Genomic DNA, 57,671 nt, shown 5'->3' on the forward strand with positions numbered 1-57,671 from the left:
GAGGCCAGTACCACCCCCGTCACCGCCAGGCCCTTGCCGCGGCCGGGGCGGCTGTTGAGCTGCACCAGCGCGACGATGCCCAGGACCAGTGCCACGGGGAACAGCAGGAGTACGGAGGCCACCAGGGAGCCCACGGCCGGGCCGTTGGTCCTGCCGGCCTCCGGCGGCATCCCCCAGGGCCCGCCGGGCGGCCCGGGAGGATACGGCGCACCGGGGGGTCCGTCCTGCCCGGGTCCGTAGCCGGGTCCGTGTCCGTAGCCGTGGCCGGCCGGGCCGGGCGCGCCGTACGGACCGGGCTGCCCCGGCCGCTGCGGCGGCCACGGCGGTTGCGACCCGGGCGGCTGCGACGGCGGGGTGGTCACGGTCCTTCTCCTTCTCTCGCGCCCCGGCGGCGCGGTCCGGCCGGGACCGGTCCCCGGTGGGACGAGAGGAAAATACCACACGCCGCAAACCGGTGATCTTGCTCAAACCGCAGGTCCGGGGCGGTCCCCGGCGGCTTCAGGAGCCGGGGAACGCGGGCCGCTCCGGGTCGAGTTCGGCCCGCCCCTCCACCGGGGAGGAGGCCAGCGCGTAGTGCCGGCGCGGGATGCGCCCGGCCCGCGCGGCCAGCCGCCCGGCCGCCACCGCGTGCCGCATCGCCCGCGCCATCAGCACCGGACGCTGCGCCCGGGTCACCGCCGAGGCCAGCATCACGCCCGCGCAGCCCAGTTCCATGGCCTGGGCGGCATCCGAGGCGGTGCCCGCGCCCGCGTCCAGGATCACCGGGACCCGCAGCCGTTCGGTGATGAGCCGGAAGTTGTGCGGATTGCGGATGCCCAGCCCGGAGCCGATGGGCGAGCCCAGCGGCATCACCGCGGCACAGCCCGCCTCCTGGAGCCGCAGCGCCAGCACCGGGTCGTCGCTGGTGTACGGCAGCACCGTGAAGCCGTCGTCGACCAGGGTCTCGGCCGCCTCCAGGGTGGCCACCGGGTCCGGCAGCAGGGTGTGCTCGTCGGCGATGACCTCCAGCTTGACCAGGTCGGTGCCGAGCGCCTCGCGGGCCAGCCGCGCGGTGAGCACCGCCTCCCCGGCGGTGAAGCACCCGGCCGTGTTGGGCAGCACCGCGATGCCCAGCTCCGCCAGCACGGACAGCACCGAGCCGCGCACCCCGGGCTCGACCCGGCGCATCGCCACCGTGGTCAGCTCCGTGCCGGAGGCGGCCAGCGCCTCGCGCAGTGTCCCCGGGCTGGGGGCGCCGCCGGTGCCCATGATCAGCCGCGACCGGAACCGGTACCGGCCCAGCACCAGCGCGTCGTCCGCCTCCGGGTCCGGGTCCGGGTCCCGGTCCGGGTCCGGTTCCGGACCGCGGTGCGACGGGTCCGCCTGCATGCTCATGGTGGTCAGCCTCCTTGCACCGCGGTGAGGACCTCCACCCGGTCCCCCTCGGCCAGGGCCGTGGCGGCCCAGTCCGCACGCGGGATCACCGTCTCGTTCACCGCCGCGGCCACCCCGCCGCGGGCCTGGGTCAGCTCGCCGACCAGCGCGGCCAGCGAGGTGCCGGGCGGCAGCCGGCGCGGCTCGCCGTTCACCGACACCGTCACCGCGGCCGGCCCCGGCCCGGTCACGCCGGCACCCCGGCGAACCGCATCGGGCTGAACGCCTGCCAGCGCCCGGGAAGTTCGCCCTCGGTCAGCACCTCGGCCAGGATTTCCCCGGTGACCGGCGCGAGCAGAATGCCGTTGCGGTAGTGGCCGGTGGCCAGCAGCAGGCCGTCCAGTCCGCTCGGGCCCAGCAGCGGCGCGTTGTCCGGGGTGCCGGGCCGCAGCCCGGCCCGGGTCTCCGCCAGCGGCAGCTCGGTCAGGCCCGGCACCAGCTCGTGCGCGTCCCGCAGAAGCTGGTAGACCCCGCCCGCGGTCACCGTGGTGTCCCAGCCCTGCTCCTCGGAGGTGGCGCCGATGACCAGCTCCCCGGAGCGCCGCGGCACCAGATAGACGGAACTGCCGCGCACCACCGCGCGCACCGTGCGGGACAGGAACGGCGGACGGCTCTGGGGCATCCGCACCCGCACCACCTGCCCCTTCACCGGACGGACGGCCGGCCGCAGCTCCTCGGGCAGCCCCGCGAGCATCCCGCTGCGGCTGCCGCCGGCCAGCACCACCCGGCCCGCGCCCAGCCGTCCGCCGTCCGCCAGCTCCACCCCGGTGGCCCGGCCGCCGGCCGCCGAGCACAGCAGCTTCCCGGCCCGGGTCCGGCGGAACTCCACCCCGGTCCGGCGGCAGGCGGTGACCAGGGCCGCGGTCAGCAGCCGGGGATCGGCCTGGTGGTCGCCGTCCACCCGCAGGCCGCCGCGCACCCCCGGCGCCAGCATCGGCTCCAGCCGGCGGCACTCCCGTCCGCTCAGCCACTGCGCTTCCAGGCCGCAGCGCTGCTGAAGGGCGTGCAGCTCACGCAGCTGCGCCCGGTCGTCGGCGTCCAGCGCCACCGCCAGGGTGCCGCAGGCGCGGTAGCCGATGTCCTGGCCGGAGACCTCGGCCAGCTCGGCGGCGAACTCCGGATAGGCGCGGGCGGAGGCCAGATTGAGCTCCAGCAGCGCCTCCTCGCCGTAGTGCAGCTCGGTGACGGCGGCCAGCATGCCCGCCGCGACCTGGGCGGCGCCGCCGCCCGGTGACGGATCGACCACCGTCACCCGCAGGCCGCGCTGGGCCGCCCGCCAGGCCGTGACCAGGCCGATCACCCCGCCGCCGATCACCAGCACATCCACGGCGGGCGTGGTGGACGGCGGACCGGGGTCCGAAGCCGCGGGCATCATGGACATTCCTTCTCCCTTCGCCGGCATGACCCGGATCAGGTTCCTACGGTCGGAGGCCGCGTCAGCCTCCCTCTCAGCCCGGTGCGTCCGGGCTCCCGTGAGTGCGGTCGCCGTCGCCGCGACGGACGCGGTGACCGACCGCCAGCGTAGTACGGTCCGCGCCGCGCCGTTAAGCCGGACCGCCGGGCCGGAGGCGCCGGAGACCCACCCCCTAGGCTTGCGCCTGTGACGACGGGACAGGAGCCGGGGAGCGGAGCGCGGGCGGGCGTGGTGATCGCCGGGGCCGGCCTGGCGGGTGCCCGCACCGCCGTGGAACTGCGCGAGCAGGGCTGGGACGGCCCGGTCACGCTGCTGGGCGGCGAGAACCGCCGGCCCTACGACCGGCCGCCGCTCTCCAAGGAGGTGATGCTCGGTCAGGCCGAGAGCAGCGAACTGGACATCGACTACGCGGCGCTGGACATCACCCTGCTCCAGGGACGCGCCGCCACCGGTCTGGACCCGGCCGCCCGGCTGCTGCACACCGACGGCGGTCCGCTGCGCTACCGCCACCTGGTGCTGGCCACCGGTGCGGAGGCCGTCGCCCTCCCCGGCGCCCGCGGCGGTACCGGAGCGGCATCGGGCACAGCCCCCGGCGTCCATGTGCTGCGCACCCTGGACGACGCCCTGGCGCTGCGCGAGGTGCTGGCCGCCCGCGGCCGTCTGGTCGTGGTCGGCGCCGGCTGGATCGGCGCCGAGCTGACCACCGCGGCCCGCGCGGCCGGCTGCCCGGTCACCGTGGTCGAGGCGTCCGGCCAGGTGCTGGCCGGCGCGCTGCCCGCCGAGGTCACCGCTCCGATGCGCCGCTGGTACGCCGAGTCCGGCGCCGCCTTGCGCACCCGGGCACCGGTCGCCGCCGTCCGCACCGGCGCGGTGGAGCTGGCCGGCGGACAGGTGCTCGGCGCCGATGCCGTGCTGATCGGCATCGGGGCCCGCCCCGCCACGGGCTGGCTGGCCGGCTCCGGGGTGCCGCTCGATCCGGCGGACGGCTCGGTACGGGCCGACGCCACGCTGCGGGTGCCCGGCGTGCCGGACGTCTGGGCGGCCGGGGACTGCGCCTCCTACCCCTCGGCCCGCTACGGCCGCCGCATGCTGGTGCACCACTGGGACAACGCGCTGCACGCGCCGCGCACCGTGGCGGCCGGCATCCTCGGCCGGGCGGAGCGCTACGACCCGGTGCCGTACTTCTGGTCCGACCAGTTCGGCCGCACGGTGCAGTACGCCGGGTACCACGGCGACGCCGGCACCCCGCTGTGGCGCGGCGACCCGGAGAGCGGTGCCGGCTGGACGGTGTGCTGGCTGCGGGAGGGGCGGCTGACCGCGCTGCTGACGGTGGACCGCCCGCGCGACGCGGCCCAGGGCCGCCGGCTGATCGACCGCGGCACGCCGCTCGACCCGGCGCGCGCCGCGGACCCGGCCGTGCCGCTGAAATCCGCCGCCCTGCGCTGAGCCGCCGGGCCGCCGGCCGCCCGGCCGTGACCCGTGGGACGGGCGGGGCGGAAGGGCGGCGCGGGAAAGCCGCACACCGACCGGGACCGGCATGTATGCCGCGGGCGGGCGGTTCCCGGGTGACGCCGGTCGGTACCGGATGGCAGGCTGAGAGAGTGACCGAGATTGATCCGAAGATCGACGCCCTTGTCCCGTCCTGGCTCACCCTTCCCGACATCGCCGAACGGCTGGGAGTCGAAGTGACCAGGGTCCGGCAGTGGGTCAAGGAAGGCCAGCTCATCGCCGTGCGGCGCGGGGAGAACCGGGTGCTCCAGGTTCCGGCCGACTTCATCGGCGAGGACCGCATCGTCAAGGGACTCCCCGGAACCATCACGCTCCTGAAGGACGACGGCTTCACCGTCGAGGAGATGCTGGAGTGGCTGTTCACTCCCGATGACACCCTGCCGGGCACGCCCGCCCAGGCGCTGCGCGAGAACCGCGGCACCGAGGTGAAGCGCCGCGCCCAGGCCCTCGCCGTCTGATGTCCCGCCCGGGGGCGCACGGCCGCGGCGCGGCGGCCGTGCGCCCCCGGCCGTCCTTCCCCCACTCCTCCGGCCGGCCCGGCCGGACCGTTCAGCACCCGAGAAGCGAGCCGCATGATCTCCGTCCACGAGCCCCGTCCGCTGTCCCGGCTGTCCCGGTCCCGGCTGTATCTGTGCACCGACGCCCGCACCCGGCAGGGTGATCTCCCGGAATTCCTGGACGCGGTGCTGGCGGGCGGCGTGGACATCGTCCAGCTCCGCCAGAAGGATCTGGAGGCCCGCGAGGAGCTGGCCCTGCTGGAGGTCTTCGCGGACGCCTGCCGCCGGCACGGCGCGCTGCTGGCCGTCAACGACCGGGCGGATGTGGCACACGCCGCCGGGGCCGCGGTGGACGTGCTCCACCTCGGCCAGGGCGATCTGCCGGTGCCGGCGGCCCGCGCCGTCCTGGGCCCCCGGCCGCTGATCGGCCGCTCCACCCACAGCCCGGCCGAGGCGGACGCCGCCATGACCGAGCCCGGGGTGGACTACTTCTGCACCGGGCCGTGCTGGCCCACCCCCACCAAGCCCGGCCGCCCGGCCCCCGGTCTGGACCTGGTCCGCCACACCGCCGCCCGCTCCCCGGACCGGCCCTGGTTCGCCATCGGCGGCATCGACGCCGGGAATCTGGACCAGGTGCTGGACGCGGGCGCCCGCCGGGTGGTGGTGGTCCGGGCGATCACCGAGGCGGAGGACCCGGGCAGGGCCGCCGCCTCGCTGGCCGCCAGGCTGCGGGCCGCGCCGTCCGCCGGCTGAGCGGCGCGGCCCGGCGCGACCGCCGTGATCCGGCCACTTCCCGGCCGTTTCCGGCCGTCCGTACTCCGGACGGCCCCCGGGACGCGGCCGGCCCCTGGGTAGCCTCGGGGCATGGCCCTTGGACTTCCCTCGGTACGGACCGATCACGCGCGTACCGTGCGTGAACTGCTGGCTGGCGGCGAGCGCTCCTACTCCTTCGAGTTCACGGCGCCCCGGACCGCGAAGGGCGAGCGGGCCCTGTGGGAGGCCATCCGGCAGGTGGAGGCGGTCGGCCCGACCTTTGTCTCGGTGACCTACGGCGCGGGCGGGTACTCCCGGGAGGGCACCGTGCGGGCCACCGAGCGGCTCGCGGACGACACCACCCTCACCCCGGTCGCCCACCTGACCGCCGTCAACCACTCCAAGGCCGAACTGCGCAACATCATCGGCCGTTACGCGGACGTGGGCATCCGCAACATGCTCGCGGTGCGCGGCGATCCGCCCGGCGACCCCATGGGGGAGTGGGTGCCGCATCCGCAGGGCGTCACCTACGCCGCCGAGCTGGTGGAACTCATCAAGGAGTCCGGAGACTTCTGCGTCGGGGTGGCCGCCTTCCCGGAGATGCACCCGCGCTCCACCGACTGGGAGACCGACATCCGGCACTTCGTGGCCAAGTGCCGGGCGGGCGCCGACTACGCCATCACCCAGATGTTCTTCGCCGCGGACGACTATCTGCGGCTGCGCGACCGGGTGGCCGCGGCGGGCTGCGACGTCCCCATCATCCCGGAGATCATGCCGGTCACGAGCGTGCGGCAGATCGAACGTTTCGCCCAGCTCAGCAACGCGACCTTCCCCCCGGAGCTGGAACGGCGCATTCTGGCGGTCAAGGACGACCCGGCAGCGGTACGCTCAATCGGAATTGACTATGCCACGGAGCTGTGCGCGCGGCTGATGCAGGAGGACATCCCCGGACTCCACTTCATCACCCTCAACCGCTCCATGGCCACGCTGGACATCTACCGGAATCTGGGTTTGGATCGGCAGACCTAGTTCCACGAGGAGAGGGCGGACATGGGCTGGGCGGTCCTCTACGTCGCGTTCGGACTCGTCGCCTTCTGGCTCCTCGGTGAGGTGCTGCTCCAGTACAAGGCAAGACTGCGGTGGCGGCTGCTGGCCTTCACCGGCTTTCTCGGTGTGGTGCTGGGCGTGCTGCTGCCGTCCCTGCCGCTGATCGCGCTCGGCGCGACGGGCTTCGCCATCGGGCAGACGCTGGTCACCCTCTCCTACCGCAAGGGCTTCTCCACCGGCTGGGCGCTGGGCGGCCGGCCCGGCACCAGCCGGCGGCGGCGCGGCGAGGTACGGCCCATGCCGCCGGTGGACGAGGAGGCCCCGCCCGGCGCGGCGGACGGGCCGGACGCCATGCCGGTGCCGCCGGACGGCCGGGACGCGGATGCGCCTGGGCCGGACGGCGGCGGCCCGGGCGGCTACCGCGACGAGGGCTATCAGCAGCCCTACCGCGAGCCCTACCAGGAGCCCTTCCAGGACGACTACGCCGCCACCCCCGCCGGCGGCTGGCCCACGGTCACCGGCACCGGCTCCGGCCGGGAGTACGACACCGGGGAGCACGGCTACGCCACCCCGGAGTGGGGCCCGGAGACGCCGGCGCCCGCGTACGCCACGGACGGCGGCGGCTACTCGTCCTACGAGGCCACCGCGTACCAGGACCCGTACCCGGCCGGCTATCCGGGCGGCGGACAGCAGGGCTACGGCTCCTACCCGGACCCCTACCCCGGCGGCCCCGGCGGTGACCGTGCCTACCCGGAGTACGGCGGCCAGGGGTATCCGGAGCAGGGCTACGGCGCCCAGGCACCGGACGGGTACCCTCCGCCCGCGCAGCCCGCCGCCTACGACCCGTATGCCGCCGGCGAGGGGTATGACACCGGCGGCGGCCAGTGGGCGGTGGCCGCCGGGCCCTCGTACTACCAGGAGACCCCGCCGGGCGGGGTGTGGGTGCCCCAGCAGCGCGACCCGGCCATGCCGGACGGCTACCCGCAGGCCGGCCCCGACCCCTACGCCACCGGCTACTACCAGCAGAACCGCTGACCGCGGCCCGGGAACCGCCCGGGCAGCAGGCCGGCGGACCGGGAGCCCGGATCAGGAGGAGCCGCGCCAGTGCGGTCCCTCGGTGATCAGCCCCGCCGCCATCGCCCCGGACATCCCCGCATGGGCCAGTCCGCCGCCCGGATGGGCGAGCCCGCCGACCCGGTAGGCGCCGGGCAGCCGTCCGGTGTTGGGCGCCGCCAGCCAGGCACCGCCGCCGCCCGCCAGCGCGGGCGGGGGCACCAGACCGCCGGGCATGCCGGTCTCCCGGGCCACATCCGCCGGGGTGCGCAGCTCCCGCCAGCGGATCCGGGCGCGCAGCCGCAGACCGGCCGCCTCGGCGGCGTCCAGCATCCGCTCCCCGAACGCGGCCCAGTCCTCCGGCCCCGGCCCCGGCCCCGGTCCCGGCCCGGGCGCCGGGACGGGCGCGGAGAGCACCACCGCCTCGTGCCCGTCGTCCGGCCGCAGCGCCGGGTCGTCCGGGCGCAGCACGGTGACCGTCCGCGGGGCCCGGGGACCGCCGTCCGGGTCCGGGTCCGGGTTCCCGGAATGCAGCACGGTGCGGTGCGCGGTGTCCGCCGGGCGCGGCCCGCGCAGGGCCAGCAGCAGCGTGCAGCGTCCGGTGCCGCGGGCCGGGGCCCCCAGACCGGGGGCACCCCAGACCACATGGTCGGCCGGCTCGCGCCGCCCGTCCGCCAGTTGCACACCGGAGGCCCGGCCGTCCCGCTCCAGCACCCCGGTGGCCTCGGCGCCGAACACGAACCGCACGCCGCGGTCCAGGCAGCGCCGGTGCACCGCGTCGGCCAGCGCCCGCATCCCGCCCTCCGGGTACCAGCTGCCGAAGGTCTCCTCCACATAGGCCAGCACCGCGGCGTGCGCGGGGGCGGTGCCCGGGTCCACCCCATAGGCCGAGACGACCGAGCCCAGCAGGGCCGCCAGCCGCGGATCGCGCAGCTCGTCCCGGGCGACGGCGGCCAGCGACGGCGGCCGGCGGCGCCGCCATGCGGCCGGCCGGAGGGAGCGCCGCGCCGGGGGCCAGTGCCCGGCGGCTGCCGCCGCCCGGCGGCCGGGGTCCGGGGTCAGCGGTTCCTCCAGCAGCGGACGGCGGGTGCGCTCCCAGCTCTCCCGGGCGCGGTCGAGCAGCGCCGCCCAGCGGTCGCCCGTCCCGGGCCCGAGCGCGGCGTCCAGCGCCTGCCGGACCCCGCCGCGGCTCAGGCCGGGCAGCCGGACCACGGTGCCGTCGGCGAAACGGTGTTCGGCGGCCGGATCGACCCGGTGCAGCGGCACGCACTCCTCCAGCGGCTGCCGCCCGGTCTTCAGGAAGAGGTCCCGCCAGACGGCGGGGAGATGCAGCAGCCCGGGGCCGGTGTCGAAGGCGAAGCCGTCGCGGCGGTACCGGCGCAGCGCGCCGCCATGGGTGCCGGTGCGTTCGTAGACCGTCACCCGGTGTCCCGCGGTGGCGAGCCGGGCGGCTGCCGCCAGGGCGCCCATACCCGCGCCGACCACCGCGATCCGTGCCATGGGCCAGCACCCTACCCGGTGCGCGGGGACACCCGTCCGGCGGATGAGTACCTGCCTGAGTAGGTCTGCGGATGGGCGCCGGGCCGCGCGGACGGCACTGTGGAGAGCAAGCGGACGGGGTGTCCGGAACCGCACCGCCGGCACGGGGCGGCGGTACGGGGGACGAGAACCGGTCCGGGGGAAGCGCCGGGGTGACCCGGCGGGGGATCTGTGCTGGCGGGCAGTGCGCGGCCGGGGGGCCGTACTGCCCGCCACACGCATGTCCGCATCCGCGGCGGCGGTGTCCCGGGGAGCACACGCGCCGCCTTCCGTCTCCTGCGTTTCCGCCGCCGGCGGTGTCCGTACCTGCGGCGCCGGCGGGCTCTGCCGATTGTCAGTGGCGTACGCCAGCATGGGAACAGACGTACTGAACGGCACGACGCGGATACAGGAAGAGAACGTGGATCGCTTGTCCACCGAATGACGACTGGAGGTTCGTCATGACCGGACCCCCGACCGATGTGCACCCCGTGCTCCGCCGGGCGCCCGCCTCGCCCGCCGCGCTGGATCTGCTCACCCAGGCCGAGCGCAGCCTGGACGAGGCACAGGAGTGCACCGACATCGGCGACGCCTATGTCGCCGCCCATCTCTGCGCCCTGCGCACCGCGGCCGCGGTGCTGGCGGCCCGCGGCCGGCCGGAGAGCAGCCCGCGCGCCCGCCGGCGCATCCGGCCGGTGTGGGAGGTACTGCCCGAGGTGGCTCCCGAGCTGGGTGAGTGGAGCACCCTGTTCGCCGCGAGCGCCGTCCGCCGCGCCCGGGTGGAGGCCGGGATACGCGGAGTGGCGACCCGCCGCGACAGCGACGATCTGGTGCGCGCCGCCGGTATGTTCCTGCGTCTGGTGCAGGAGATGCTACTCCCTCAGGCGGTGCTGCCGCGCCAGAACGAGCACTGATCCGGAACCGGTCCGGCACCGGAGTGCCAAGCCCGCGGCCGGAACCGGCCGTGCACACCCGGACCGCATTCCCGCAGGGGCGCGGAACGGGACGGACCCGAGGCGTGCCCCGGCGTGCCCGCTCCGCGGTGGGGGCGGCCCCCGGGAGGCAGTAGTCTGCTGACCGTACTCGCGGGGGACCGCCGCGGGAAGACCGCCGGTGGCGCCCGCTCGTGCACGTGTGCATGCGCCAGCCCAGCACCGAGGAGCACTCCGACATGCCGTCTGAGCCGACAGCGCCCGGCCCGCACACCGCGCTGCGCCTGGGGGTGGTCTGGGATCTGGTCCGCCAGGCGCTGGAGAACACCGTCAAGGCGACCGGCCGGCCCGCCCTGGAGGTGCTGGACACCGGCGGCGGCAGCGGCATTCTCGCGGTGCGCGCGGCCGGGCTGGGCCACCGCGTCACGGTGGTCGACCCGAGCCCGGACGCGCTGTTCGCCCTGGAGCGGCGGGCCGCCGAGGCCGGCGTGGCCGGGCTGGTGCGCGGTGTGCAGGGCGACACCGGGGACCTGCTGGAGGTGGCCGGGCGCGAGCGCCACGACATGGTGCTGTGCCATGGCGTCCTGGAGTATGTGGACGACCCGGCGGCGGCCGTCGCCGCGGTGGCCGGCGCGCTGCGCCCCGGCGGCGCGCTCAGCCTGCTGGCGGCGGGCCTGGGCGGGGCGGTGCTGGCCCGGGCGCTGGCCGGGCGGTTCACCGAGGCCCGGCAGGCGCTGGACGATCCGGAGGGCCGGTGGGGCGGGTCCGATCCGGTGCCGCACCGCTTCACCACCGAGCGGCTGACGGGTCTGGTCTCGGCCGCCGGGCTGGTCCCGGGGGCGCTGCACGGGGTGCGGATCTTCGCCGACCTGGTGCCCGGGGCGCTGGTGGACACCGAGCCGGAGGCGCTGCAGGCACTGATCCGGCTGGAGGCCGGGGCGGCGGCGCACCCGGCGTTCCTGGCCGTGGCCGGGCAGCTCCATGTGCTGGCGCACCGCCCGCAGGAGCCCCGGCCCGCTCCCTGAGCCGCCCCGCCGGCCGCCCGGCCCCCGGCCGCACCGTCCGCCGGCTTCCGGCGGACTCCGCCGGCTCCGGCGCCCTGCGGCGGCGCCGGATCCCGGGGCCTTCCGGCCGCCGGGGGGCCTTCCGGCTCACCCGGTGAAATGGCGCCGGGCCCCGTATCATCGTAGACAGCCCTTCGGCATGGCCCGGGGAGAGTGTGGGCAGGACAACTCCACCCGCACAGCCCGGAACAGGGAGGCGGTGGGCGCAAAAGGCGTAGAGGGGCGGGTTTCACGGGGAGGCATCCCCGCCTATCCTTAAAGGGTCGGAACGGTCGCCCGCCGCGACCGACGAGTAGGAGGACTCCGTGCCGCTCTCTGAGCACGAGCAGCGCATGCTCGAGCAGATGGAGCGAGCGTTGTACGCCGAAGATCCCAAGTTCGCTACAGCGCTCGAAGGAAGTGAGCTGCGCACGTACACCCGCAAGCGGGTCTACCAAGCGGCATTCGGATTTCTGGTGGGCATCGCGCTTCTCATGGGCGGAATGGTCGCCCAGCAGATCTGGCTGAGCGTGGTCGGCTTCCTGATCATGCTCGGCTGCGCCGTGCTGGCGGTCACGGGCTGGAAGAAGACACCCGCCCAGCCCGCCGACGGCCAGGCCGCGGCCGGCCGGCAGAGCGGCAGGCAGGGCGGCCGGCGGCCACACCAGGGCAGGCAGCGCCGCTCCATGATGAACCGCATCGAGGAGCGCTGGCAGCGCCGGCGGGACGAACGGGATCGCTGAGGCCCGACTCCTCCGAACGGCAGCCCGCGGCGCCGACCGCCGCGGCAGTGAGTGACGGAAGACAGCAGCAGCACGGCAAGCGGGCCGCGGCACTGCCGCCGGCCCGCCGCTCCGCGTTCTCCTGCGCCCTCGCAATCCCCGGGAGGCCCCCGAGAACTCCCGGGCAGGCTTCCGCTCCGCTCCCCGTGGTGCCGTGGCCGCCGAAGCCTTTCACCGGCCGGCAGACCGACCAGCGGACCGAGGGCCCTCTCCGGCGGCGGAGAGGGCCCTCGTCCAGTGCTCGCCCCGTGCTCGGCCGGTGCTCGGGCCCGGCCGCCGCGGTCAGGTGCTGCGCGGCCTGCGGCGCGGCAGCCGGCCGCGCAGCCGCAGCCGTTCCCGCAGCCGGGTGCCCTGACGCCGCCGCCAGTCCCGCACGGCCGCCGTCACCCGGCCCGCCGAGCGCGGCATCAGCAGGGCCCGCAGCCGGGTCCAGCGGTCCGCGGTGGCGGCCAGCCCGGCGGCAGCGGCCCGGACGTCCCCCGCGGCCCGGCCGTCGTCGTCCTCCGGCCGCTGCCCCGCCCCGCCGTCCGGCGCGTACAGTTCCCGCTCCACCGCGGTGGCCAGCCGGTGCACCGCCGCCTCCGGCTCCCCGGCCAGGCCGCCGACGCGCACCATGCGCCGGGCGGCCAGCCGCGGGGTCTCCCCCTCCTTGGGGAAGATCCCGAGGTCCCATGCGGTGTCGGCGAGCTCCTGCCAGGCGGTCAGCGGCCCCGCCCGGGGCCGCAGCCGCCGGCGCCGCAGCCGCCGCCGCCACAGCATGGGCGTGAGCGCCGCCGCCACCAGCAGCGCCGCGGCCCCGGGACCGAGGAACCACCAGACGCCCAGGCCGGCGTCCTCCTCCGCTTCGCTCCGGCTCCGCTGACCGTCCTCGCACAGCCCCGGCTCCAGTATCGGGTCGCAGCCCGTCGGGGTCTGCTCCTCCGGCTGGTCCTCGGTGGGCTGCTCCGGCTGCTGCGCCGGGTCCCGGGCCGGGTCCTGCCCGGGATCGGCCCCGCCGGGGTCGGCCGGCTGCGGCCAGGTGTAGGACGGGGCGCTGCCCTGCCCCGGGGTGGGCTCGAAACGGGTCCAGCCCACGCCCTCGAAGTACAGCTCGGGCCAGGCGTGCGCGTTGTGCGTGCCGACCACGTAATAGCTGCCGTTCTCGTCACTGCGCCGCAGACCCGGGGTGAAGCCCACCGAAACCTGGGCCGGGATGTCCAGGGCGCGGGCCATCGCCGCCATGGTGAAGGCGAAATGGATGCAGAACCCCTCCCGGTCCCGGAGGAAGTTGGCGATGGCCTGGCTGCCCGTGCCGGACTGGACGCTGGTGGAGTAGAGGAAGCCGCCGTCCCGGGTGAAGTAGTCCTGGAGCGCCACGGCCCGCTCGTAGTCGTTGGCCGCGCCCGCGGTGACCTCCAGCGCGGTCTGCCGCACCACGTCCGGCAGATTGCCGGGCAGTTCGGTGAAGTCCTCGCGGATCTTGTCGCTGGCCGGCTCGGGCGCGCCCGCCAGCTGCTCGGGGGTGGGCTCCACCAGCAGGCTGCGCACCCGGTAGGAGAGCCCGGCGGTGGTCTGGCCGCCGCGCGCCGCGACCAGGGTGCGGGAGTAGACGTCGTACTCCCAGGCACCCTCGGCGTCGATGTCCACCGCCGGCACCGGCACCGGCAGGGAACGCTGCCGGTACTCCTCCACGGCGCTGATGTCCGTGGTGACCAGGGTGGTGGGCACGTCCCCGGACAGCCCGACGACCGCCCAGGGGGTCTGCGGCGGCTCTCCCATGGTCTGAGCGGTCGAGGTCCAGCGGCGGCCGTCGAACCGGTCCAGGGCCACCAGCCGCAGATAGCTCTCGCTGGGCCGCGGGCTGTCCGTGCGGTAGCTCAGCAGGGTCTCGTTCTGCCGCCGGTTGAGCTGGTTCTGCAGCTCCACCACGGGGTTCACCGAGGTGGGCAGCGCACTGCCGCCGGAGCCCGGGCCGCTGCCGCCGCCGTAGAGGTCGAAGACGCCGGTGCCCAGCGAGGGCAGCGCCACCGGGGCGAGGGCGGCCACGCACAGCGTCACCGCGCCGATCCGCCGGCCGGTGGGCATCCGGGGCGCCCGGACGGCTCCGGCCGCCGCGGCCGGGTGGCTGCTCGGGCGGCCCAGCACCCGGCCCCAGTGCGAGACCCGGTCCCGGCTCTCGGAGAGCAGCATGGCCATGAAGCCGGCCGAGGCGAGCAGGAAGTAGGGCCAGGAGGCGCCGGTCTCGGAGATCCCCGCGGCCACCGAGTACAGCGCCAGCAGCGGCAGCCCGGCGGGCGCCGCGCTGCGCAGCGTCACCGCCAGCAGATCGACCAGCAGGCCGCAGAACAGCACCCCGGCCAGCAGTATCAGCGCTATGCCGTCGGTGAGCGGGGCCGGGGCGGTGTAGGTGCGGATGTCCTCGGCCCCGGCCGCGAACAGCTCCCCGAAGACGGACAGTGTCTCCGGGGTGGGCACCACTCCGGCCAGCGCGTCCTGCGGCGCGGTCACCAGCGTGACCAGGCCCAGCGCCACCACCAGCTGGCACAGCAGGGTGAGGCCGCCGCCGGCGCCGCGCCGGCGGGCCAGCAGGCCGGTACCGGTCACCGCGGCCAGCAGCAGCCCCGTCCGGACCATCCAGCCGCTGCCCTCGACCAGCGGCAGCAGCGCGCCGGCCGCCGCCAGGGTGGCCGCCCAGGCGGCGATCGCGATCTTGATGCGTGCGTCCATTCCGCTCCGCTCCCTCAGCCGCCGGCCGGACCGAATGACAGGCGGGCGGCGTCCTGCCAGAGCTGCCCCAGCGGGATGCCCGGATGGTGGTGCAGCGCCAGCCAGCCGGATTCGGTGAGCCGGCGGAGCTGGTGCGCCTCCACCTCGGGCTCCATCTGCCCGGCGGCCACCAGCGCCACCGCATGGGTGGCCCGCCGGCGCAGCGGGGCGAGCTGCGGGGCGGCCTCCCGGTTGACCGAGCCGAGGAAGGCGATCAGCAGCCCGGCCTCCTCCAGCGGGCCCGGACCGGTGGCGAGCTCCTCGAAGCCGCGGCCGGGGGAGTGGTCAAGCACGGCCAGCTCGTCCAGGATCAGCGCGCCGGCCTCGGCACCGCTCACCCCGGCAACCTGCGGGCCGGGCAGCACGGCGCCGGTGTCGGTCACCAGCCGGACCGCGTAGTCGCGGGCCAGCAGATGGGCCACCACCGAGGCGGCTCCGGAGACCGCGCGCTCGAAGGCCGAGCCCGGGCCGGCGCCCTGGTAGGCGACCCGCCGGGTGTCCAGCAGCACGGTGCAGCGGTCCCGCTGCGGCTGCTCCTCGCGGCGCACCATGAGCTGGCCGCGATGGGCGGTGGAACGCCAGTGCACCCGGCGCAGCCCGTCGCCGTGCCGGTAGTCGCGCGGGATGACGTCCTCGTCGCCGGCCAGGGACTGCGCCCGCCGCCCGGTCTCCCCGGTACCGCCGGCGTCGCCGCCGAACCGCACCGACGGCAGCTGCTCCGTACGGGGCAGCACGGTCAGCACGTCGAAGGCGCTGAACGAGCGGCTCAGCTCCACCATGCCGAACGGGTCGGTCAGCCGGAGCTGCAACGGCCCCAGGGGGTAGCGGCCCCGCAGCTCGGAGCGGACCCGGTAGGCCACGTCCCGCCGCCCGCCCGGCTCGATCCGGTCCAGCACGAAGCGCGGCCGGGGGCCGAGCACATAGGGCACCCGGTCCTGGAGCAGCAGCACCCCGGTGGGCACCCGGGCGATGTTCTCGATCCGCAGCTCGACCCGGGACTCGCTGCCGGCCGGCACCCGGGAGGGGTACATCCGGCGCGCCGAGGAGACCCGGCTGCGGGTGTAGTAGAGCGCCAGCACGCAGGCCACGGGCAGGGCGGCCAGCAGCACCCCCACCCGCAGCAGATCGGGCTGGCCCAGCAGATAGGCGCAGAGCGCGGCGGCACCGCCGGCGGCCAGGAAGGACCGGCCGCGGGTGGTGAGGCCGCCGAACGCGGCGCGCAGCGGCCCGCGGTCCTCCGAGCCGCGGCCCGGCCGCGGCCCCGTCCCGGCGGCTGGGCCGGGAGCCCCGGCGGCGGTGCCCGGAACCGTGCCCGGAACCGTGCCCGGGGCCGCGGCGGGCGGCACCAGCGGGGCCTGCGGTACCGGCGGCACGGCCGTGCCGCTCCGGGCGCCCCGGCCGGGGGAGGCGGGGGAGCCGTGGGACATCAGAAGCCCCGGTGCGGCCGGCCGAACTGAGGCTGGTAGGCGCCGGGCACCGGGGTCCGCTGCACGATCTCGGCCACGAACTCCTCGGCCGTCTGCCGGTTGAGCTGAGCCTGGGCCGTGGGCAGCAGCCGGTGGGCCAGCACCGGGCCGGCCAGATGCTGGAGGTCGTCCGGCAGCACATACTCCCGGCCGCTGAGCATGGCCGCGGCCCGCGCCGCCCGCAGCAGCTGGAGCGTGGCGCGCGGCGAGGCGCCCAGCCGCAGGCCCGGGTGCTGGCGGGTGGCGGCCACCAGCTCCACGGCATAGCGCCGCACCGGCTCCGAGACATGCACTTCGCGCACCGCCTGGATCAGCTTGATCACGTCGTGCGACTGGGCGGCCGGCTCCAGCACCTCCAGCGGGGAGAGCGAGCCGTGCGACTCCAGCATCCGCAGCTCGGCCTCGGGGCTGGGGTAGCCGACCGAGACCCGGGCCATGAAGCGGTCCCGCTGCGCCTCGGGCAGCGGATAGGTGCCTTCCATCTCCACCGGGTTCTGGGTGGCGATGACCATGAACGGATCCGGCAGCGCATAGGTCTGGCCATCGGCGGTGACCTGGCGCTCCTCCATCGCCTCCAGCAGCGCGGACTGGGTCTTGGGCGAGGCGCGGTTGATCTCGTCGCCGATCACGATCTGCGCGAAGACCGCGCCCGGCTTGAACTCGAAGTCCTTGCGCTGCTGGTCGAAGACGCTGACCCCGGTGATGTCCGAGGGCAGCAGGTCGGGGGTGAACTGGATCCGGCGCACCGAGCAGTCGACCGACCGCGCCAGCGCCTTGGCCAGCATGGTCTTGCCCACGCCGGGCACGTCCTCGAGCAGCAGGTGCCCCTCGGCCAGCAGCACGGTCAGGGCAAGCCGGACGACCTCCGGCTTGCCCTCGATCACGCTCTCCACCGAACGGAGCACCTGGTCGATGGTGCCGCTCAGCTCATTGAGCCTGACGTGTTCCTCATAGGTCGTCACCGGCCCTCCTCGGCCCCTTATGTCCCGGTCCGGGCCGATTGGTCGGTCAGGACCGCGGCCTGGACACCCCCGTGGCACGCCCCGGTGCAGCCGGCACCGGGGCGTGCCCTCCAGCCGCCCGGCGGCCGGAACGGATGCCTGTCAGCAGGCATTCTTCACACAATTCCGGTCTCACGTCACGCTCCCGCGTCACGCGGCCCCTCCGACGCGTCGATCTCCCGCAGGAGCCCGGAGGTCACGTCGAAGACGAACCCCCGTACATCTTCAGTGTGCAGGAGGAAGGGAGAAGTGCGCACCCGTGCCATGGACTGCCGCACGTCCTGCTCCACATCGGTGAAGGACTCCACCGACCAACCGGGCTTCTGGCCGACCTCGCGCTCCAGTTCGGTACGGAAGTCCTCGGTCAGCACCTGGAGGCCGCAGCCGGTGTGGTGGATCAGCACCACGGATTCCGTGCCCAGCGCCCGCTGACTGATGGTCAGCGACCGGATCACGTCGTCGGTGATCACCCCGCCGGCGTTGCGGATGGTGTGGCAGTCGCCCAGTTCCAGGCCGAGGGACGCGTGCAGGTCGATCCGGGCGTCCATGCAGGCGACGATGGCCACCTTGCGCACCGGCCGGGCGTCCATCCCCGGGTCCCGGAAGTTCTCGGCGTACTTCTGGTTGGCCCGGACCAGCTCATCAATGACGGTAGGAGACATGGCACGACCGTAGCGTGTGCCGGTGCCGCTTCCCATGACATACCCCTGCCATCCGGTCACCGGCGGCTGTGAGATCGGGCACCGGGCCGGATGCGCCGCCCGGGAGAAACACCGCCGCGTGGCCAACCGCGATGATTGACCGGGCAGGCGGGTGGACTAATGTGGCCGCAGCCGGACGCGTGAGACCGCGAGCCCTCGCGGTCCGTCCCCGGCCTCCCGCGGCCCCCGGCCGGCATCCCCGCCCGGCCGCCGCGCTCCCGCCAGGACTCCGCAGGCCCTTTCGGAAGGCGCATGACCACCAGCAACGACCGACCGGCGGACGCCCGGCACCAGCCCGTCATGCTCCAGCGCTGCCTGGACCTGCTCGGGCCCGCACTCGGCGCACCCGGCGCGGTCGTGGTGGACTGCACCCTGGGCCTGGGCGGTCACGCCGCCGCGCTGCTCGCCGCCTGCCCGAGGGCCCGGCTGATCGGCCTGGACCGCGATCCGGCCGCGCTGGAACTGGCCCGGCACCGGCTGGCCCCGTACGGCGAGCGCGCCGAGCTGGTGCACGCGGTGTACGACGAACTTCCCGGCGTGCTGGACCGGCTCGGCTCCCCCAGGGTGGCCGGAATCCTGTTCGACCTGGGGGTCTCCTCCCTCCAGCTCGACGAGGACGAACGCGGCTTCGCCTATTCCCGGCAGGCCCCGCTGGACATGCGCATGGACCAGACGCGCGGCCCCAGCGCCGCCGATGTGCTCAACACCTATCCGCCCGGTGAACTGGTCCGGGTGCTGCGCGAGTACGGCGAGGAGCGGCACGCCCGCCGGATCGTGGAGCAGGTGGTGCGGGAGCGGCGGCGCGAGCCGATCCGGACCAGCGACCGGCTGGTCTCCCTCATCCGCCAGGCCCTGCCGCAGGCCGCCATGCGCACCGGAGGGAACCCGGCGAAGCGCACCTTCCAGGCGCTGCGCATCGAGGTCAACGGCGAACTGGAGGTCCTGCGGCGGGCCATGCCCGCGGCGGTCGCCGCGCTGGCGGTCGGCGGCCGGATCGTGGTGCTGTCCTACCATTCGCTGGAGGACCGGCTGGTCAAGCGGGTGCTGGCGGCCGGTGCGGCCACCGCCGCGCCGCGTGGCCTGCCGGTGGTGCCCGAGGAGTACCAGCCCCGGCTGAAGCTGCTGACCCGGGGTGCGGAACTGCCGGACGAGGAAGAGGTGGCGGCCAACCGGCGGGCCGCCCCGGCCCGGCTGCGGGCCGCCGAACGCATCCGGGAGGCGGCGTCATGAGCGGGGGGAGCGGAGCACCGGGGCCGCGCCCCGCCCGGCCGGCCCGCCGCGCCGGGATGACCGCCGGCGGCGCCACGGGACGGTACCCGGCGGGGACGAGCACCGCCCAGCAGCGGCTGGCCCGGCTGGCCGCCCTGGTGCCCCGGGGCTCCTCCAGCGCCGCCCGCACCCCCTTCGTGCTGCTGATCGTGGTGCTGCTGGGCGCCGGCATGCTGGCCCTGCTGCTGCTCAACGCGGCCCTGAACGAGGGCTCGTTCGAACAGGCCGAACTGCGCCGCGAGACCGAGGAACTGGCCGACGAGGAACAGGCCCTGCAAGCCGAGGTGGACGCCTACTCGGCGCCCGACACGCTTGCCGGGATGGCCCGGGAACTGGGCATGGTGCCCGGTGGCCCGCCGGTTTTCCTGGACCCGGAGGGCGAGGTGCTGGGCAGCGCCGAACCGGTGCCCGTCCCGCCGGAACCGGAGGCGTCACCCGAGGAGTCCCCCGGACCCCCGGACTCCCCGGAGCCGGGGGAGTCCGGGGAGCCGGCGGGAAGCGAGGCTCCCGCATCGGGGGAGGACCCGGAAGACACCGGGGACGCCCAGGCGGCCGGCGGCCCCGGGGACACCGGGGACACCGGGGACACCGGGGACACCGGCGACACCGGGGACACCGGACCCGGAGGGAACGGATGAGCAGAGCACCCTCCCGCGCCCCCGCGCCCCGCCGGTCCCGCCCCGACGACCTGCGCCTGGGCAGCCCCCGCCCCCGGCTGCGCATGCTCAGCCTGGGCCTCACCCTGGTCATGCTGGTCTTCGCCGTCCGCCTGGTCCATGTGCAGGTGGTGGACGCCGCCGCCTACACCGAGCAGGCCTCCTCCAACCGCTATGTCACGGTGCCGCTGGCCGCCCAGCGCGGCGACATCACCGACCGCAACGGCACCGCCCTGGCCACCACCGTCGACGCCTACGACATCATCGCCGACCCCACCCTCTTCACCCGGGACATCACCGGCGTGGACGACGCCCCGGAACAGGCCGCCGCCCTGCTCGCCCCGGTCCTCGGCGAGGACGAGGAGGAACTGGCCGCCCTGCTGGCCACCCCGGATTCCCAGTACGTACTGCTGGCCCGGCAGCAGACCCCGCAGGCCTGGCGGCAGATCACCGACCTGCGCCGCGCCCTGGCCGAGCGCGCGGACGCCGGCACCGGCCACCAGGTGCTCACCGGCGTCTTCCGGGAGCCCAACCCCAAACGCGTCTACCCAGGCGGTGACCTGGCGGCCGGTGTCCTCGGCTTCGTCAACAACGAGGGCCGGGGCGGGGCCGGCATCGAGGCCCAGTTCGACCGGGAGCTCGCCGGGCAGGACGGCGCCATCCGCTACGCGCAGTCCGGCGGGCGGCGGGTGCCCACCGCCGGCAGCCACGAGCAGCCCCCGGTGCCCGGCACCGACCTGGAGCTGACCATCGACCGGGACATCCAGTGGGCCGCGCAGCGGGCCATCGAGGCCCAGGTGGCCGAGTCGGTGGCGGACGGCGGCTATGTGGTCGTCCAGGACGCGCGCTCCGGGGAGGTCCTGGCCATGGCCAGCGCCCCGGGGTTCGACCCCAACGACTACGCCGCCACCGACCCCGCGCTGCTCGGCAATCCCGCCCTCCAGGACGCCTATGAGCCCGGCTCGACCAGCAAGGTGATCTCCATGGCGGCCGTCCTCCAGGAGGGCGTGGCCGGCACCGGCACCCATGTCACCGTGCCCAACCGGCTGCCCCGCGCCGACCGGGCCTTCGCCGACGACCACGAGCACGACACGCTGCATCTCACTCTGGCGGGGGTACTGGCCCGGTCCAGCAACATCGGCACCATTCTGGCCGTGGAACTGCTGGGCGACACCCAGTCCGAGGCCAACGAGGTGCTGCACTCCTATCTGACCGCCTTCGGCTTCGGCCGGCCCACCGGCCTGGGCTTCCCCGGCGAGACCGCGGGCATCCTGGCCGACCCGGGGGACTGGAACGCCTCCCAGCAGTACACCGTGGCCTTCGGCCAGGGCCTGTCGGTCAATGCCGTGCAGGCCGCCTCCGTCTACTCCACGGTGGCCAACGGCGGGGTGCGTATCGCCCCCACCCTGATCCGGGGCACCACGGGAGCCGACGGCCGCTACGAGCCCTGGCCCCGGCCGGAACCCGAGCGGGTGATCGACGAGGCGACGGCGGACGATCTGACCGCCATGCTGGAAACCGTGGTCGCCGACGACGAACTGGGCACCGGCCGGATCGCCCGCATCGACGGATACCGGGTGGCGGGCAAGACCGGCACCTCCAACCGGGTGGACCCGGGAACCGGCCGTTACCGGGGTTACACCTCCTCCTTCGCCGGGTTCGCCCCCGCCGACGACCCGCGGATCACCGTCTACTGCGCCGTGCAGAACCCGACCGAGGGCCCGCACTCCGGCAGCCAGGTGTGCGGGCCGGTCTTCAAGGAGGTCATGGAGTTCTCGCTGAAGTCGCTGCGGGTGCCGCCCACCGGCGCCGAGGTGCGGTCGCTGCCCGCCACCTTCGACCCCGGGGACAGCGCCACGGCGGACGCCGCGGCCGGCGGCGACGCCTCCCGCCGGGAGACGGACCCCGAGGAGTAGCGCCCCGGCACATCCGACCGACCGTCCACATCGCCCAGACCGCCCGGACCGCCCAGACCGCCCACACCGCCCGCGCCGCTCGGGCCCGGGCACCGCGCCTTCCGAGCAGAACCTTTGAGCAAGACGCACAGGGAGCACCATCAGTGACCACCACCACCGGGGGAGAGCACCCACCCGCCCCGAAGCGGTCCGCCTCGCTTCGCCCGGGCACCGCCGCGGCGGGTACGCTCACCGCCGTGCACCACGCGGACGACCGGCCCGATCGGGCAGCCGAGGACCAGAACCACCACCCCCGCGCGGCCCGGGGCACGCCGCCCCCGGCCGCCCCGCAGGGCCTGCGGGCGCTGCCCAGACCCGCCGATCCGGCGCCGGTGCCCCTGGCCGAGCTCGCCGGGCTGGCCGGTGCCGCGCCCGGCGGCCCGGCCGCCGCGGTCTCCGTCACCGGCATTACCCACGACTCCCGCGCGGTACACCCCGGTGACCTCTACGCCGCGCTGCCCGGCGCCCGTTTCCACGGCGCCGACTTCGCCGCCCAGGCCGCCGCCCGCGGCGCCGCCGCCGTGCTCACCGACCCGGCCGGCACCGAGCGTGCCGCCGCCGCCGGCCTGCCGGTGCTCACCGTGGCCGAGCCGCGCCGCCGGATGGGCCACCTCGCCGCCCGCATCTACGGCGAGCCCGGCCGGGATCTGCTGCAGATCGGGATCACCGGCACCTCCGGCAAGACCACCACGGCCTATCTCGTCGAGGGCGGACTGCGCCGCTTCGTCAAGGAGGGCACCCGCACCGGGCTGATCGGCACCGTGGAGATGCGCATCGGGGACGAGCGCATCAAGTCCGAACGCACCACCCCGGAGGCCACCGACCTCCAGGCGCTGTTCGCCGTGATGCGCCGGCGCGGGGTGTCCGCCGTGGCCATGGAGGTCTCCAGCCACGCCCTGGTGCTGGGCCGGGTGGACGGCTGCGTCTTCGACATCGCGGTCTTCACCAACCTCAGCCCGGAGCATCTCGACTTCCACCCCGACATGGAGGACTACTTCCGGGCCAAGGCGCAGCTCTTCACCCCGGAGCGGGCCGGCCACGGCGTGATCAACATCGACGACCCCTGGGGCCGCCGGCTGGCCGCCGAGACCCGGATCCCGGTCACCACCTACTCCGCCGAGGGCCATCCGGACGCCGACTGGCGGGCCGACGACGTGGACTCCGGCCCGCTGGGCTCCACCTTCACCGTGACCGGCCCCGGCGGGGTGCTGGTGCGCGCCGCCGCCCCGCTGCCCGGCTCCTTCAACGTCTCCAACGCGCTGGCCGCGATCGCCGCGCTGGCCGTGGCCGGTGCCGCTCCGCAGACCGCCGCGGACGGCGTGGCCGCCGTGCCCGGCGTGCCCGGCCGCCTGGAGCGGGTGGACGCGGGCCAGCCGTACCTGGCCGTGGTGGACTACGCCCACAAGCCCGACGCCGTGGAGTCCGTGCTCCAGGCGCTGCGCCGGGTCACCAGCGGCCGGGTGCACGCCGTGCTCGGCTGCGGCGGCGACCGTGACCCGCACAAGCGCCCGGCCATGGGCGCCGCCCTGGCCCGGCTGGCCGACACCGCGGTGCTGACCTCCGACAACCCCCGCACCGAGGACCCGCTCGCCATCCTGGCCGCCATGCTGGCCGGCGCCGCGCAGGTGCCCGCCCACGAGCGCGGCACCGTGCTGCTGGAGGAGGACCGCGCCGCGGCCATCGCCGCCGCGGTGGCCCGCGCCGAGCCCGGCGACGCCGTTCTGGTGGCCGGCAAGGGACACGAGCTCGGCCAGGACATCGCCGGTGTGATCCGGCCCTTCGACGACCGTCTGGAGCTGCGCGCCGCGATCGAGCGGGCGGGTCATGCCGCCGGCGGCTCCGCGGACCGGGCAGCAGCCCCACCCGCCCCCTTCACCACCGGGATGGACCAGGACAGCGAATGATCCCTCTCTCCGTCGCCGAGCTCGCCGCGATCGTCCGGGGCACGCTCCACGGCATACCGGAAAACGAACCACCCCCACCGGACGGCGCTCCGCCCGCCCGCACCGGCCCGGCCGACAGCGGCGCGAGCGGTGCGGCCGGTATGCGGCCGGTCTCCGGGCCGGTGGTCACCGACTCCCGGCAGGCCGGGCCCGGCAGCCTCTTCGTCGCGTTCCGCGGCGAGCACGCGGACGGCCACGACTACGCCGGGCGGGCCGTCGCCGCCGGCGCGGTCGCGGTGCTCGCCACCCGCCCCGTCGGGGTGCCCGCGATCCTGGTGGAGGACGTCACCAGGGCGCTCGGCGACCTGGCCCGGTACACCGTGGAGAAGCTCGGCACCACCGTGGTGGCCCTCACCGGCTCCTCCGGCAAGACCAGCACCAAGGACCTGATCGCCCAGCTCCTCCAGCGGCTCGGCCCCACCGTCTGGCCGCCCGGCTCCTTCAACAACGAGATCGGGCTGCCGCTCACCGCGCTGCGCGCCGACGAGGCCACCCGCCATCTGGTCCTGGAGATGGGCGCCCGCGGCATCGGCCACATCCGCTACCTCACCTCCCTCACCCCGCCCCGGATCGGCGTGGTGCTCAACGTCGGCACCGCGCACATCGGTGAGTTCGGCGGCCGGGAGGCCATCGCCCGGGCCAAGGGCGAACTGGTCGAGGCGCTGCCCCCCGCCGAGCGGGGCGGCATCGCCGTGCTCAACGCCGACGACCCGCTGGTGCGCGCCATGGCGGCCCGCACCGCCGCCCGCGTGGTGCTGTTCGGCGAGTCCCCCGAGGCCGCGATCCGCGCCGAGGACGTCCGTCTCACCGACGACGGCCGCCCCGCTTTCACGCTCAACACCCCCTCCGGGCGCACCGGTGTGACCATGCGCCTGTACGGTGAGCACCACGTGTCGAACGCGCTCGCCGCGGCGGCGGTCGCCCACGAACTGGGCATGTCCGCCGAAGCGATTGCCGAGGCACTGTCATCCGCGAGCTCGCTCTCCCGGTGGCGCATGGAGGTCACCGAACGAGCGGACGGCGTCACGATCGTCAACGACGCCTACAACGCCAACCCCGACTCGGTCCGGGCTGCCCTGCGCGCCCTGGTCGCCATGGGCAAGGGCCGCCGTACCTGGGCGGTGCTCGGTGAGATGGCCGAACTGGGGGACGAGGCTTTCGCCGAGCACGACGCGGTCGGGCGCCTCGCCGTCCGGCTCAACGTCAGCAAGCTCGTGTCGGTGGGCGGCCGCCCCGCCGCCTGGATCGACATGGGCGCCAGGAACGAGGGTTCGTGGGGTGAGGAGTCGGTGCACGTGTCCGACGCTGCGGCGGCGATCGGCCTGCTGCGCGCTGAGCTGCGGCCGGGAGATGTGGTGTTGGTGAAGGCCAGCCGGGCGGCCGGCCTGGAGCAGGTCGCCCTGGCGCTGACCGGGGGTGTCCCCGACGGGACCGGCGAAGGCGGGGTCGCCGCCCGATGAGGCAGATCCTGTTCTCCGGAAGCATCGCGCTGTTCCTGACGCTGATCGGCACCCCGCTGCTGATCAAGCTGCTCGCCCGCAAGGGGTACGGCCAGTTCATCCGGGACGACGGCCCCCGGGACCACCACAGCAAGCGCGGTACCCCCACCATGGGCGGTATCGCCTTCATCCTGGCCACCCTGATCGCCTATCTGGTGACCAAGGTCATCAGCGGCAACAGCCCGACGCTCTCCGGCCTGCTGGTGCTGTCGCTCTTCGCCGGCATGGGCCTGGTCGGCTTCCTGGACGACTACATCAAGATCGTCAAGCAGCGCAGCCTGGGCCTGCGGGCCCGGGCCAAGATGCTCGGCCAGTTCGTGGTCGGCGTGACCTTCGCGATCCTGGCGCTCAACTTCGAGGACGCCCGGGGCCTGACCCCGGCCTCCACCCAGCTCTCCTTCACCCAGGACTTCGGCTGGTCCATCGGCCCGGTGCTGTTCGTGGTGTGGGCGCTGTTCATGATCCTGGCCATGTCCAACGGTGTGAACCTCACCGACGGCCTGGACGGTCTGGCCACCGGCGCCTCGGTGATGGTCTTCGGCGCCTACGTCTTCATCGGGGTCTGGCAGTACGGCCAGACCTGCGCCAACGAGGCCACCGCCGGGGCCATGTGCTACGAGGTGCGCGATCCGCTGGACCTGGCCATCGTGGCCGCCGCGCTGATGGGCGCCACCTTCGGCTTCCTGTGGTGGAACACCTCGCCCGCCAAGATCTTCATGGGGGACACCGGCTCGCTGGCCCTGGGCGGGGCGCTGGCCGGCCTGGCCATCCTGTCCCGCACCGAGCTGCTGCTCGCCATCCTCGGCGGCCTCTTCGTGCTGATCACCATGTCCGTGGTCATCCAGGTCGGCTCCTTCAAGCTGACCGGCCGCCGGGTGTTCAAGATGGCACCGCTCCAGCACCACTTCGAACTCAAGGGCTGGAGCGAAGTGCTGGTGGTGGTCCGGTTCTGGATCATCCAGGGCATCTGCGTGATCGTCGGCATCGGCATCTTCTACGGAAGCTGGGTGGCAGGCTTTTGAGCGACGTCCGGTACCCCTCCCCGCAGCCGTCCCCCCGGTCCCCGCAGCCCCAGCCCCCGCCGGGCGCGGCCGGCTTCGCCGGGCGCCGGATCACCGTCGCCGGGCTGGGCGTCAGCGGCCTGAGCGCGGCCCGCGCACTGGCCGGGCTGGGCGCCGCGGTCACCGTGGTGGACGGCGGCGACGGCCCGGCGCAGCGGGAACGCGCAGGCCAGCTCGCCGCCGAGGGCATCGGCACCCGCCTCGGCGACGGCGACACCCTGCCGGCCGGCACCGAACTGGTCGTCACCTCGCCCGGCTGGCGGCCGGACAGCCCGCTGTTCGCGGCTGCCGCGGCGGCCGGGGCGGAGGTCATCGGCGATGTGGAAGTGGCCTGGCGGCTGCGCCGCCCGGGCCCGGACGGCCGCCCGGCCGCGCCCTGGCTGGCGGTCACCGGCACCAACGGCAAGACCACCACCACCGCCATGCTGGCCTCGATCCTGCGGGCCGCCGGGCTGCGCACCGCCGCCGTGGGCAACATCGGCACCCCCATCGTCGATGTCGTCCTCGCCGAGGACCGGTACGACGTGCTGGCCGTGGAGCTCTCCAGCTTCCAGCTCCACTGGGCGCCCGGCCTGCGGGTGCACTCCGGCGCGGTGCTGAACCTCGCCCCGGACCACCTGGACTGGCACGGCTCCATGGCCGCCTACGCCGCCGACAAGGGCCGCGTCTACCACGGCAACCAGGTCGCCTGCGTGTACAACGCCGACGACCCGGTCACCGAGGAACTGGTCCGCGCCGCCGATGTCGAGGAGGGCTGCCGGGCCATCGGCTTCACCCTGTCCGCGCCCGGCCCCTCCGAGCTGGGCGTGGTGGAGGGCCTGCTGGTGGACCGGGCCTTCGTCCAGGACCGGCGGCGCACCGCCCGGGAACTGGCCGAGGTCTCCGACGTCCGCCCCGCCGCACCGCACAACATCGCCAATGCGCTGGCCGCCGCCGCGCTGGCCCGTGCGTACGGGGTCCCGCCCGCCGCGGTCCGGGACGGGCTGCGCGCCTTCCGCCCGGACGCGCACCGCATCGACCTGGTCGCCGAGGTGGCCGGGGTCTCCTATGTGGACGACTCCAAGGCCACCAACACCCATGCCGCGCGCGCGTCCCTGGCCGCCTACGCCCCGGTGGTGTGGATCGCCGGCGGCCTGGCCAAGGGGGCGGTCTTCGACGAGCTCGTCCGGGAGTCCGCCGGCCGGCTGCGCGGCGCCGTACTGATCGGCAAGGACCGGCACCTGATCGCCGAGGCGCTGGCGCGACACGCCCCCGATGTGCCGGTGGCGGACCTGGAGCGGACCGACACTGGGGCGATGGCCGAGGCCGTGCGCGCCGCCGCCCGGCTGGCCGGGCCGGGCGACACCGTGCTGCTGGCCCCGGCCTGTGCCTCGATGGACATGTTCACCGACTACAAGCAGCGCGGCGACGCCTTCGCCGCAGCCGTCCGCGAGCTGGCCACCGGCTAGGCTCTCCCCGGGCCCGGCACGGACACCACCGCGCGCCGGGCCCGAGGAGGGGAACCAGACGATGCACCCGCACAGGCCGCCGCTCGCCTTCCCGGCCGTCCCCGTCTTCGCCCCCGCGTCCGCCCCCGCCGGGGCCGGGGCGGTGCCGCGGTCGCCCCGGGCGCGCTCCCGGGCCGCCGCACCGGCCGGGGCCGCGCCGCGGCCGGCCCCCGCGCCCGGCGCCTCCCGCGCATCCCGTTCCCCGCGGCCGGACCGCCCCCCGCGGTCCCCGCGGTCCTGGCCGGCGCGGCTGCGGCGCGCCTGGGACCGCCCGCTGACGGCGTATTACGTGCTGCTCGGCACCGGTCTGCTGATCACCCTGCTCGGCCTGGTGATGGTGTTCTCCGCCTCCCAGATCCAGGCCCTGGCCGACGGCCTGCCCGCCACCTACTACTTCCGCAAGCAGCTCGCCGCCGCCGCACTCGGCACCGTTCTGCTGCTGATCGCCTCCCGGATGCCGGTGAAGCTGCTGCGCGCGCTCACCTACCCCTTTCTGCTGGGCACCATCGTGCTGCTGGTGCTGGTCCAGGTGCCCGGCATCGGCGTCACCAGAAACGGCTCCACCAACTGGATCCCGCTGGCCGGTCCCTTCATGCTCCAGCCCAGCGAGTTCGGCAAGCTCGCCCTGGTGCTGTGGGGCGCCGACCTGCTGGCCCGCAAGGGCGAGCGGCGGCTGCTGGTCCAGTGGCGGCACCTGCTGATCCCGCTGGTCCCCGGCGGCCTGCTGATCTCCGGCCTGGTGCTGTTCGGCGGCGACCTGGGCACCGTGCTGATCCTGACCGCCGTCCTGTTCGGCCTGCTCTGGCTGGCCGGGGCGCCGCTGCGGCTGTTCGCCGGGGCCCTGGCGGTGGCCGGGACGCTGGTGGGAATGCTGATCGCCGCCGCGCCGCACCGCATGGAACGCCTGGAGTGCGTGCTGGCCGAGCCCACCGCCGTGGACCAGTGCTGGCAGGCGCTGCACGGCCTCTACGCCTTCGCCTCCGGGGGCTGGTTCGGCTCCGGGCTCGGGGCGAGTGTGGAGAAATGGGGCGAACTGCCGGAACCCCACACGGACTTCATTTTCGCCATCGCCGGGGAGGAGCTGGGCCTGACCGGGACGCTGTCGGTGCTCGGTCTCTTCGCGGCTCTAGGCTATGCGGGTATCCGCGTGGCCGGACGCACGGAGGATGCCTTCGTCAGGTATGCCGCGGGAGGGGTGACCACCTGGCTCATGGCCCAGGCGGTCATCAACATCGGCGCCGTTCTCGGACTGCTGCCGATCGCCGGAGTGCCCCTTCCGCTGTTCTCCTACGGCGGCTCCGCCCTGCTGCCCACCATGTTCGCCGTGGGGCTGCTGATCGCGTTCGCGCGCAGCGACCCGGCGGCCCGTGCCGCCCTGGCCGCGCGGGGGCGGCCCGCCGGCGAGAAGAAGCCGGCCGGGCTCAGATGGATCACGATGCGACGGCGGGCCAAGCGACCGCCGTCCGGAGAGCGGTGAATTTCGGTGCATGTCGTACTCGCCGGCGGGGGGACCGCCGGTCACATCGAGCCCGCGCTCGCCCTTGCGGACGCCCTGCGCAGGCAGGACCCGACCACCGGGATCACGGCGCTCGGCACGGAACGCGGGCTGGAGACCCGGCTGGTGCCGGAGCGCGGCTACCAACTCGCCCTGATCCCCGCGGTGCCGCTGCCCCGTAAGCCCACCCCCGAGCTGATCACCGTGCCGGGGCGGCTGCGCGGCACGGTCAAGGCCGCCGAGCAGGTGCTGGAGCGCGCCAAGGCCGACGCGCTGGTGGGCTTCGGCGGCTATGTGGCGCTGCCCGGCTATCTGGCCGCCAAGCGGCTGGGCGTCCCCATCGTGGTGCACGAGGCCAACGCCCGCCCCGGGCTGGCCAACCGGATCGGCGCCCGCTACACCCGTTTCGTGGGCGTGGCCACACCGGACAGCAAGCTCCGGCACGCCCGCTACCTCGGCATCCCGCTGCGCCGCAGCATCGCGTCGCTGGACCGGGCGGCCACCCGGGCCGAGGCGCGCGCCGCGTTCGGCCTGGACCCCGCCCTGCCCACGCTGCTGGTCTCCGGCGGCTCGCAGGGCGCCCGCCGGCTGAACGAGGTGGTCCAGTCCCTCGCCCCCACCCTGCAGCGTTCCGGCATCCAGATCCTGCACGCGGTCGGCCCCAGGAACGAGCTGCCGCCCACCGACAACATGCCGGGCATGCCGCCCTACCTGCCGGTTCCCTACCTGGACCGGATGGATCTCGCCTACGCCGCGGCGGACATGATGCTCTGCCGGGCCGGCGCCATGACCGTGGCGGAGCTCTCCGCGGTCGGCCTGCCCGCCGCCTATGTCCCGCTGCCGATCGGCAACGGCGAGCAGCGGCTCAACGCCCAGCCGGTGGTCCGGGCCGGCGGCGGACTGCTGGTGGACGACGCGGAACTGACGGGGCAGTGGCTGATGGAGAACGTGGTCCCGGTGCTGACCGATCCCGGCCGGCTGCTGGCCATGTCCCGCGCCGCCGCCGAGTTCGGCCGCCGCGACGCGGACGATCTGCTGGTCGCCATGGTGCACGAGGCCATCGCCGCCGCCCGTACCTGACCCGCCCCGTGGCGCGGTGCCCCGGGAGCGGCTGCGCTCCCGGGGCCGGGCGGGGCAGTAGGGTGGCCGCGACGTGCGGGACCGGCGTCGGCGGCCCGGGGACGAGCGGGAACGGGAAGGTGCGCGTGGACCACGTGGACCAGGAGCCGGGAGCGGTGCGCGCCCCCGAGGCGTTCGCCGGAACCGGAGCGGTGGACGACGACGCGGCCGGCGCGGCCGGCGGGGCCGCGCCGCCGCGCCGCCGCCGGCGGCTGTCCCGGCGCGGGCTGCTGCTGGTGACGGCCGTGCTGCTGGCCGCGCTCGGCGGCTTCGGGGGCTGGGCGCTGTACGCCTCCTCCTGGCTGCGCGTCGACCGGGTGACGGTGAGCTGGACCGGGGACGGCCCGCGGGCGCTGGCCGCGGACCGGATCGCCGAGGCCGCCGCCGTTCCGGTCGGCGAACCCATGGCCCGGCTGGACAAGGACGCGGTGCGTGACCGCCTGCTGGCGGCCCTGCCCCGGCTGAAGGACGCCGAGGTGGTGCGCTCCTGGCCCGACCGGGTGGTGGTCAAGGTGACCGAGCGGCAGGCCGTGGTGCTGAGGCCGGGCGGGGACGGCTTCACCGAGATCGATGTCGAAGGGGTCGCCTTCGGGGTGCTGCCGGAAGCCGTCCCGGGCGTGCCGCTGCTCTCGGTGGAGCTCGAACACAACGCCGGTGTGCGGCGGTTCGGCGAGGACCGGATCGTGACCGAGGCGGTCGGCGTGGTGGCCGCGCTGCCGCCGGCCCTGCACCGCCGGACGGAAATGATCCGGGTCCGTTCCTATGACTCCCTCACCCTGGAGCTCACCGACGGCCGTACGGTGCGCTGGGGGAGTCCGGAACTGACCGGGGAGAAGGTCGCCGCGCTGACCGCGGTGATGAAGGCGGCCGACGGGGCACGGTACTTTGACGTCAGCGTTCCCAGCGCCCCCGCGGTGTTCGCGCCCTGACGGCGTCCTGGTTGAGACACCCTCGCGCGATCACATAGGGTGAAAAGAAAAACGGGAGGCTCGGCGTGTTCATTGAACGTGCTCGGCCTGTCGACTTAGTGTCCGTTCCAAGGAATCCCGGGAACGGAAGCACAGGTAACCCTAAACTTGGGCGTTAGGGTTCGGGGTCGGCGTATCCCACCGTCCCAACGGCATCAGCCGGTGGTCTGCTCCGGGGCAGGCGGCACCGGCACGGAACTCGAGGCGAGAGGCCTTCGACGTGGCAGCACCGCAGAACTACCTCGCAGTCATCAAGGTCGTCGGGATCGGCGGCGGTGGCGTCAACGCCATCAACCGGATGATCGAGGTCGGTCTCAAGGGCGTCGAGTTCATCGCGATCAACACGGATGCCCAGGCCCTGCTGATGAGTGACGCCGATGTCAAGCTCGACGTCGGCCGCGAGCTGACCCGCGGGCTCGGCGCGGGCGCCAATCCCGATGTCGGCCGCAAGGCCGCCGAGGACCACCGCGAGGAGATCGAGGAGGTGCTCAAGGGCGCCGACATGGTCTTCGTCACGGCCGGCGAGGGCGGTGGCACCGGCACCGGCGGCGCCCCGGTGGTCGCCAACATCGCCCGCTCGCTCGGCGCTCTGACCATCGGCGTGGTCACCCGGCCGTTCACCTTCGAGGGCCGCCGCCGCGCCAACCAGGCCGAGGACGGCATCGCGGCGCTGCGCGAAGAGGTCGACACCCTGATCGTCATCCCCAACGACCGGCTGCTGTCCATCTCCGACCGCCAGGTCAGCGTGCTCGACGCCTTCAAGTCCGCCGACCAGGTGCTGCTCTCCGGTGTGCAGGGCATCACCGATCTGATCACCACCCCCGGCCTGATCAACCTGGACTTCGCCGACGTCAAGTCGGTGATGTCGGAGGCCGGTTCGGCGCTGATGGGGATCGGCTCGGCGCGCGGCGACGACCGCGCGGTGGCCGCCGCCGAGATGGCCATCTCCTCCCCGCTGCTGGAGGCGTCCATCGACGGCGCCCGCGGCGTGCTGCTCTCCATCTCCGGCGGCTCCGACCTGGGCCTGTTCGAGATCAACGAGGCTGCCCAGCTCGTCAGCGAGGCCGCCCACCCGGAGGCCAACATCATCTTCGGCGCGGTCATCGACGACGCCCTCGGTGACGAGGTGCGGGTGACGGTGATCGCCGCCGGGTTCGACGGCGGCCAGCCGCCGTCCCGCAGCCGGGACAAGGTGCTCGGCGCCTACGGCGGCCGGGAGGATGCCGCCGCCGCGCCGGCCGCCGAGCGGCCCGTCCCCGAGCCGGAGCCGGAGCGCCCGGCCTTCGGCGGTCTCGGTTCCCTCGGCTCCCGCGAGGAGGAGAAGCCGCAGCCGTCCGAGCCGGCCCCGGCCTCCGGCGACAAGGACTCCCTGCTCGGCGGCAGCCAGCTTCCCCCCGCCCGGCCCTATGACGGCGGCCCGGTCGAGGAGCTGGACGTTCCCGACTTCCTCAAGTGATGAACCGGCGACTTCCGGCCAATCCCGGCGATCGCGCCGGGGCCCGGACCGCCCCGCACGTGAATCCCGCGTGAGTGGCCGTGATAGCACAGTGGATCACCACCGGCGGCGCACACTTCGCCTTCACCGACAGGTGGGGCGGGGTGAGCGCCGCTCCGTTCGATGAGCTGAATCTCGGCGGCGCGGCCGGGGACGACCCCGGCGCGGTGCGGACCAACCGCGCGCTGGCCGCCCGTTCCCTGGGACTGGACCCGGCGGCGGTGTTCTGGATGAACCAGGTGCACGGCAGCGAAGTCGCCGTGGTCGACGGCCCGCTGCCCGGGGAGGGGCCCGGTGAGGAGCCCGGGGCCCAGTCACCGCCCGTGGACGGGGCGGTCACCGCCCGGCGCGGGCTGGCGCTGGCGGTGCTGACCGCCGACTGCTGCCCGGTACTGCTGGCCGACCCGGTCGCCGGGGTGGTGGGCGCGGCGCACGCCGGGCGCCCCGGGCTGGCCGCCGGGGTGGTCCCGGCGACGGTCGAGGCCATGCGGGCACTGGGGGCGGACCCCCGGCGGATCATCGCCCGCACCGGTCCCACGGTGTGCGGCGGGTGTTACGAGGTGCCGGCCGCGATGCGGGACGAGGTGGAGCGGGCGGCGCCCGGCTCCGCCGCGGTGACCCGCCGGGGCACCCCGGCGGTGGACATCCCCGCCGGGGTGCGGCGGCAGCTGCGGGCGGCGGGCGTCCGGGAGGTGCCGGCCTCCCCGGTCTGCACCATGGAATCGGACGACTGCTTCTCCTACCGCCGGGAGGGCAGGACCGGCCGCCTGGCGAGCTACCTCTGGCTGGACGAGCGGTGAGCACGGGGACGCCCCGGGCCGGTGGCAGCGGCGGATGCGGGGGAAGCGGGGGGAACGGAATGGCCGTGAACGGGGACAAGGCGGACGAGCGGCGGCGGGAGCTGGCCGGCCGGCTCGCCCGGGTGGAGGAGCGCATCGCCCGCGCCTGTGACGCGGCGGGGCGCCCGCGCGGCGAAGTGACCCTGATCGTGGTCACCAAGACGTATCCGGCACAGGACGTCCGGCTGCTGGCCGGGCTGGGGGTGCGGCAGGTGGCGGAGAACCGTGACCAGGAGGCCGCCGGCAAGGCCGCGGCCTGTGCCGATGCGTCGCTGACCTGGCACTTCGTCGGTCAGTTGCAGACCAACAAGGCGCGCTCCGTGGTGCGCTACGCCGATGTGGTGCACTCCGTGGACCGGGCCCGGCTGGTGTCCGCGCTCTCTTCGGCGGTGCGTTCGCAGGGTCGTCCCCCGCTGGACTGTCTGGTACAGGTCGCCCTGGAGAAGGAGAACGGCTCCGGCTCCGGCGCGGACGCCGCCGGCCGGGGCGGGGCGGCGCCCGGCGAAGTACCCGGGCTGGCGTCGGCGATCGCCGACGCCCCGGGACTGCGGCTGGCCGGGGTGATGACGGTGGCCCCGCTCTCGGGGGCGTACGCCGGCCGGCCGCGGGCCGCCTTCGAGCGGCTGATGGATATCTCAAGGAGCCTGCGGGCGCAGGCTCCGGCTGCCACCATGGTCTCGGCGGGCATGAGTGGCGACCTTGAGGAGGCGATCGCCGCCGGAGCGACACATGTACGTGTCGGCAGCGCGGTGCTGGGAGTCCGCGCGGCGCTCCGGTAACGTCGCCTCAAGCGGATCACAGCCGAAAATATGGTCATTAGCGAGCAAAACGGGCAGAAAGGGTCCCCGGCGCCGGCAGGCCGGAGCCGGTCCCCACAGAGCGGAGGACGCAGTCGATGGCTGGCGCGATGCGCAAGATGGCGGTCTACCTCGGCCTGCTGGAGGACGACGGGTACGAGCGGCAGGGCTACGGCGACGACGACTTCGAGCCGGAGCCCGAGCCCGAGCGCGAACGCCGCCGTCCCCCGGCCGAGCTGGCACCCAGGGAGGACCCCCCCGAGCCGGTGCGGGTCATGCAGCCGCCGGCGCCCCGTGAGGCAGAGCCGCCGTCGGCCCCGCTGATGCCGGAAAGCAGGCGATCCGCCCGAATTGCGCCCGTGTCTTCCATCACATCCGATCGCCAGAATCTGGAGAAGAGCGCCCCGGTGATCATGCCCAAAGTCGTGTCCGAGCGGGAGCCCTACCGCATCACCACGCTGCACCCCCGGACCTACAACGAGGCCCGTACCATCGGAGAACACTTCCGTGAGGGCACCCCGGTGATCATGAACCTGACCGAGATGGACGACACCGACGCGAAGAGACTTGTCGACTTTGCGGCTGGTCTTGTGTTCGGGCTCCATGGCAGCATCGAGCGGGTGACGCAGAAGGTCTTTCTGCTGTCGCCTGCTAACGTCGATGTAACGGCGGAGGACAAGGCCCGCATCGCGGAGGGCGGGTTCTTCAACCAGAGCTGATCCGCCGGTGCGCAAGGGCGCGCGCCGCGCATGGAGAGGAAGGCGGTCCGGCCGGCAGGCCGGGCCAGAGGCAGGGGAGAGGGACAGGCAGGATGAACGTCGTTCTACAGGTGATCTATATCGCCCTGTACTGCCTGATCGGACTCCTGCTCTTCCGCCTGGTGATGGACTATGTCTTCATGTTCGCGCGGGCCTGGCAGCCCGGCCGGGCGATGATCGTCGCCCTGGAGGCCACCTACACTGTCACCGATCCGCCGTTGAAAGCCCTGCGGAAGGTCATCCCACCGCTGCGCTTCGGGGGTGTGGCGCTTGATTTGTCCTTCTTCGTGCTCATGATCATTGTCTGGATTCTGATCAGCTTCGTCGGCAGTGCGTTGTGAGTACGGTCATGCCGATGTGCCGACGACTTACGTTGAGGTGAAGAGATGCCGCTGACCCCCGAGGACGTGCGGAACAAGCAGTTCACGACCGTCCGACTCCGAGAAGGTTATGACGAGGACGAGGTCGATGCCTTCCTTGACGAGGTCGAGGCGGAGCTGACCAGGCTGCTGCGCGAGAACGAGGATCTGCGTGCCAAGCTGGCCGCGGCCACCCGGGCCGCGGCACAGAACCAGCAGAACATGCGCAAGCCCGACGGGCCGGGCGGCCCGCAGGATCGTCCCGGCGGACCGCCGGCCATATCCGGACCCGCCCCGGTGCCGCAGCAGGGCGGCCCCATGGGCGGCCCGCCGCAGCTTCCCGGTCCGGGCGGCCCGGGTGGTCCCGGGGGCCCCGGCGGACACCCGATGGGTCACGGCGGGCCGGGCGGCATGCAGCACCAGGGTCACCACGGCGGCCCGATGGGCCCCGGCGGCATGCAGCACCAGGGCCACATGGGCGGCCCCATGGGACCGGGCGGTCCCGGTGGGCCGGGCGGTCCCGGCATGCCGCAGCAGCAGCCGATGGGCAACGAGAGTGCCGCCCGGGTGCTGTCGCTGGCCCAGCAGACCGCGGACCAGGCGATCGCCGAGGCCCGCGCCGAGGCCAACAAGATCGTCGGCGAGGCCCGCAGCCGTGCCGAGGGCCTGGAGCGGGACGCCCGTGCCAAGGCCGACGCCCTGGAGCGGGACGCCCAGGAGAAGCACCGCGTGGCCATGGGCTCCCTGGAGTCCGCCCGCGCCACCCTGGAGCGCAAGGTCGAGGACCTGCGCGGGTTCGAGCGGGAATACCGCACCCGTCTGAAGTCCTACCTGGAGAGCCAGCTCCGCCAGCTGGAGAGCCAGGCCGACGACTCGCTGGCCCCGCCGCGCTCCGCCGCGCCCTCGCTGCCGCCGTCGCCGAGCCCGGCGCCGTCGATGGCCGGTGCGCCGGGCGGTGGCCCGATGGGCGGCACCATGGGCGGCACCATGGGTGCCGGGATGGGCAACGGCCCCTCGATGGGCGGCGGCCCGGGCGGTCCCGGCGGCGGCTCGCAGCAGTCGTACGGCGGCCAGCAGCAGATGTCCCCGGCGATGACCCAGCCCATGGCACCGGTCCGGCCGCAGGGTCCGCAGCCCATGCAGCAGGCGCCCTCGCCCATGCGAGGCTTCCTCATCGACGAAGACGACAACTGACGGCCGGCTGACGGCCACTCGACCGCCACTCGACCGCGCCGGTCCCCGGCACGGACCGGACACATCGCAGGCACATCGGCAGGGGCGCGGCCCGGACCTCGGTCCGGGCCGCGCCCCTGTGCGCGTCACTGCCGGCGCAGGCGGAAGGCCAGGTCCAGGGAGTCGTCGCGGAACTCCGGACCGAAGCCCTCCGGGGCCGGCTCGCCCGGCGCGTCCTGGGTGAAGCCGGTGGCCAGCACCTCACCGCTGATCAGCGCCTGGTGGTCGGCCAGGGCCCGGGCCAGCTCCTCGCTGCCGGTGTGCCAGCGGACCTCGATCCGGTCGGCCACATCCAGACCGCTGTTCTTGCGGGCCTCCTGGATCAGCCGGATGGCGTCCCGGGCCAGACCGGCCCGGCGCAGCTCCGGGGTGATCTCCAGATCCAGCGCGACCGTGGCGCCCGTGTCCGAGGCCACCGACCAGCCCTCGCGCGGGGTCTCGGTGATGATCACCTCCTCCGGGGAGAGCATCACCTCCTCGCCCTCGACCTGCACCGTGGCGGTGCCGGCCCGCAGCGCGGCGGAGAGCGCGGCGGCGTCCGCCGCCGCGATGGCCCTGGCCACCACCTGGGTCCGCTTGCCGAACCGGCCGCCCAGCGCCCGGAAGTTGCCCTTGGCGGTGGTGTGCACCAGGGAGCCGCCGATCTCGGAGAGCGAGGCCAGCGCGGAGACGTTCAGCTCCTCGGCGATCTGCTCGCGCAGCTCGTCGCTCAGCAGCTCGAAGCCCTGGGCGGCGATCAGCGCGCGGGAGAGCGGCTGGCGGGTCTTCACCCCGGACTCGGCGCGGGTGGCCCGGCCCAGCTCGACCAGGCGGCGGACCAGCAGCATGTCCCGGGACAGCTCCGGGTCGATCAGGGTGTGGTCGGTCTCCGGCCAGGAGGCCAGGTGCACCGAGTGCGGGGCCTGCGGGGTGACCGGGACCACCAGATCCTGCCAGACCCGCTCGGTGATGAACGGCACCAGCGGGGACATCATCCGGGTGACCGCCTCCAGCACGTCGTGCAGGGTGCGCAGCGCCGCCCGGTCGCCCTGCCAGAACCGGCGGCGGGAGCGGCGGACATACCAGTTGGAGAGGTCGTCCACAAAGGTGGAGAGCAGCTTGCCGGCGCGCTGGGTGTCATAGCGGTCCATGGCCGCGGTGACCATTTCGGTCAGCGCGTGCAGCTCGCTGAGCAGCCAGCGGTCCAGCAGCGGACGCTCCGCCGGGGCCGGGTCCTGGCCGGACGGCGCCCAGCCGGCGGTGCGGGCGTACAGCGCCTGGAAGGCGACGGTGTTCCAGTAGGTCAGCAGGGTCTTGCGGACCACTTCCTGGATGGTGCCGTGGCCGACCCGGCGGGCCGCCCAGGGCGAGCCGCCGGCCGCCATGAACCAGCGCACCGCGTCCGCGCCGTGCTGCTCCATCAGCGGGATCGGCTCCAGGATGTTGCCCAGCGACTTGGACATCTTGCGGCCGTCCTCGGCGAGGATGTGGCCCAGGCAGACCACGTTCTCGTAGGAGGACCGGTCGAAGACCAGGGTGCCCACCGCCATCAGGGTGTAGAACCAGCCGCGGGTCTGGTCGATCGCCTCGGAGATGAACTGCGCCGGGTACCGCTTCTCGAACAGCTCCTTGTTGCGGTGCGGGTAGCCCCACTGGGCGAAGGGCATGGAGCCGGAGTCGTACCAGCAGTCGATGACCTCGGGGACCCGCTCGGAGCGCAGCTCGCAGCCCTCCGCGGTGCAGGGGAAGCCGACCTCGTCGATGAAGGGGCGGTGCGGGTCCAGGCCGGAGGTGTCGGTGCCGGTCAGCGCGGACAGCTCGGCCATCGAGCCGACCACCGTGAGATGCCCCTCGCCGCAGCGCCAGACCGGCAGCGGGGTGCCCCAGTAGCGGTTGCGGGACAGCGCCCAGTCGACGTTGTTGGACAGCCAGTCGCCGAAGCGGCCGTGCTTGACCGACTCCGGCACCCAGGTGGTCTTCTCGTTCTCCCGCAGCAGCGCGTCCTTGACCGCGGTGGTGCGGATGTACCAGGACGGCTGGGCGTAGTAGAGCAGCGCGGTGTGGCAGCGCCAGCAGTGCGGATAGCTGTGCTCATAGGGCAGGTGCCGCAGCAGCAGCCCGCGCCGCTGAAGGTCCGCCACCAGGGCCTCGTCGGCCTTCTTGAAGAACTGGCCGCCGACCAGCTCCAGCTCCGGCTCGAAGGTGCCGTCGGCGCGGACCGGATTGACCACCGGCAGGCCGTAGGCCCGGCAGGTGCGCAGGTCGTCCTCGCCGAAGGCGGGGGCCTGGTGGACCAGGCCGGTGCCGTCCTCGGTGGTCACGTACTCGGCGGTGACCACGAAGTGCGCGCCGTCGCCGAAGGCGGCGCCGGGGATCAGCTCGAACGGGCGGCGGTAGGCCCAGCGCTCCAGCTCGCGGCCGGTGAAGGACTCGCCGGTGCGGCGCCAGCCCTCGCCGAGCGCCTTCTCCACCAGCGGATCGGCGACCAGCAGCGACTCCTCGCCGTCGGTGGCCACCACGTAGGTCACCTCGGGATGGACCGCCACCGCGGTGTTGGAGACCAGGGTCCAGGGTGTGGTCGTCCACACCAGCAGGGCGGCGCGGCCCGCCAGCGGGCCGGAGGTGACCGGGAAGCGGACGTAGACCGAGGGGTCCACGACCGTCTCGTAGCCCTGGGCCAGCTCGTGGTCGGACAGGCCGGTGCCGCAGCGCGGGCACCAGGGCGCCACCCGGTGGTCCTGCACCAGCAGGCCCTTGGCATGGATCTGCTTCAGCGACCACCAGACCGACTCGATGTAGGCCGGGTCCATGGTCCAGTAGGCGTCGTCCAGATCGACCCAGTAGCCCATCCGGCGGGTCAGCTCGGCGAACGCGTCCGTGTGGCGGGTCACCGACTCGCGGCAGCGGGCGTTGAACTCGGCGATGCCGTACCGCTCGATGTCCTGCTTGCCGCTGAAGCCCAGCTCCTTCTCCACCGCCAGCTCCACGGGCAGGCCGTGGCAGTCCCAGCCGGCCTTGCGGGCCACGTGGTAGCCGCGCATGGTGCGGTAGCGGGGGAAGACGTCCTTGAAGACCCGGGCCTCGATGTGGTGGGTGCCGGGCATGCCGTTGGCGGTGGGCGGGCCTTCGTAGAAGACCCACTCCGGCCGGCCCTCGGACTGCTCCAGGGTGCGGGCGAAGGTCTTGTTCTCGTCCCAGAACGCCAGCACCTGGTGCTCCAGGGCGGGGAGGTCCACCTGGGCCGGGACGGGGCGGTACTGCGGGGCTTGCGTCATCGGGGGCTTCCTCCGGCGGGACAGGCCATGCTCCGTGTTCCGTCGGAGGGACGAGACCGGCCGCTGCGCGGGGCCCCGCGGTACCACCCTCCTTGGCGCCGGCCCCGGTGCCTGGTGGCGGCACGGGGCGTCGCCCGCTCTTTTGTCGCGCTGCCGGGTCTAATGACCCCACGGGGAGATCCGCGGAGCGTTCTTCCGGCGGCTCCGGGGTGATCTTCGCGCCGCGCCGGCCCCCGGGCTCGCACCGTCCCCGGGTCGCTGCGGGCGGCTGACGACGCTACTCGTCCCCGTCATCGCCTTTCGCTCGGTCCAGTGTACGGGGACCGAGCGGGCGGGCACGACCGGTTATGGGGCCGCCGGGCGGGGCACAACGGAGAGGGACCGGCGCGCCCCGGTTGCCGCCCGCAAAGAGTCGATTTATCGTTCCGGACACGTTTCGCGGGCAAGATCACACCATTGAAGGAGCTGCGGCCATGGTGGCGAAGAAGAGCGCCGCACCCAAGGCGGACGAGCCGGCCGCGCAGCGGACCGCCGGGAAACGTTCCGCCGGCGCCGCCGGGCGGACGGCGCCGAAGACGACGGCGAAACCGGCCGCGAAACCGGCCGGGGCGCAGCAGAACGTGCAGCAGACGGCGGGGGAGGTCCCCGGGAGGGCCACGACGACAGGAGCCAAGAAGGTGGCAGCGAAGAAGAGCACGACGGCCCAACCGGACGCCGCCTCGGCGGTGCCGGCGGCCCGCCCGGCCGCCCCCGGCGACCTCGCGGTCCGCGCCGGAGAGGAACCCTGGACCGCGGAGGAGGTGACCGAGGCGCGCGACGAGCTGACCCGGGAGGCCGAGCAGTTGCGCGAGGAGATCAGCGCCACCGAGGCGGCGCTCTCCGGTCTGATGCGGGACTCCGGCGACGGCGCCGGGGACGACCAGGCCGACACCGGCAGCAAGAACGCCACCCGGGAGCACGAGATGGCGCTCGCCGGGAACGCGCGGGAGATGCTCTACCAGACCGAGCGGGCGCTGCGGCGGCTGGAGGCCGGCACCTACGGCCTGTGCGAGAGCTGCGGCAACGCCATCGGCAAGGCCCGCATGCAGGCATTCCCCCGGGCCACCCTGTGCGTGGACTGCAAGCAGCGCCAGGAGCGGCGGTTCTGAAGCACGCACCCGGGCAGCACCCTGCGGCAGGGGTGCCCGGGTGTCGTACGCTCGTTGCGTGACTGAGGCGGAGCGCACCATCGACAGACCGGACCGGCATCCCGGGGAGCGGGAGCCCGGAGCGGACGCGGACGGCCGCGAAGGCGTGGACGGCACGGCACCGCGCCGTGGCCGGCGGCGCGTCGGCGTGCTGGCCGGGGTGGCCGCGCTGGCCCTGGTGCTCGATCTGATCAGCAAGATCATGGTGGTGGAGTGGCTGGAGCGCCGCGCCCCGGTCGAGCTGATCGGGGACTGGCTGCGGCTGGAGGCGGTGCGCAACAGCGGCGCGGCCTTCGGCATGGGCCAGGCCCTGACCGTGGTCTTCACCTGCATCGCCGCCGCGGTGATCGTGGTCATCATCCGGCTGGCCCGCAAGCTCTACAGCACGCCCTGGGCGATCGCGCTGGGGCTGCTGCTGGGCGGCGCCATGGGCAATCTCGCCGACCGGATCTTCCGCGCGCCGGGCGTGGGCAAGGGAGCGGTGGTGGACTTCATCGCCCCCAAGTACTTCGCGGTGTTCAATCTGGCCGACACGGCCATCGTCTGCGGCGGCATTCTCATCGTGCTGCTGTCCTTCCGCGGGCTCGACCCGGACGGCACCCGCCACCGCGACGAGCCGGCGGACACCGGGGACACCGGGGATTCCGTGGACACCGCGGACACCGCCGACACCGCCGACACCGCCGACACCGCCGACACCGCGGACACCGGGGAGGCGGAGAAGCCCGAGCGGCCCGGGGAACCGGGGTCGCCGGGCAGCGGCGAGGCCGGCTGAGCCCCGCGGGGCCCGCCGCCCGCGGCGTGCGGCGGCGGCCCGCCCGTCCGGCATACTCGATCGGGTGAGTACGCTTCCCGAAACCCGCACCCTGCCCGTACCGGAAGGACTGGAGGGCGAGCGGGTGGACGCCGCGCTGGCCCGGATGCTCGGGTTCTCCCGCACCAAGGCCGCCGAACTGGCCGCGGCCGGCAAGGTCCGGCTGGACGGCACGGCGGTCGGCAAGTCCGAGCGGGTGACCGGCGGCGCCTGGCTGGAGGTCGAGATGCCCGCCCCGCCGGTCCCGGTGCGGCTGGTGGCCGAACCGGTCGCGGGCATGGAGATCGTGCACGACGACGACGACCTGGTGGTGGTGGCCAAGCCGGTCGGCGTGGCCGCGCATCCCAGCCCCGGCTGGACGGGCCCGACCGTGATCGGCGGACTGGCCGCGGCCGGATACCGGATCTCCACCTCGGGCGCGGCCGAGCGGCAGGGCATCGTGCACCGGCTGGACGTGGGCACCTCCGGGCTGATGGTGGTGGCCAAGTCGGAGCGGGCGTACTCCCGGCTCAAGCAGCAGTTCCGCGACCGCACCGTGGACAAGCGCTACCACGCGCTGGTGCAGGGCCATCCCGATCCGCTCAGCGGCACCATCGACGCGCCCATCGGGCGCCATCCGCAGCACGACTACAAGTGGGCCGTCACCGCGGCCGGCAAGCCCGCCGTGACGCACTACGACCTGGTGGAGGCGTTCCGCGCGGCCAGCCTGCTGGACATCAAGCTGGAGACCGGCCGCACCCACCAGATCCGGGTGCACATGGCCGCCCACCGGCACCCCTGCGTCGGCGATCTCACCTATGGCGCCGACCCCACGCTGGCCCGCCGGCTGCGGCTCGGCCGGCAGTGGCTGCACGCGGTGCGGCTGGGCTTCGAGCACCCGGCGGACGGCCGCTGGGCGGAGTACCGCAGCGGCTACCCGGACGATCTGCGGCACGCCCTGGACACCGTCCGGGCGGACAGCGCCTGAGCGGGCGGCGGCGGGCTCAGGAGGCGGTGGCGTGGCCGTCCGGCTGCGCGGCGGCCCGCTGCTCCGGCGCCAGCACCGCCGGAGCGGTGGGCACCCGGGGCAGGGCGTAGGGGTGGTGGGTGCGCAGCCAGGAGATCATCTCCTCGCGCACCGCGCAGCGCAGCGTCCAGGCGTCGTCGGCGTCCCGGGTGGACATGGCGGCCCGCACCACGATGGTGGTGGGCGTGGTGTCGGTGACCACCAGGCTCCAGGAGCGGCCGTCCCACTCCTTGCGGCCCAGCAGAAACTCCTGGAGCGCGGCCCGCATCTCGGGCACCGGCGTGGCGTAGTCGAGATGGAAGAAGGCGGTGCCGGTGATCTCGGTGCCGCCGCGCGACCAGTTCTCGTACGGCTTGCTGTTGAAGTACGACACCGGCATGGTCAGCCGCCGGTCGTCCCAGATCCGCACGGTGAGGAAGGCCAGGCTGATCTCCTCCACCACGCCCCACTCGCCGTCCACCACCACGGTGTCGCCGATCCGCACCGAGTCCCCGAAGGCCACCTGGAGGCCGGCGAAGAGGTTGCCCAGCATCGACTGGGCGGCCACACCGGCGATGATGCCTATCACCCCGGCCGAGGCGAGCAGTGAGGCACCCACGGCGCGCAGACCGGGGAAGACCAGCAGAATGGCGACCGCGGCGGCGACCACCGCCAGCACCGTGGTGACCACCCGGCGCAGCATGCCGAGCTGGGTGCGGAACTGCCGCACCCGGGCCATGTCGTCGGTGCGGGCGGCATAGGAGGCCAGGGTGTTCTCGGCCACCGCGCCCGCCGCCCGGATCACCAGCCAGGCGGCGGCGGCGATGGTCAGCATGGCGAGGATGCTCTTGATCGCCCGGTCCTGGTCCAGATTCAGCTCGGCCAGGTCGTAGGTGGCCCGCAGGGCCGCCGAGCCGAGCAGCAGTTGCAGCGGCAGCTGGCAGCGGCGCAGCAGCTCGGGAAGCTGGTTCTCAGGATGGCGTGCGGTGGCCGCGTGCAGGGCACGGTCGATCAGCCAGCCGGCCAGCAGCGTCACCGCGACGGTGCCGCCGAACACCAGGGCCGGCCGCAGTACGTCCTCCATGGGGGTGCAGCTCCTCCTCCGGTCGGCGTGCCTGCGGCAGCCGACGGGATTGTTGTGCGGGCGTCCGCGCACAGGCTAACCGGCGGGATGGGAGCATGGGATCCGCTCCCCCTCCCACCTGCCCGGAAGGTGCCGGTTCTGTGGCCGATGTCATGCTCTTCCACTCCGTCTGCGGTCTGCGGCCCGCCGTCCGGGACGCGGCCGGGCGGCTGCGGACCGCCGGCCACCGGGTGTGGACCCCGGACCTCTACGACGGCCGCACGGCCGGCTCGGTGACCGAGGGGATGGAACTCGCCGGGACCATCGGGCGGGAGGTGCTGCTGCGCCGGGCGGTCGCCGCCGCCGCGCCGCACGCGGACGCCGGGCTGGTCTACGCGGGGCTGTCCCTGGGCGCCGCACTGGCCCAGACCGTGGCCCTGGCGGACGGCGCGGCGCGCGGGCTGCTGATGCTGCACGGCACCGCGGACCTCCCCGAGGAGGCACGGGTGCGGGACGGGCTGCCGGTGCAGCTCCATGTGGCCGAGCCCGATCCGTTCGAGACCGAGGACTGGCTGGGCGCCTGGTATCTGCGGATGCGGCGGGCCGGGGCGGAGGCGGAGATCCACCGCTACCGGGGCGCCGGCCACCTGTACACCGACCCGGAGCTGCCGGACTGGGACGCGGAGGCGGCGGCGCGCACCTGGGCGGTGGCGCTGGACTTCCTCGCCGATCCGGACGCCGCGGGCGGCTGAGCCGCCGCGGCGCGCGGGCCGGCTCAGCGCTCGCAGCGCGGGCTGGAGCGGTCGTCGGGGAAACAGATGTACTGCCGGTCCCCGGCGTCGTGGCTGAGATAGCGGCCCACGCAGTCATTGGCGGTGGTGTGGCCCCGCCCGGCGCAGAAGTCCAGGGCGGCGCGGCCGTCGGGGAACGGGCCGGGGGCGTAGATCACCCAGAAGCCGGGGTTGAGCGAGGCGAAGTCGTCGCTGCGCAGCACCCGGGCCTCGGGCACCGTCTCGCGGACCGCGGCGAGCCGCTGGTCACGGGCGTCCGGGCCGTTGCCGGCCGGCTCGGAGAACAACTGCGCGATCCAGGTGCCGGCGCTGTCCTCGCCCGGGACGGCAGAACCGCCGGGGTCCGGCCCGGTGGACGGCTCCGCGGCCGGCCCGGGGGAAGGGGCGGTGAGGTCCTCCTCCGCGGGGCCCGGGTCCGGCCCGCCCGCCTCGTCGTCCGCCCCGCCGCCGTCCGGCCGGCGGTCCGCGGACGGGTCCGCCGCCCCGTCGTCCGGCTGCCGCCGCTCCTCTTCCCGGCCGGTCCCCGGGCCGCCGGTGCCGGCCGCGTCCGCGGTGCTCCCGCCCGCGCCGGTCAGCAGCCGGGCGGTCACCCCGCCGCCGATCAGCAGCAGCGCCAGGGCGCCGGCCAGCAGCGCGGCACGGGTCCTCGGGGCACGTGCGGGCGCGGTGTCCGGCCGGGGGGCCGGCACCGGCGGCACCGGCGGCAGGGGCCGCGGCGCGGGCGCGGGGCGTTCCGCCGCGGGGCGTTCCGCCGCGGCCAGCAGGGCGTCCAGCTCCGCGGCGTCCGGACGGGCCGCCGGGTCCTTCACCAGCACCGCCCGGAGCGCCGGGGCCAGCGGGCCGGAACGCACCGGCGGCGGCACCGGGTCCGTCACCACCGCGGCCAGGGTGGCCAGCGCCGTGCCCCGGCTGAAGGGCAGCGTGCCCTCGGTCAGCGCATAGAGCGTCATGCCCAGCGACCACAGGTCGGAGGCCGGGCCCTCCTGCTCCCGGACGCGTTCCGGCGCCAGATATTCGGGCGAGCCGATCACCTGGCCGGGCATGGTGACCGAGGCCGAGCCGTGCACCGTGGCGATGCCGAAGTCGGTGAGCACCGCGTCGCCGTCCTCGCGCAGCAGCACATTGGCGGGCTTGACGTCCCGGTGCAGCACGCCGGCCGCGTGCGCGGCGCGCAGCGCGGCCAGGATCTGGCGGCCGTAGCGGGCCGCACGGGCCGGGTCGACGGGGCCCTGACCGCGGCACAGGTCCGCCAGACTCCGGCCGGGCAGCAGTTCCATCACGATCCACGGCAGCGCTCCGCCGTCCACGATGTGATGGACGGTCACCACATGGGGGTGGCTGAGCCGGGCCAGGGCGCGGGCCTCCCGCATCGCGCGTTCGCGCAGCGCGGCGGCGGCCCCGGGATCGGCCGCCGGCTCCGGAGGCATCCGCATCTCCTTGAGCGCGACATCCCGTTCCAGGGCCAGATCGCGGGCCCGCCACACCGTGCCCATGCCCCCGTGGCCGAGCCGCTCCAGCAGCCGGAAACGGCCGTCGACGACTCCGCCGCCGCCGGCCGTTCCGTCGGCTCCTCCTGGCATGGGGATCAGCGTACGGGATCACTCACCCGCTCGACGCCGGGCCGGCCGGCCGCCGTGCGGTAGGAACGCAGATGGCGTGCGGTGGCGCCGGGGTCGGTGCGGCTGCTCACCGCGTAGTAGTCCATCTGGGTATGGCGCTCGGTGAGGTCCAGCACGCCGTAGCCGTGCGAATCCAGATCCACCCAGCTCACATGCCGGTTGGCGGCCCGGATGGCGGCTGCCGCCACCAGCGAGACGGTCTGCGGCGGGACGCCCAGGATGTCGTCCACATTGTCGGAGGTGACGGAGGAGACCACGAACTCGGTGGCGACCGCCGGGCTGTGCGGATAGGTGGCGGCCTCCAGCGGCACGGCATTGGCCCAGTGCATGTGGATGTCACCGGCCAGGAACACCGTGCTGGTCAGGGAGCCGGCATGCAGATGGCGCAGCAGCCGCCGGCGGTCGGCGGTGTAGCCGTCCCACTGGTCGGTGTTGAGCGCCAGGCCGCCGGAGGGCAGCCCCAGGCACTCGGCGATGGGCCGCAGCAGATAGGAGGGCACCGAGCCGAAGGCCATCGGGGAGATCATCACCGAGGTGCCGATCAGCTGCCAGCGGGCCCCGGAGGCGCCGAGCCCGGCGGTCAGCCAGTCGAGCTGGGCCCGTCCGGTGATGGTCCGGTCCGGGTCGTCCACGGCCGCGTCGCCGGCCGCGGCCTGCCGGTCGCGGAACGAGCGCAGGTCCAGCAGATGCAGATCGGCCAGGGAGCCGAAGCGCAGCCGGCGGAAGACGGTGCCCTCGGCCGCCGGGCGGACCGGCATCCACTCGAAGTAGGCGCGGGTGGCGTTGGCCCGGCGCCGCTGCCAGTCGCCCTCGGTGGCCGGGTCGTGGTTCTCGGCGCCGCCGGACCAGGCGTCGTTGGCGCTCTCGTGGTCGTCCCAGACCGCGATCACCGGGTGCGCGGCGTGCAGGGCGCGCAGATCCGGGTCGGAGCGGTAATGGGCGTGGCGCATCCGGTAGTCGCCCAGGGTGAGGATCTCGTGCGCGGGCAGATGGGCGCGGACGGGCCGGGCGGGGTACTGGCCGGTGCCGTACTCGTAGAGGTAGTCGCCCAGGTGCAGCACGGCGTCCAGATCGCGGCGGGCGGCGAGATGGCGGTAGGCGGCGAAGTAGCCCGCCTCGTAGTTGGAGCAGGAGACCACGCCGAAGCGCAGGCCCGGGACGGCGGCGCCGTCGGCCGGCGCGGTACGGGTGCGTCCGGTGGGGGAGACCACGGCCGCGGCGCCGCCGCCGGTGGTGAAGCGGTACCAGTAGGTGGTGGCCGGACGCAGCCCGCGGACGTCGGCGCGCACGGTGTGGTCCGCGGCGGCGGTCGCGGTGACCGTGCCGGAGGCCCGGACGGCGGTGAACGCCTCGTCCTCGGCGATCTCCCAGCGGACCGGGGTGTCCGGGCCGGCGCCGGAGCCGGGCAGGGCCTCGGGGACGGGGGTGACCCGGGTCCACAGCAGGATGCCGTCGGGCAGCGGGTCGCCGGAGGCGACGCCGTGCCGGAAGACGGGGTTGCCGGTGTCGCTCCGGGGGTCCTGGCCGGCGGCGCGGGCCGGGCCGGGGGTGAGCAGGGGCAGGGCGGCGGCGGTGGCCGCGGCGGCGCCGGCGGCCGTGACCACGGTGCGCCGGGTGGGGGAGGCGGGGCCGGTGCGATGCGGATCACAATTCTCGGTCACAGTGCGGAAGATTATCCGCGCGTAGCGCGAACAAGCCTTCGAACACCAAGAGTTCTCCGGAGTTTCGGGTGCCGGTCAGCGGCGGGCCCGTGCCGGGGCGCGGGACGGCTGTGCCGACCCGCGCCCCGGCCGCCGGACCGCGGTTCACCGCGTCACGGACTCACCGGCCTCACAGGACCATGGAGCCGCCGGGTCACTCGTCGGACTCGGCGTTCTCCTCCGAGCCGGCGGTGTCCCCGGCCTCGTCGCCCGCGGGCTGCTCCTCGGCCGCCGCCGGCTCGCTGGCCTCCAGCGCCTGCCGGAACGCCTCGGCGCTCATCGGGGTCTCCACCTTGGTGCCGTTGACCACCAGGCTCGGGGTGCCGGTGACCTCGTACTGGGGCGACAGCTCACCGAACTTGCCGGCCATCAGCACCGCCCACTCGGCGTAGGTGCTGCTGTTGACCGCGTCCTCGAACTTCTTGAAGTCGGCCGGGTCGGAGAGCGCGTCCACGCCCTTGCCGATCTCCACCAGCCGCTCATCGCTCTCGAAGTCGGTGGCGCTGTTGGTGCTGGTGTGGAAGTCCTCCGAGTACAGGGCCTTGAGGTAGCCCAGGAACGCCTCGTCACTGACGTTCAGCGCGGCGCCCAGCGCGCTGATGGCGTTCTTGGAGCCGGTGCCGCCGCCCGGGTTGTCGTCGAAGAAGGCGCCGAACACGTACTCGGCCTGGATGTCGCCGTTGGTGATGGCCTCCTGGAAGGCCTCGCCGACCGCGTGGTCGAACTCGGCGCAGTGCGGGCAGCGCGGCTCCTCGAAGAGGATGACCGAGTCCGCCGCGGTGTCCTCGCCGAGCACCACGCGCAGGCCGTCCTCGCCCTCGGCGTTGGCCGGTATGGCATAGGTGGCGTCGCCGTTCTCCTGGGCCTTGCCGGCCGCCTCGGCGGCGGCCTCCCAGTCGGTGCTGTCACCGCCGCCGCCCATGGCGGCGACCGCCACCCCGACCACGCCGGCCACCGCCAGCACGCCGACGATCGCACCGCCGACCACCAACTGGCGGCGGACCTTCTCCCGCTTGGCCTGCTTCTCCCGCTCGGCGCGCAGCCGCTCGCGGGCGGCGCGCTTGGCTTCCTGGCTGTTGCGCTTGCTCATGATGTGGATGTCTCCGTCTTGGATTCGCGTCCGGGACCGGCCGGTGGCGGGCGGCCACGGACGAAGGGGGGTGGGCTGCCGGGGCGGGTGCGGCACGGCGGCACGCCCGGTGACGCGCGGACGGTGCTGCCGCGCGCGCGGCGTGCGGTGGAGTGCGGCGGTGCGCCGGGCTGCTGCCCCGGGACGTGCTCGGGCCGGAGGGGCCCGGTCAGATCACCGCGGCCCGCGGCGGCCCCCGGCGGATGACACAGTGGCCGAGCAGCAGGGCGCGGACCCGCTCCGTCCGGTGCCCGGCGGCGCGGCGCGGCCGGATCTCCGGCGCGGGCGCCGGCAGCGCGGGCCGGCCGGCCACCGCCAGCAGCAGCGGCCGGAAGGTGACCGCCGCGGCGGCCCGGATCAGCCCGGCCAGCGCCGCCTCGCCGCCGCGCAGCCAGGCGGCGGCGGCCAGGGCGAGGGCCACATGGACGGCCAGCAGCAGCCAGGGGCCCGCCGGGTGGGCGGCCGGCTCGGCGCCGGCCGCGAAGCGGGCCAGCGGGGTGCCCACGTCGCCGCCCGCGCAGAGCAGGCTGAGCGCGCTCACCCTCGGCACCGGGGCCCCGCCGGCCGTGGCCGCCGCGCCGTAGCAGGCGGTCTGGCCGGTGGTGAAGACGGTGTCGACGACCAGCTGGAGCGGCACCAGCAGGGCGGCGATGGAGCCGAAGCCGCGCTCCCGCCCGGTGAGCGGGAAGGCGACGGCGAAGACCGCGCCCGCGACCGCGGCCACGGTGAGGACCGGGAGCGGGCCGGCGGAGAAGAAGACATGGGCACCGGCGGACAGCGCGACGCACAGCGCGGTGAAGACCGCGGTGCGCGCGATGCGTATGCCTGCTTCCGAGATGCCCATCGAGGGCGAGTGTGCCATGCGCGGCGCGCGCCTGACAGGGCCCGTGGTCCCGGCCCCGCCACCGGCCGGGCGGCGCGGTGCGGCCACGGCGCGGCCACGGTGCGGCGCGGCGGCCGTGCCGGGTAAAGATCACACCTCGATTCAGTATTCGGCGCTGACCTTGCGGTTTGTTGCCGGAGCGGGTCTGACCTGCGGTTTTGTCGGCGAGATCGGGGCGTGCCGGGGGCCGTCGGGGGCGGCGGTCAGGAGTAGGGTCGGGGCATCGGTGCGCGCTGTCCCGTACCGGTCCACGTCCATGACCGAGCACGTCGGAAGGTCCGTGTGGTGACCAAGCCCTTCACGCACTTGCATGTACACACTCAGTACTCGCTGCTGGACGGCGCGGCGCGGTTGAAGGACTTGTTCAAGGCGGCCGGGGACATGGGCATGACCCACCTCGCCATCACCGACCACGGCAACCTGCACGGCTCCTACGACTTCTTCCACAAGGCCAAGGACGCGGGCATCACCCCCGTCATGGGCATCGAGGCGTATCTCGCGCCCGAGCACCGCCGCTACAACCGCCCGGTCAAATGGGGCGCCCCGCACCAGAAGAACGACGATGTCGCCGGTGCCGGCGCCTACACCCACATGACCATCTGGGCGCGCAACGCCACCGGCCTGCACAACCTGTTCCGGGCCCAGTCCCGGGCCAGCCTGGAGGGCTACTTCCGCAAGCCCCGGATGGACCGCGAGCTGCTGGCCGAGTACGCCGAGGGCCTGATCGGCACCACCGGCTGCCCCTCCGGCGAGATCCCCACCCGCATCCGCCTCGGGCAGATGGACGAGGCGCTGAAGGCGGCCGGGGATTTCCAGGACATCTTCGGCCGGGACAACTTCTTCGTCGAGCTGATGGACCACGGCATCGACATCGACCGGCGCGCCCGGGCCGGCCTGGAGGAGATCGCCCGCAAGCTGAACGCCCCGTTCGTGGTCACCAACGACTCGCACTACACCTTCGAGAACGAGTCCTCGGCCCACGACACCCTGCTCTGCATCCAGACCGGCTCCAACCTCTCCGACCCGGACCGCTTCAAGTTCGACGGCTCCGGCTACTACCTGAAGTCGGCCGCGGAGATGTACGCCGTCGACTCCTCGGAGGTCTGGCAGCAGGGCTGCCGCAACACCCAGGAGCTGATCGCCGACCGGGTGGACACCACCGGCATGTTCGAGTTCCGCAATCTGATGCCGCGGTTCGACGTGCCCGAGGGCTACGACGAGGTGAGCTGGTTCCGCGAGGAGGTGCGGCGCGGCTTGGCCCGCCGCTGGCCCGGCGGTGTCCCGGAGAGCCGGCAGACCCAGGCCGACTACGAGATGGACGTCATCATCAAGATGGGCTTCCCCGGCTACTTCCTGGTGGTCGCGGACTTCATCATGTGGGCCAAGAACAACGGCATCGCGGTCGGCCCCGGCCGCGGCTCGGCGGCCGGCTCGATCGTCGCCTACGCCATGGGCATCACCGACCTGGACCCGCTGGAGCACGGACTGATCTTCGAGCGGTTCCTCAACCCCGAGCGGGTCTCCATGCCGGATGTCGACATCGACTTCGACGAGCGCCGGCGCGGCGAGGTCATCCGGTATGTGACCGAGAAGTACGGCGCCGACAAGGTGGCCATGATCGGCACCTACGGCACCATCAAGGCGAAGAACGCCATCAAGGACTCGGCCCGGGTGCTGGGCTATCCCTACGCGGTGGGCGACCGGATCACCAAGGCCATGCCGCCGGACGTGCTGGGCAAGTCCATGCCGCTGTCCGGCATCACCGACAAGGACCACCCCCGGTACTCCGAGGCCGGCGAGATCCGCACCATGTACGAGAACGAGCCGGACGTCACCAAGGTGATCGACGCGGCCCGCGGCATCGAGGGCCTGGTGCGGCAGATGGGCGTGCACGCGGCCGGTGTGATCATGTCCAGCGAGACGCTGATCGACCATGTCCCGGTCTTCTCGCCCAAGAACGACGGCGTGGTGGTGACCCAGTGGGACTACCCGAGCTGTGAGGCGCTCGGCCTGCTGAAGATGGACTTCCTGGGCCTGCGCAACCTGACGATCATGGATGACGCGGTCAAGCTCATCAAGCAGAACAAGGGCATCGACCTCACCCTGCTCGATCTGACGCTGGACGACCCCAAGACCTACGAACTCCTCCAGCGCGGCGACACCCTGGGCGTCTTCCAGTTCGACGGCGGGCCCATGCGCTCCCTGCTGCGGATGATGAAGCCGGACAACTTCGAGGACATCTCCGCGGTCTCGGCCCTCTACCGGCCCGGCCCGATGGGCATGAACTCGCACATCAACTACGCCCTGCGGAAGAACGGCCAGCAGGAGATCACCCCGATCCACCCGGAGCTGGAGGAGCCGCTCAAGGAGGTCCTGGACGTCACCTACGGCCTGATCGTCTACCAGGAGCAGGTGCAGAAGGCCGCCCAGATCCTGGCCGGCTACTCGCTCGGCCAGGCCGACCTGCTGCGCCGGGCCATGGGCAAGAAGAAGCCCGAGGTGCTGGAGAAGGAGTTCGTCAACTTCCAGAAGGGCGCCCGGGAGAAGGGCTTCTCGGACGAGGCGGTCAAGGCGGTGTGGGACGTGCTGGTCCCGTTCGCCGGCTACGCCTTCAACAAGGCGCACTCCTCGGCCTACGGTCTGATCACCTACTGGACCGCCTATCTGAAGGCCAACTACCCGGCCGAGTACATGTCCGCGCTGCTCACCTCGGTGAAGGACGACAAGGACAAGTCCGCGGTCTATCTCAACGAGTGCCGCCGGATGGGCATCCGGGTGCTGCCGCCGGATGTCAATGAGTCGCAGGCCAACTTCACCCCGCGCGGCGACGACGTGATCGTCTTCGGCCTGCTGGCGGTGCGGAACGTCGGCGCCAACGTGGTGGAGGCCATCGGCCGGGCCCGCCGCTCCAAGGGCAGGTTCACCTCCTTCCCCGACTTCCTGGACAAGGTGGAGGCGGTGGTCTGCAACAAGCGCACCGTCGAATCCCTGATCAAGGCGGGTGCCTTCGACTCCCTCAAGCACACCCGCAAGGGCCTCAGCGCCGCCTTCGAGCCCATGATCGACAATGTGGTGCAGGTCAAGCGCAAGGAGGCGGAGGGGCAGTTCGACCTGTTCGGCGGCCTGGGCGAGGAGGACACCGACTCCGGCCCCGGCTTCGGCATGGACGTGGAGTTCACCACCGAGGAGTGGGACAAGAGCTATCTGCTCGCCCAGGAGCGGGAGATGCTCGGTCTGTATGTCTCCGACCATCCGCTGTTCGGGGTGGAGCATCTGCTGAGCGACAAGGCCGACGCCACCATGTCGCAGCTTCTCTCCGGGGACTTCTCGGACGGCCAGGTGATCACCATCGGCGGCATCGTCTCCGGGCTCCAGCGGAAGATGACCAAGCAGGGCAATGCCTGGGCCATCGCCACCGTGGAGGATCTGGAGGGCTCCATCGACTGCATGTTCTTCCCGGCCAGCTACCAGCTGGTCTCCACCCAGCTGGTGGAGGACACGATCGTCTTCGTCAAGGGGCGGCTGGACAAGCGGGAGGACGTGCCGCGGATCGTGGCCATGGAGCTGATGGTTCCCGATCTGGCCGAGAGCGCCGCGGGCGCCCCGGTGACCATCATCATCCCGGCGGTGAAGGTGACCCCGCCGCTGGTGCAGCAGCTGGGCGAGCTGCTCTCGCACCACCGGGGCACCACCGAGGTGCGGATCAGGCTCCAGCAGCCCCGCCGTACCACCGTGCTGCGGCTGGACAGGCACCGGGTGCAGCCCGCGCCGGAACTCTTCGGCGATCTCAAGGCGCTGCTCGGCCCGTCCTGCCTGGCGGGCTGAGCCGCCGGGCGCGGAAATCGCCGCGGGGGCCGTCCGGTCGGGACGGGCCCCGCGGCACCCCGCCGGACGCGGAAGGGAAGGGGACGGCGGGGAGGATCGGGACAGTGGGACGGCGGGAGGGAACCGCCGGGGCGCGGCTCAGTTGTGGCCGAAGCGCTTCTGCTTCTTCCGGCCGCCGGTGGCGACCGCGGGAGCGGCGGACACGGTGGCCGCGGCGGCGGCCTCGTTCTGTTCGGGCCGCTGTTCGCGCTGTTCGCGCTCGGTACCGCCGGCCCGGTCCGGGCGGTTCTTGCGGTTCTTGTTCTTCGCCATGGTCGCTCGCCTCCAGTGCAGTGCCATGTGGAACTCCCAGGCGGGATCAGCCTCGCACGGACTGGTGAATGCCGCATTTCGGACAAGTCCGCCCGGGGTGCGGCCCGAAGCCGATTCGCCACGCCGACGAACCGGCCGGGACTGATAACCGCGCCGGTCTCGGGCAGACTCAAGAAAAGTTCTGGTGGAGTGCTCGGACAGGTGCTTGCGATGGCCCTCGGCCGATTCGCCGGCGAACCGGGAGAACCCGGCGGAACCGGAAAACCTATGGCCACACCTAGGGAAACCAGGGAAAGAGGTGCACCGTGGATCGCTGCGTCGTGCTGGTGGACGCCGGATACCTGCTGGGCGCCGCAGCGAGCCTGCTCGCCGGAGAGCCGGCCCGCCCCCGGATCACCGTGGACCACGCCGCACTGATCCAGGCTCTGCGGGAGCGCGCCGAGGCCGACACCGGCTGCACCCTGCTGCGCATCTACTGGTTCGACGGCGCCCCCGACCGGGTTCCGCAGCCCGAGCACCGCAGGCTGCGGGTGATGCCCCGGGTCACCGTCCGGCTGGGCGCGCTGACCCGCAGCGACGGCCGCTGGGCGCAGAAGGGCGTGGACGCCGCCATGCACGCCGAACTCACCGAACTCGCCCGCAACCGCGCCTGCGCCGACATCGTGCTGGTCACCGGCGACGGCGACCTGCTGCCCGGGCTGATGTCCGCCAAGGAACACGGCGTCGCCGTGCATCTGTGGGCCGTGCAGGCCGCCGACGGCGACTACAACCAGTCCGAGGACCTGGTCGCCGAGGCCGACGAGCGCCGGGTGCTGGACCGCGCCTGGATCACCCGCTCGGTACGGCTGCGCGAGATCCCGGCCGCCGACGGCGTGCCGCAGACCGCGACCCGGCCGGACATCGCGGCGATTCTCTCCGCACCGCTGCCCGACACACCGCCCGCCGCCGCCGAAACGGCGGACGGCCACGGCCCCGGCCACGCCCATGGCCATGGTCATGGCCACGAGGACACCCCCAAGAACGGCACCGCACACCATGCCACGGCCACCGAGGAGGACGAGGCGGAGCGGGAGCCGGGCGGCGGTGCCCGCGGCGTGCCGACCCCCAAGGACCTGGCCGCGCTGGGCAGACCGGGCCCCGGCCCGTCCGGCGCCGCCGCCGGTGCCACCCTGCGCTGGTCCTCCGACCGGGGCTGGGTCGAACGCGGCCCCGGCGAGTCCCCGGAGACCGCCTCGCTCCCGATACTCGCCCAGATGACCACCGCCGAACAGCGCTGGGCCGACCGCGAGGAGGACATCACCGCGGTCAGCGGCGACCCGTTCGAGGTCGGCATGGTCTACGCGCGCCGCTGGGCGGAGCGCCTCAACGCCCCGGCCCGGCTGCACCAGCTCTCCGCGGAGTACCCGCGCATCCCGCACCGCATCGACGGCGAACTGCTGCGCTACGCCGCCCGCTTCGGGCTGCTCGCGCACAAGGACGACCAGATCGACGAGCAGGACCGCTATGCCATCCGGGCCGGCTTCTGGCGCGAGATCGACACCCGCGCCAAGACCGCCCGGGAACACAGCAGCCACTGACCCCGGCCCCGGACGGCGGGAGCGGCGGCGGGGACCGGGACGGGCGACCCTGCCGGTGATCGCGCGGCGCGGCGGCGTAGGCTCGGGGACTGTGCCCCTTCCTATCGTCCGGGCCGATGCGGACCCGACCGGCGCCCGGTCCACCGCCGGCCGAGCCGGCCGAGCCGACGGAGCCGACGGAGCCGTGCCCGCACTGGACGTGTCCGGGCTGGAGAAGACCTACCGCGGTCCGCGCCGCAACCGCAGCCCGGTACGCGCCAACGCGGGCATCTCGCTGCGGGTGCGGCACGGCGAGATCTTCGGCCTGCTGGGCCCCAACGGCGCGGGCAAGACCACCCTGGTGCGGCAGCTCACCGGGCTGCTGCGGCCCGACGCCGGCCGGATCACCCTGCTCGGCCACGATCTGTGCCGCCATCCCCGGCGTGCGCCGCGGCTGCTGGCCTACCTCGGTCAGCAGTCCACCGCGCTGGACGAGCTGACCGTCTCGCTGGCCGTGGAGACCACCGGCAGACTGCGCGGACTGGGCGCCCCGGCCGCCCGGCACGAGCGCGACGCCGTGCTGGACGAACTGGGCCTCGGCGCGCTGGCCGGCCGCCCGCTGAACAGCCTGTCCGGCGGTGAGCGGCGGCTCGCCTGCGTGGCCGCAGCGCTCACCGGCCACCGTTCCTTCCTGGTCCTGGACGAGCCCACCACCGGCATGGACCCGGTGGCCCGGCGCGCCGTATGGTCCGCCATCGACCGCCGCCGCACCGAACGCGGCACCACCGTGCTGCTGGTCACCCACAATGTCAGCGAGGCGGAGGCGGTACTGGACCGGGTCGCGGTGCTGGACGGCGGCCGGATCATCGCCTGCGACACGCCCGCCGGCCTGAAGGCCCGGGTCGGCGACGAGGTCCGCCTCGACCTGGTGTGGCGGGACCGCCCGCCGCTGGAGGTGCCCGCCGTGGCCGCCCTGCGCGCCCGCGCCGGGATCGCCGGCCGCCGCTGGACGCTGCGGCTCGGCCCGGAGGCGGCCCGTGGCGTGGTCGCCACGGTCACCACCGGCCCGGCCTTTGCCGCGCTGGAGGACTTCACCCTGGCCACCGTCAGCCTGGAGGACGTCTATCTGGCGCTCGGCGGGCGGTCTCCCGGTCTGGTCAGGGAAGGCGGTGTCACCGGATGAGCGCGGCCCCGGCCGGCGGCCGGCGCCCGGGCGAGCGGCCGTCCGGCCCCCCGGCCCGTCCGCCCGCCCAGCGCACCGGCGCGCCGCGCCCCGCCGCGGACACCTCCGGTGCGGCGCCCGGTGCGGCGCCGCCCGGGCCGGTGGCGCTGGCCCCGGCGCCCGGGCTGTGGCCCGCGCTGGGCGCGGTCTACCGGGCGCAGCTCTCCCGGGCCAGGGTGGCCCGGATCCCGCTGCTGTTCGTCGCCACCTTCCAGTCCCTGGGCATCCTGGTGCTGCTGCGCGGCGTGGTGGACCCCGGCCCCGGCGAGGCCGCGCGGGCCGTGGTGGCCGGTTCGACGGTGCTGGTGGTCGCGTTTGTCGCGCTCAATCTGCTGGCCCAGCACTTCGGCCGGCTGCGCGCCTCCGGCGGCCTGGACCACTACGCCACCCTGCCCGTTCCGGCCGCCGCCGTGGCGCTGGGCACGGCCGCGGCATACGCCTCCTTCACCCTGCCCGGCGCCGCGGTGACCGCGGTGACCGGCAGCGTGCTCTACGAGCTGCCGATGGGCGGGCTGTGGCTGCTG

Annotated in this window: 47 protein-coding genes, 1 pseudogene and 1 riboswitch (2 of these 49 only partly in view); of the genes and pseudogenes, 32 read left to right on the forward strand and 16 right to left on the reverse strand. The window is 74.3% G+C overall.

Annotation, left to right across the window (positions count from 1 at the left end; all coding sequences use genetic code 11):
• The 4 genes from BM242_RS12345 to thiO form a co-directional block, all read right to left on the reverse strand.
• Positions 1–362 carry the start of a DUF4190 domain-containing protein gene (locus BM242_RS12345; protein ID WP_175541386.1) on the reverse strand. The gene continues 865 nt to the left of window position 1, outside the view, so the window shows 362 of its 1,227 coding nt (coding positions 1–362); its start codon is at positions 360–362; its stop codon lies beyond the left edge, outside the window.
• A 136-nt stretch (positions 363–498) separates the two neighbouring features.
• Positions 499–1,248 carry a thiazole synthase gene (locus BM242_RS12350; protein ID WP_245834021.1) on the reverse strand — a complete coding sequence of 250 codons (750 nt, stop codon included), beginning with the start codon at positions 1,246–1,248 and terminating at the stop codon, positions 499–501.
• 131 nt (positions 1,249–1,379) lie between these two features.
• Positions 1,380–1,604 carry a sulfur carrier protein ThiS gene (gene thiS, locus BM242_RS12355; protein ID WP_175541387.1) on the reverse strand — a complete coding sequence of 75 codons (225 nt, stop codon included), beginning with the start codon at positions 1,602–1,604 and terminating at the stop codon, positions 1,380–1,382.
• Positions 1,601–2,794, reverse strand: a complete 1,194-nt coding sequence (gene thiO / locus BM242_RS12360; RefSeq protein ID WP_093838817.1) for a glycine oxidase ThiO — start codon at positions 2,792–2,794, stop codon at positions 1,601–1,603. Before thiO ends, thiS begins: the two co-directional genes overlap by 4 nt.
• Positions 2,784–2,897, reverse strand: a riboswitch (TPP riboswitch). Its footprint overlaps the gene before it by 11 nt.
• Positions 2,898–3,013: 116 nt before the next feature.
• Here thiO and BM242_RS12365 point away from each other — a divergent pair.
• The 5 genes from BM242_RS12365 to BM242_RS29360 all read left to right on the forward strand — a co-directional run bounded on the left by BM242_RS12365 (position 3,014) and on the right by BM242_RS29360 (position 7,668).
• Positions 3,014–4,273, forward strand: coding sequence for an NAD(P)/FAD-dependent oxidoreductase (locus BM242_RS12365; protein WP_093838818.1), 1,260 nt, complete (start codon positions 3,014–3,016; stop codon positions 4,271–4,273).
• Between the two features lie 155 nt (positions 4,274–4,428).
• Positions 4,429–4,794, forward strand: a complete 366-nt coding sequence (locus BM242_RS12370) for an Rv2175c family DNA-binding protein (protein ID WP_093838819.1) — start codon at positions 4,429–4,431, stop codon at positions 4,792–4,794.
• Between the two features lie 114 nt (positions 4,795–4,908).
• Positions 4,909–5,586 (forward strand): thiamine phosphate synthase, encoded by a 678-nt coding sequence (thiE, locus tag BM242_RS12375; protein WP_093838820.1) that lies wholly within the window; start codon positions 4,909–4,911, stop codon positions 5,584–5,586.
• A 111-nt stretch (positions 5,587–5,697) separates the two neighbouring features.
• Positions 5,698–6,615: a methylenetetrahydrofolate reductase [NAD(P)H] gene (gene metF, locus BM242_RS12380; protein WP_093838821.1), complete on the forward strand. Its 918-nt coding sequence runs from the start codon at positions 5,698–5,700 to the stop codon at positions 6,613–6,615.
• 21 nt (positions 6,616–6,636) lie between these two features.
• On the forward strand, positions 6,637–7,668 hold the full coding sequence (locus tag BM242_RS29360) for a hypothetical protein (protein WP_175541388.1): 1,032 nt from the start codon (positions 6,637–6,639) through the stop codon (positions 7,666–7,668).
• Positions 7,669–7,719: 51 nt separating this feature from the next.
• On the opposite strand, the gene BM242_RS12390 is transcribed toward BM242_RS29360, so the two are convergent.
• Positions 7,720–9,186, reverse strand: a complete 1,467-nt coding sequence (locus BM242_RS12390; protein WP_093838822.1) for a phytoene desaturase family protein — start codon at positions 9,184–9,186, stop codon at positions 7,720–7,722.
• A gap of 479 nt (positions 9,187–9,665) precedes the next feature.
• Between BM242_RS12390 and BM242_RS12395 the strand changes: the two genes are divergently transcribed.
• From BM242_RS12395 to BM242_RS12405, 3 genes are all read left to right on the forward strand, one after another.
• A complete protein-coding gene (locus BM242_RS12395) occupies positions 9,666–10,118 on the forward strand; it encodes an SAV_6107 family HEPN domain-containing protein (RefSeq protein ID WP_093838823.1) in 453 nt (150 codons plus the stop codon).
• 257 nt (positions 10,119–10,375) lie between these two features.
• Positions 10,376–11,161, forward strand: a complete 786-nt coding sequence (locus BM242_RS12400) for a methyltransferase (protein ID WP_175541389.1) — start codon at positions 10,376–10,378, stop codon at positions 11,159–11,161.
• A gap of 344 nt (positions 11,162–11,505) precedes the next feature.
• Complete coding sequence (locus BM242_RS12405) at positions 11,506–11,922, forward strand: DUF3040 domain-containing protein (RefSeq protein ID WP_093838825.1); 417 nt, start codon at positions 11,506–11,508, stop codon at positions 11,920–11,922.
• 321 nt (positions 11,923–12,243) lie between these two features.
• On the opposite strand, the gene BM242_RS12410 is transcribed toward BM242_RS12405, so the two are convergent.
• The 4 genes from BM242_RS12410 to BM242_RS12425 form a co-directional block, all read right to left on the reverse strand.
• Positions 12,244–14,667: a transglutaminase TgpA family protein gene (locus tag BM242_RS12410; protein WP_093838826.1), complete on the reverse strand. Its 2,424-nt coding sequence runs from the start codon at positions 14,665–14,667 to the stop codon at positions 12,244–12,246.
• A gap of 14 nt (positions 14,668–14,681) precedes the next feature.
• A complete protein-coding gene (locus BM242_RS12415) occupies positions 14,682–16,133 on the reverse strand; it encodes a DUF58 domain-containing protein (protein WP_093838827.1) in 1,452 nt (483 codons plus the stop codon).
• A complete protein-coding gene (locus BM242_RS12420) occupies positions 16,133–17,134 on the reverse strand; it encodes an AAA family ATPase (RefSeq protein WP_093838828.1) in 1,002 nt (333 codons plus the stop codon). The genes BM242_RS12415 and BM242_RS12420 overlap by 1 nt, the downstream gene beginning before the upstream one ends.
• 176 nt (positions 17,135–17,310) lie before the next feature.
• A complete protein-coding gene (locus BM242_RS12425; RefSeq protein WP_342746957.1) occupies positions 17,311–17,835 on the reverse strand; it encodes a beta-class carbonic anhydrase in 525 nt (174 codons plus the stop codon).
• A gap of 291 nt (positions 17,836–18,126) precedes the next feature.
• Here BM242_RS12425 and rsmH point away from each other — a divergent pair, with 291 nt between their 5' ends.
• The 16 genes from rsmH to BM242_RS12505 all read left to right on the forward strand — a co-directional run bounded on the left by rsmH (position 18,127) and on the right by BM242_RS12505 (position 36,768).
• Positions 18,127–19,104, forward strand: a complete 978-nt coding sequence (gene rsmH / locus BM242_RS12430) for a 16S rRNA (cytosine(1402)-N(4))-methyltransferase RsmH (RefSeq protein WP_093838830.1) — start codon at positions 18,127–18,129, stop codon at positions 19,102–19,104.
• Positions 19,101–19,781, forward strand: coding sequence for a cell division protein FtsL (gene ftsL / locus BM242_RS29365; protein ID WP_175541390.1), 681 nt, complete (start codon positions 19,101–19,103; stop codon positions 19,779–19,781). The genes rsmH and ftsL overlap by 4 nt, the downstream gene beginning before the upstream one ends.
• The gene (locus BM242_RS12440) at positions 19,778–21,715 is read left to right on the forward strand and encodes a peptidoglycan D,D-transpeptidase FtsI family protein (RefSeq protein WP_093838831.1); all 1,938 of its coding nucleotides are present in this window, start codon (positions 19,778–19,780) and stop codon (positions 21,713–21,715) included. The genes ftsL and BM242_RS12440 overlap by 4 nt, the downstream gene beginning before the upstream one ends.
• Before the next feature lie 143 nt (positions 21,716–21,858).
• Complete coding sequence (locus BM242_RS12445; protein WP_093838832.1) at positions 21,859–23,658, forward strand: UDP-N-acetylmuramoyl-L-alanyl-D-glutamate--2,6-diaminopimelate ligase; 1,800 nt, start codon at positions 21,859–21,861, stop codon at positions 23,656–23,658.
• A complete protein-coding gene (locus tag BM242_RS12450; protein ID WP_093838833.1) occupies positions 23,655–25,157 on the forward strand; it encodes a UDP-N-acetylmuramoyl-tripeptide--D-alanyl-D-alanine ligase in 1,503 nt (500 codons plus the stop codon). The genes BM242_RS12445 and BM242_RS12450 overlap by 4 nt, the downstream gene beginning before the upstream one ends.
• Positions 25,154–26,218, forward strand: a complete 1,065-nt coding sequence (mraY, locus tag BM242_RS12455) for a phospho-N-acetylmuramoyl-pentapeptide-transferase (RefSeq protein WP_093838834.1) — start codon at positions 25,154–25,156, stop codon at positions 26,216–26,218. Before BM242_RS12450 ends, mraY begins: the two co-directional genes overlap by 4 nt.
• 89 nt (positions 26,219–26,307) lie before the next feature.
• Positions 26,308–27,705, forward strand: a complete 1,398-nt coding sequence (gene murD, locus BM242_RS12460; protein WP_245834023.1) for a UDP-N-acetylmuramoyl-L-alanine--D-glutamate ligase — start codon at positions 26,308–26,310, stop codon at positions 27,703–27,705.
• A gap of 61 nt (positions 27,706–27,766) precedes the next feature.
• On the forward strand, positions 27,767–29,221 hold the full coding sequence (gene ftsW, locus BM242_RS12465; RefSeq protein WP_093838836.1) for a putative lipid II flippase FtsW: 1,455 nt from the start codon (positions 27,767–27,769) through the stop codon (positions 29,219–29,221).
• Positions 29,222–29,227: 6 nt separating this feature from the next.
• Positions 29,228–30,319, forward strand: coding sequence for an undecaprenyldiphospho-muramoylpentapeptide beta-N-acetylglucosaminyltransferase (murG, locus tag BM242_RS12470; protein WP_093838837.1), 1,092 nt, complete (start codon positions 29,228–29,230; stop codon positions 30,317–30,319).
• Positions 30,320–30,444: 125 nt separating this feature from the next.
• Positions 30,445–31,287 (forward strand): cell division protein FtsQ/DivIB, encoded by an 843-nt coding sequence (locus BM242_RS12475; RefSeq protein ID WP_175541391.1) that lies wholly within the window; start codon positions 30,445–30,447, stop codon positions 31,285–31,287.
• 259 nt (positions 31,288–31,546) lie between these two features.
• Positions 31,547–32,782 (forward strand): cell division protein FtsZ, encoded by a 1,236-nt coding sequence (gene ftsZ / locus BM242_RS12480; RefSeq protein WP_093838839.1) that lies wholly within the window; start codon positions 31,547–31,549, stop codon positions 32,780–32,782.
• Between the two features lie 80 nt (positions 32,783–32,862).
• A complete protein-coding gene (pgeF, locus tag BM242_RS12485; RefSeq protein ID WP_093838902.1) occupies positions 32,863–33,621 on the forward strand; it encodes a peptidoglycan editing factor PgeF in 759 nt (252 codons plus the stop codon).
• A gap of 59 nt (positions 33,622–33,680) precedes the next feature.
• Positions 33,681–34,439: a YggS family pyridoxal phosphate-dependent enzyme gene (locus tag BM242_RS12490; protein WP_093838840.1), complete on the forward strand. Its 759-nt coding sequence runs from the start codon at positions 33,681–33,683 to the stop codon at positions 34,437–34,439.
• Between the two features lie 116 nt (positions 34,440–34,555).
• Positions 34,556–35,176: a cell division protein SepF gene (locus BM242_RS12495; RefSeq protein ID WP_093838841.1), complete on the forward strand. Its 621-nt coding sequence runs from the start codon at positions 34,556–34,558 to the stop codon at positions 35,174–35,176.
• A 92-nt stretch (positions 35,177–35,268) separates the two neighbouring features.
• On the forward strand, positions 35,269–35,556 hold the full coding sequence (locus tag BM242_RS12500) for a YggT family protein (protein ID WP_093838842.1): 288 nt from the start codon (positions 35,269–35,271) through the stop codon (positions 35,554–35,556).
• Between the two features lie 45 nt (positions 35,557–35,601).
• Complete coding sequence (locus BM242_RS12505) at positions 35,602–36,768, forward strand: DivIVA domain-containing protein (RefSeq protein WP_093838843.1); 1,167 nt, start codon at positions 35,602–35,604, stop codon at positions 36,766–36,768.
• Between the two features lie 125 nt (positions 36,769–36,893).
• Here the strand turns inward: BM242_RS12505 and ileS are convergent, their stop codons facing one another.
• Positions 36,894–40,061, reverse strand: a complete 3,168-nt coding sequence (gene ileS, locus BM242_RS12510) for an isoleucine--tRNA ligase (RefSeq protein WP_093838844.1) — start codon at positions 40,059–40,061, stop codon at positions 36,894–36,896.
• Between the two features lie 473 nt (positions 40,062–40,534).
• Between ileS and BM242_RS12515 the strand changes: the two genes are divergently transcribed.
• From BM242_RS12515 to BM242_RS12525, 3 genes and pseudogenes are all read left to right on the forward strand, one after another.
• A complete protein-coding gene (locus tag BM242_RS12515) occupies positions 40,535–41,209 on the forward strand; it encodes a TraR/DksA family transcriptional regulator (RefSeq protein ID WP_093838845.1) in 675 nt (224 codons plus the stop codon).
• 58 nt (positions 41,210–41,267) lie between these two features.
• Positions 41,268–41,861: pseudogene (gene lspA / locus BM242_RS12520) on the forward strand (signal peptidase II); the annotation flags it as partial.
• A 226-nt stretch (positions 41,862–42,087) separates the two neighbouring features.
• Positions 42,088–43,029: an RluA family pseudouridine synthase gene (locus BM242_RS12525; RefSeq protein ID WP_093838847.1), complete on the forward strand. Its 942-nt coding sequence runs from the start codon at positions 42,088–42,090 to the stop codon at positions 43,027–43,029.
• 16 nt (positions 43,030–43,045) lie between these two features.
• Here BM242_RS12525 and BM242_RS12530 read toward each other — a convergent pair whose 3' ends face one another.
• Positions 43,046–44,131 carry a mechanosensitive ion channel family protein gene (locus tag BM242_RS12530; protein WP_093838848.1) on the reverse strand — a complete coding sequence of 362 codons (1,086 nt, stop codon included), beginning with the start codon at positions 44,129–44,131 and terminating at the stop codon, positions 43,046–43,048.
• A 95-nt stretch (positions 44,132–44,226) separates the two neighbouring features.
• Between BM242_RS12530 and BM242_RS12535 the strand changes: the two genes are divergently transcribed.
• A complete protein-coding gene (locus BM242_RS12535) occupies positions 44,227–44,862 on the forward strand; it encodes a dienelactone hydrolase family protein (protein ID WP_093838849.1) in 636 nt (211 codons plus the stop codon).
• A 23-nt stretch (positions 44,863–44,885) separates the two neighbouring features.
• On the opposite strand, the gene BM242_RS12540 is transcribed toward BM242_RS12535, so the two are convergent.
• From BM242_RS12540 to BM242_RS12555, 4 genes are all read right to left on the reverse strand, one after another.
• Entirely contained in the window at positions 44,886–46,481 is a 1,596-nt protein-coding gene (locus BM242_RS12540; RefSeq protein WP_093838850.1) for a serine/threonine-protein kinase, read from the reverse strand.
• A 5-nt stretch (positions 46,482–46,486) separates the two neighbouring features.
• Positions 46,487–48,181 carry an alkaline phosphatase D family protein gene (locus BM242_RS12545; RefSeq protein WP_093838851.1) on the reverse strand — a complete coding sequence of 565 codons (1,695 nt, stop codon included), beginning with the start codon at positions 48,179–48,181 and terminating at the stop codon, positions 46,487–46,489.
• 193 nt (positions 48,182–48,374) lie between these two features.
• Positions 48,375–49,310, reverse strand: a complete 936-nt coding sequence (locus BM242_RS12550) for a thioredoxin domain-containing protein (protein ID WP_093838852.1) — start codon at positions 49,308–49,310, stop codon at positions 48,375–48,377.
• Between the two features lie 208 nt (positions 49,311–49,518).
• On the reverse strand, positions 49,519–50,193 hold the full coding sequence (locus tag BM242_RS12555) for a hypothetical protein (RefSeq protein ID WP_093838853.1): 675 nt from the start codon (positions 50,191–50,193) through the stop codon (positions 49,519–49,521).
• A gap of 324 nt (positions 50,194–50,517) precedes the next feature.
• Between BM242_RS12555 and dnaE the strand changes: the two genes are divergently transcribed.
• Positions 50,518–54,057, forward strand: a complete 3,540-nt coding sequence (gene dnaE, locus BM242_RS12560) for a DNA polymerase III subunit alpha (protein WP_093838903.1) — start codon at positions 50,518–50,520, stop codon at positions 54,055–54,057.
• 138 nt (positions 54,058–54,195) lie between these two features.
• Here the strand turns inward: dnaE and BM242_RS28905 are convergent, their stop codons facing one another.
• Positions 54,196–54,396: a hypothetical protein gene (locus BM242_RS28905; protein ID WP_139238325.1), complete on the reverse strand. Its 201-nt coding sequence runs from the start codon at positions 54,394–54,396 to the stop codon at positions 54,196–54,198.
• A gap of 278 nt (positions 54,397–54,674) precedes the next feature.
• On the opposite strand from BM242_RS28905, the gene BM242_RS12565 reads away from it, so the two are divergent.
• From BM242_RS12565 to BM242_RS12575, 3 genes are all read left to right on the forward strand, one after another.
• Positions 54,675–55,946, forward strand: coding sequence for an NYN domain-containing protein (locus BM242_RS12565; protein ID WP_093838854.1), 1,272 nt, complete (start codon positions 54,675–54,677; stop codon positions 55,944–55,946).
• 184 nt (positions 55,947–56,130) lie between these two features.
• Positions 56,131–57,108 (forward strand): ABC transporter ATP-binding protein, encoded by a 978-nt coding sequence (locus BM242_RS12570; RefSeq protein WP_425443839.1) that lies wholly within the window; start codon positions 56,131–56,133, stop codon positions 57,106–57,108.
• Positions 57,105–57,671, forward strand: the 5' portion of a protein-coding gene (locus BM242_RS12575; RefSeq protein ID WP_093838856.1) for an ABC transporter permease. Its footprint extends 336 nt past the window's final position; 567 of the gene's 903 nt are visible here — the first part of the coding sequence; it begins with the start codon at positions 57,105–57,107; its stop codon lies beyond the right edge, outside the window. Before BM242_RS12570 ends, BM242_RS12575 begins: the two co-directional genes overlap by 4 nt.

The sequence above is a fragment of the Streptomyces aidingensis genome (assembly GCF_900112355.1).
GTDB lineage: Bacteria > Actinomycetota > Actinomycetes > Streptomycetales > Streptomycetaceae > Streptomyces > Streptomyces aidingensis.

Bases quoted from the DNA above. Each gene is read 5' to 3' on its own strand.
- ftsL (WP_175541390.1), top strand. From the start codon at position 19,101: ATGAGCGGGGGGAGCGGAGCACCGGGGCCGCGCCCCGCCCGGCCGGCC.
- BM242_RS12535 (WP_093838849.1), top strand. From the start codon at position 44,227: ATGGGATCCGCTCCCCCTCCCACCTGCCCGGAAGGTGCCGGTTCTGTG.
- BM242_RS12505 (WP_093838843.1), top strand. From the start codon at position 35,602: ATGCCGCTGACCCCCGAGGACGTGCGGAACAAGCAGTTCACGACCGTC.
- metF (WP_093838821.1), top strand. From the start codon at position 5,698: ATGGCCCTTGGACTTCCCTCGGTACGGACCGATCACGCGCGTACCGTG.
- mraY (WP_093838834.1), top strand. From the start codon at position 25,154: ATGAGGCAGATCCTGTTCTCCGGAAGCATCGCGCTGTTCCTGACGCTG.
- BM242_RS12495 (WP_093838841.1), top strand. From the start codon at position 34,556: ATGGCTGGCGCGATGCGCAAGATGGCGGTCTACCTCGGCCTGCTGGAG.
- ileS (WP_093838844.1), bottom strand. From the start codon at position 40,061: ATGACGCAAGCCCCGCAGTACCGCCCCGTCCCGGCCCAGGTGGACCTC.
- BM242_RS12410 (WP_093838826.1), bottom strand. From the start codon at position 14,667: ATGGACGCACGCATCAAGATCGCGATCGCCGCCTGGGCGGCCACCCTG.
- BM242_RS12540 (WP_093838850.1), bottom strand. From the start codon at position 46,481: ATGCCAGGAGGAGCCGACGGAACGGCCGGCGGCGGCGGAGTCGTCGAC.
- BM242_RS28905 (WP_139238325.1), bottom strand. From the start codon at position 54,396: ATGGCACTGCACTGGAGGCGAGCGACCATGGCGAAGAACAAGAACCGC.
- BM242_RS12390 (WP_093838822.1), bottom strand. From the start codon at position 9,186: ATGGCACGGATCGCGGTGGTCGGCGCGGGTATGGGCGCCCTGGCGGCA.
- BM242_RS12400 (WP_175541389.1), top strand. From the start codon at position 10,376: ATGCCGTCTGAGCCGACAGCGCCCGGCCCGCACACCGCGCTGCGCCTG.
- BM242_RS12515 (WP_093838845.1), top strand. From the start codon at position 40,535: ATGGTGGCGAAGAAGAGCGCCGCACCCAAGGCGGACGAGCCGGCCGCG.
- BM242_RS12415 (WP_093838827.1), bottom strand. From the start codon at position 16,133: ATGTCCCACGGCTCCCCCGCCTCCCCCGGCCGGGGCGCCCGGAGCGGC.
- BM242_RS12395 (WP_093838823.1), top strand. From the start codon at position 9,666: ATGACCGGACCCCCGACCGATGTGCACCCCGTGCTCCGCCGGGCGCCC.
- BM242_RS12450 (WP_093838833.1), top strand. From the start codon at position 23,655: ATGATCCCTCTCTCCGTCGCCGAGCTCGCCGCGATCGTCCGGGGCACG.
- BM242_RS12550 (WP_093838852.1), bottom strand. From the start codon at position 49,310: ATGAGCAAGCGCAACAGCCAGGAAGCCAAGCGCGCCGCCCGCGAGCGG.
- BM242_RS12440 (WP_093838831.1), top strand. From the start codon at position 19,778: ATGAGCAGAGCACCCTCCCGCGCCCCCGCGCCCCGCCGGTCCCGCCCC.
- BM242_RS12530 (WP_093838848.1), bottom strand. From the start codon at position 44,131: ATGGAGGACGTACTGCGGCCGGCCCTGGTGTTCGGCGGCACCGTCGCG.
- ftsW (WP_093838836.1), top strand. From the start codon at position 27,767: ATGCACCCGCACAGGCCGCCGCTCGCCTTCCCGGCCGTCCCCGTCTTC.
- BM242_RS12555 (WP_093838853.1), bottom strand. From the start codon at position 50,193: ATGGGCATCTCGGAAGCAGGCATACGCATCGCGCGCACCGCGGTCTTC.
- thiO (WP_093838817.1), bottom strand. From the start codon at position 2,794: ATGTCCATGATGCCCGCGGCTTCGGACCCCGGTCCGCCGTCCACCACG.
- rsmH (WP_093838830.1), top strand. From the start codon at position 18,127: ATGACCACCAGCAACGACCGACCGGCGGACGCCCGGCACCAGCCCGTC.
- BM242_RS29360 (WP_175541388.1), top strand. From the start codon at position 6,637: ATGGGCTGGGCGGTCCTCTACGTCGCGTTCGGACTCGTCGCCTTCTGG.
- BM242_RS12350 (WP_245834021.1), bottom strand. From the start codon at position 1,248: ATGGGCACCGGCGGCGCCCCCAGCCCGGGGACACTGCGCGAGGCGCTG.
- BM242_RS12500 (WP_093838842.1), top strand. From the start codon at position 35,269: ATGAACGTCGTTCTACAGGTGATCTATATCGCCCTGTACTGCCTGATC.
- BM242_RS12425 (WP_342746957.1), bottom strand. From the start codon at position 17,835: ATGTCTCCTACCGTCATTGATGAGCTGGTCCGGGCCAACCAGAAGTAC.
- thiE (WP_093838820.1), top strand. From the start codon at position 4,909: ATGATCTCCGTCCACGAGCCCCGTCCGCTGTCCCGGCTGTCCCGGTCC.
- BM242_RS12490 (WP_093838840.1), top strand. From the start codon at position 33,681: ATGGCCGTGAACGGGGACAAGGCGGACGAGCGGCGGCGGGAGCTGGCC.